Raw genomic sequence first — 56,544 nt, 5'->3', positions numbered from 1 at the left:
AGATCGTCTTCGGGGCCCGCGGCGACGGGGAGTGACGCGCGCACAGAGCACGCTCAGCGCCGCGCGAGCGCACCGAGCGGGATCAACGGCACGATCGTCTCTTCGGCGGTGAGCGAGCCGTGCTGACCCACCATGCGCTGGGCACCCTTGTCCGCGAGGCGATCGTCGTAGTACGCCACTCGCCCGCGAGCCGCGACGAGCACGTCGCCGATCCGGGGGGCGACGTCGGTGTCGACGCGCGCCCCGAACAGTCCCGCTGAGACGGCCTCGGCGCGCGTGAGGATCCACGCGCGGTGCCCCTCCGCGCGGCGCCACGCGTCGACGACCTGATCGGTCGTCGTCCGCCCAGGTTCCGTGTAGAGGTGAAGCATGCGCGGCTCCCCCGCCACCGCCGCCACGCCATCGAGAAGCTCGTCTCCCTCGCCCAGCAGCACGTGGCCGCGCGCAGGCACGTCGACCATGCCGTGGTCGGCCGTGACGAGGGCCGCCGTCGTGCCGGTCAGCTCGCGCGCGAACCCGCGCATCGCGGCATCCAGGGTCTCGAGCGCCGCGAGCCACCGATCCGATTCCCAGCCGTGGCTGTGTCCGAGCGCGTCGAGCTCGGGAGCGTAGGCATAGACGATCGTGCCGGGTCGGGCCGCCTCCTGGGCAGCCCGCAGCAGCCGGGACGCCAGATCCCGTTCGCCGACGAACTCCGCGCCGCGGAACGATGCGCGGGTGAACCCCGAATCCCGGTACTCGGGCCTGCTCACCACGACGGGCCGCGCACCCGCGACCGCCGCTGCCTCGAACAGCGTCTCAGCGCGCTGCCAGGAGCTCGGATCGAGCCCGTCATGCTCCCAGCCCGTCAGCTGGTTCACCAGCGCGCCGGATCCGGGATGCCGCACCCGGTACCCGACGATGCCGTGCACCCCGGCATCCACCCCTGTCATGAGACCGGTCAGGGCCGTCGCGGTCGTCGAGGGGAACACCGTCACGGCACGGTCGCGGGCCGCCATCGCTCCGGTGAGGAAGCGTGCGTGTCCCGCGCGCGCAGTGAGGTTCGCCCGGCCCAGGCCGTCGACGAGCACGAGCACGGCCGATTCGACGGGCGCACCGGCCTCGGAACGGCCAGCCCGGACCATGTCGATCAGGCGTGGCAGGATGCCGGTGAGGCGCCGGGCTCCCGCCGGCGGCGACGGTAGCATGAGTGACATCGCGGCCAGTCTCGCATACCCCACGTGACGGCCCCTCGCCACGGTCTCGCCCGAAGGACGCCATGCCCCACGCCCCCACGCCGCCCGCAGAAGAGCGCATCGAGGACGTCGATGTGTCGAGCGAGATGCAGGGATCGTTCCTCGAGTACGCCTACTCGGTGATCTACTCGCGCGCTCTGCCCGACGCGCGCGACGGCCTCAAGCCGGTGCAACGACGCATCATCTACCAGATGGCAGAGATGGGGCTGCGCCCCGATCGCGGACACGTCAAGAGCGCGCGCGTGGTCGGCGAGGTCATGGGCAAGCTGCATCCCCACGGCGACGCCCCCATCTACGATGCGCTCGTGCGACTCGCGCTGTCGTTCTCGCAGCGCGTGCCGCTCGTGGACGGCCACGGCAACTTCGGCTCCCTCGATGACGGGCCCGCCGCCGCCCGCTATACGGAGGCCCGCCTGGCGCCGGCCGCACTGTCGATGACCCACGGCCTCGACGAGGATGTCGTCGACTTCGTCCCCAACTACGACAACCAGTTCGTCCAGCCCGAGGTCCTGCCCGCGGCGTACCCGAACCTGCTCGTCAACGGCGCCAGCGGCATCGCCGTGGGCATGGCGACCAACATGGCACCCCACAACCTCGTCGAGGTCGTCGGCGCCGCCATCCACCTGCTGCAGAACCCCGAGGCCGACCTCGACGCCCTGATGGCGTTCGTGCCCGGCCCCGACCTGCCCTCCGGCGGGGTCATCGCCGGGCTCGACGGCATCCGCGACGCCTACGCGACCGGACGCGGTTCGTTCAAGACGCGCGCACGCACGAGCATCGAGAGCCTGGGGCCGCGCAAGACCGGGATCGTGGTGACCGAGCTGCCCTACCTCGTGGGCCCCGAGCGCGTCATCGAGAAGATCAAGGATGCGGTGCAGTCGAAGAAGCTGCAGGGCATCAGCGACGTGTCGGATCTGACCGACCGCAAGAACGGCACGCGGCTGGTCATCGGCATCAAAACGGGTTTCGATCCGCAGGCCGTCCTGGAGCAGCTCTACCGGCTGACGCCGCTGGAGGACTCCTTCAGCATCAACAACGTCGCGCTCGTCGGCGGGCGGCCCCGCACGCTCGGCCTGCGCGAGGCGCTCCAGGTCTACATCGATCACCGGCTGCAGGTGGTCACCCGCCGCAGCCGCTACCGCCTGGCGCGGCGGCGGGAACGACTGCACCTGGTCGAGGGGCTGCTGATCGCGATCCTCGACATCGACGAGGTCATCCAGGTCATCCGTTCCTCGGATGACGGCGAGCAGGCACGCACCCGCCTGATCGAGGTGTTCGACCTCAGTCGCGAGCAGGCGGAGTACATCCTCGAGTTGCGACTGCGCCGCCTGACCAAGTTCTCGCGCATCGACCTCGAGGCCGAACGCGATCAGCTGCAACAGGAGATCGCACAGCTCGAGGAGCTGCTCGGCAGCGACGATCTGCTGCGCGGCCAGGTCGCCACCGAGCTCGAGGTGGTGGCCGACGAGCTCGGGACCCCGCGTCGGACCCTGCTGACGAATGCCGCACCCAGCGCGGCTCGCACGTCGAAGTCCGCCGCCGTCCTCGAGATCGCAGACGCCCCCTGCCGGGTCGTGCTGAGCGCCACGGGTCTCATCCTGCGCGTCGACGTGCCCCCGGACGGCAGCGACGAGTCCCTCACCGTTCCGACGCGACGCACCAAGCACGACGCGGTGGCGGGTGCGGTGGCCTCCACGACGCGCGGCGAGCTGCTCGCCATCACCCGGAGCGGGCGCGCGGTGCGCTTCTCGCCCGTCGATCTTCCCAGCGTGCCGGCGACATCCGTTCAGCTCTCGGCCGGGGTGCGCATCGACCAGTACCTGGGGCTGCCGGCATCCGAGGCGGTCGTGGCGATCGTGCCCCTCGTCGCCGCGCCGGCCATCGCCCTGGGCACGCGCATGGGCGTGGTCAAGCGTGTGAGTGCGACGGAGATCGGCGGCAAGCCGGAACTCGAGCTGATCGCGCTCAAACCGGGCGACGTCGTCGTCGGCGCCGCGCCCGCCCCCGACGACGCCCACCTGGTGTTCGTGACGTCGGACGCGCAGCTGCTGCGTTTCGAAGCATCCTCGGTGCGGCCGCAGGGACGCCAGGCCGGCGGCATGACCGGCATGCGTCTCGGCACCGGCGCCGCCGTCATCCACTTCGGGGTCGTCGATCCGCAGCAGACGGATGTGTGCGTCGTGACCATCGCCGGGAACGGTCAGGCGATCGCCGGCACGGATGCCGGAAGCGCCAAGGTCTCTGCCCTCGAGGAGTTCCCCACCAAGGGCCGCGCGACCGCCGGCGTGCGCGCCCACCGGTTCCTGCGCGGAGAGGACCAGGTGACACTCGCCTGGGTGGGCCCGGCTCCGGCGCACGGGGTCGCCACGGACGGCGGCGTGCGCACGCTGCCCGAGGTCGGCGCGCGACGCGACGCGTCCGGGAGCCCGCTCAGCGCCGTCGTCGCGGCGGTCGGGAGCGCGGTGGGGACCGCCCTTCGCTGACGCTCAGACGTCGATGCGGTCGCGCTCGAGCTCCTGCGCCGAGTCCACGATGAACTCGCGGCGAGGTGCGACCTCGGAGCCCATCAGCAGCTCGAAGACGCGGCCGGCGACCTCGGCGTCCTCGAGCCGCACGCGACGCAGCATCCGCCCCTGACGATCCATCGTCGTCGTGGCGAGCTGATCGGCGTCCATCTCACCGAGGCCCTTGTACCGCTGGATCGGCTCCTGCCACGTGCGACCCGCCTTGGTCAGCGACGCCAGCATGGCGTTCAGTTCCTTCTCGCTGTACGTGTAGGCCGTCTCGTTCGGCTTGGAGCCGCGCTGATGCGCGACGACGCGGTGCAGCGGTGGCACCGCGGCGAAGACCCGGCCCTGCTCGATCAGCGGCCGCATGTAGCGGAAGAACAGCGTCAGCAGCAGAGTCCGAATGTGTGCCCCGTCGACGTCGGCGTCGCTCATCAGGATCACCTTGCCGTAGCGGGCCTGGTCGATGTCGAAGCTGCGCCCCGAACCGGCACCGAGCACCTGGATGATCGAGGCGCACTCCGCATTCGAGAGCATGTCCGAGATGGAGGCCTTCTGCACGTTCAGGATCTTGCCGCGGATCGGCAGCAGTGCTTGGTACTCGCTGTTGCGGGCGAGCTTGGCCGTTCCCAGCGCCGAGTCGCCCTCGACGATGAACAGCTCGGAATCGGCGACGTCGTTCGACCGGCAGTCGACGAGCTTCGCCGGCAGCGAGGAGGACTCCAGGGCGTTCTTGCGGCGCTGCGTCTCTTTGTGAGCCCGCGCCGAGATGCGCGCCTTCATCTCGGCCACGACCTTGTCGAGCAGCTGCGCCGTCTGGGCCTTGTCGTCCCGTCGCGTGGAGGAGAACCGCGCGCCGAGCTCCTTGCGCACGACCTGGGCGACGATCTGGCGCACCGCAGGGGTTCCCAGTACTTCCTTCGTCTGTCCCTCGAACTGCGGCTCTGGAACGCTGACCGTGAGCACCGCCGTCAGCCCCGCCATGACGTCGTCCTTCTCGACCTTGTCATTGCCCGCCTTGAGCCGGCGCGCGTTCTGCTCGACCTGAGTGCGCAGGAACCGCAGCAGCTCCTGGTCGAATCCCTGCTGGTGGGTGCCGCCCTTGGGTGTGGCGATGATGTTCACGAACGAGCGGGTGACGGTCTCGTACCCCGTGCCCCACCGCAGAGCGATGTCCACGGTGCATTCGCGTTCCACCTCCGTCGAGACCATGGCGCCCGTCGCCTGCAGCATCGGCACCGTCTCGGTGAACGTCCCGGAGCCCTGCAGCCGCCAGGTGTCCGTCAGGGGCGGGTCGACGGCGAGGAAGTCCGCGAACTCCGAGATGCCTCCGTCGTAGCGATAGGACGTCTCGCGCGGCTCATCGCCGCGCTCGTCGCGCACGAGTATCTCGAGGCCCGGCACGAGGAACGCGGTCTGCCGCGCCCGTGTCTCCAGATCCTCGAACTGGAAGGCGGCATCCTTCGTGAAGATCATCCCGTCCGCCCAGTAGCGGATGCGGGTGCCGGTCCTTCCCTTCGGAGCCTTCCCGACGCGCCGCAGCTCGCTGCGCTTCTCGAACGGGCGGAACGGTGCGTCGGGCCGGGGTTGCCCGTCATCGTCGAACACGCCCGGCTCGCCGCGGTGGAACGACATCGCCCACGTCGCGCCGCCGCGGTCGACCTCCACATCGAGACGCTCCGAGAGGGCGTTCACCACCGACGCGCCGACGCCGTGCAGGCCACCCGAGGATGCGTAGGAACCGCCGCCGAATTTGCCGCCCGCGTGCAGCTTGGTGAAGACGACCTCGACGCCGGAGAGACCGGTGCGCGGTTCGACGTCGACGGGGATGCCGCGACCGGTGTCCCGCACCTCGACACTGCCGTCGGCGTGGAGGATCACGTCGATGCGCGTGCCGTTTCCCCCGAGGGCTTCGTCGACGGCGTTGTCGATGATCTCCCACAGGCAGTGCATCAGACCCGGCGAGCCGTTGGACCCGATGTACATGCCCGGGCGCTTTCGCACCGCCTCGAGGCCCTCGAGGACCTGCAGATGATGGGCGGAGTACTCGGTCGTCACGATCTCCCAGCCTACAAGCGTCGAGCACAGCCGCCCGTGCGACACACGCCCGAACTGACCGTGCGTACGCGTTGAGCGAACTGACACCTGTTCGCGGCATTCTCGAAACAGGATCGTGGTTGTATGGAACAAGACCCACCCGCAGCAATCGACCTGAGGAGGCACGAGATGACAACGCTTTCGACTACCGCCGACGAGGCGACCGTCGTCTACCGCCTCTCGGCGATGGACCGCTGCGACTCCTGCGGGGCGCAGGCCTACATCGCCGCAGAGGTGAACGGCAGCGAGCTGCTCTTCTGCGCACACCACGGCCGCAAGTACGAAGAGAAGCTCCGCGAGGTCGCCACCTCGTGGCACGACGAGACCGCCCGCCTGGACGAGACGGACTGATCACCATCGGATGATCGCGGCCCGCCGCTCGTCTCGCCCGTGGCGATGACCTCAGTGATGCCCCGTCTAAAATGACGGGGCATCACTCATGTTCCGGAAGGGTCCCCATGCCATCTCGCGGCCTCGCGATCGCCGACCGCGTCCGGTTCCTCGTGCAGCGGGCCGTGCGCATCGACGTCTCCTCGGTGACGGGACGGGCCCGCACGACGGCCCGCATCCACGGCAAGAGCTACCCGCTCGTCGTCGCCGACATGCTCTGGTCCGCCTTCCGCCACCGCGTCGGATTCAACGACTACCTCGAGTTCGACTTCGCCATCCTGTCGCGGGCGGAGCGCGCCACGTGGGTGACGAGCCCGCTGTCGCTCGAGCTGTCGAAGAAGTACGACGACCCGGCGCAGGTGCACCGCTTCCACGACAAGATCGCCTTCAACCGCGACTTCGATCGCTTTCTGCGCCGCGAATGGCGTGAGCTCCGGCCGGACGACCCGTCCGCACTCGTGGACTTCGCGGCCCGGCACGCCGTCTTCATCGCCAAGGTCCCCGTCAGCAAGTCCGGCATGGGCGTGCGGCGGTACACGGCCGAGCAGGTCGACGACGCCGGCGACTTTCACCGGGCACTGATCGAACGCGGCGAGACGCTCGTCGAAGAGGTCATCACGCAGCATCCGGACCTGGCCGCCGTCTGTCCCGGCACGGTCAACACCACGCGCGTGACGACCTTCCTGACCGACGACGGCCGCGTGGAGATCATCAACATGGCGCAGAAGTTCGGGCGCGGTGAGGTCAGCGACCAGGCGAGCTTCGGCGGCTTCTACACGAGCCTCGACGAGGACGGCCGGGCGACCGGGGCCGGCTACGACACCTCGGGGCGCCTCTTCGAGACCCACCCCGAGACCGGCTACCGCATCGCGGACTTCGCGTTGCCGATGATGGATGAGGTCCGCGCTCTCATCGACGACGTCGCGCGCGTGGTTCCCACGGTGCGCTACGTCGGCTGGGACATCGTCGTGTCGCCCGACGGGCCGGTGCTCGTCGAAGGCAACTGGGGAGCCGGCGTATTCGAGCACAAGCCGACCGCCAGCGGCCGCCGTCGTGGCCATCTCCCGCGCTATCGCGCGGCCATGGGCTTCTGACGGGACGCGCGCCGCTCAGGCAGCGCGGACGATCCCCATCGGCGTCGACTGGTGACCCTGCCCGAGCGGGTTGTCGCGCAGGATGCGGCCCAGCCGGGCCTCGTCGCTGCGTGTCATCGTGGAGCCGAGGATGTTGCCCCCGAGATCGTTGATGTCGACCACCGCCACGTCGATCTGCCCGCCGAGCAGGAGGCGCAGGTCGGCTGCCACGCGAGCGGGCCGGAGGGGGCCGAGCACGACCGCGCGGTTGTAGGGCGGGATGGTGCCGGGGGTCGGTCCGTCGATCGCTCTCGCCTTGTCGCCGGCGATCCGATAGAAATCTCCGCGACGTCCCAGCGGCTTCGTGATCGCCGCCGCCGCCGCGGCGACCAGGATGCGCGGCGTGCCGCACTCCCGCAACGCCATCTCCATGGTCTCGGGCATGCCGAGCCCGATGCCGTGAGGGGTGCGGGTCACATATCGCGAGAGCCGGCGCGCGAGCGGACGAGGCTCGATCTCGTCGACGGGGTGCGAACGACCCTGGGTGATCGCCACGATCTTCTCGGTGACGAACAGCAGATCGCCGGGCTGCAGGGCGTCACGCGCGTACTCCGCGACGAAGGCCTCGAGATCGTCCCCGGGCACCACGACCCGCGTGCGAAGCGGGATGCGCAGGTAGCGCGCGCCGTCCACCTCGACCTCGAGCGCCTTCCCCTCGTTCGGAGCGGCTCCCGTCATTCGAGGTAGTCCCGCAACGACTGCGAACGCGACGGATGCCGCAGTTTCGCCATCGTCTTGGACTCGATCTGCCGGATGCGCTCGCGCGTGACACCGAACGTGTCGCCGATCTGGTCCAGCGTCTTCGGCTGGCCGTCGCCGAGTCCGAAGCGCATGCGGATGACACCCGCCTCCCGCTCGCTCAGCGAGTCCAGGAGCGACTCGAGCTGACGCTGGAGCATCGTGAAGCCGACGGCATCCGCCGGCACGACGGCCTCGGTGTCCTCGATGAGGTCGCCGAACTCGCTGTCGCCGTCTTCGCCCAGCGGGGTGTGCAGAGAGATCGGCTCGCGGCCGTACTTCTGCACCTCGATGACTTTCTCGGGGGTCATGTCGAGTTCGCGGCTGAGCTCTTCCGGCGTGGGCTCGCGCCCGAGGTCCTGCAGCATCTGGCGCTGCACGCGGGCGAGCTTGTTGATGACCTCGACCATGTGCACCGGAATACGGATGGTGCGGGCCTGGTCCGCCATGGCGCGGGTGATCGCCTGACGGATCCACCAGGTGGCATACGTCGAGAACTTGAACCCCTTGGTGTAGTCGAACTTCTCGACCGCGCGGATGAGGCCCAGGTTGCCCTCCTGGATCAGGTCCAGGAACTGCATGCCGCGACCGGTGTAGCGCTTCGCGAGCGAGACGACCAGACGCAGGTTCGCGCCCAGCAGGTGGGACTTGGCACGCTGGCCGTCCTTGGCGACCCACGTCAGGTCTCGCCCGATCTGCGAACGCTTCTCGGTGTCGCTCATCTGCGACAGCTTCTCTTCGGCGAACAGACCCGCCTCGATGCGCATCGCGAGTTCGACCTCTTCCGCTGCGTTCAGCAGCGGAACCTTTCCGATCTGCTTGAGGTAGTCCTTGACCGGATCTGCTGTCGCCCCCGTGATCGTCGCGGAGTAGACCGGAACGTCCTCTTCGTCGCTCGACGAGAGCACGATCGCCCCGGTGGGCAGCGGCTCGGTGAATGCCGGCTTGGGAGTGTCCTCGTCGTCATCGGTGTCGGCGCCGGTGGCACCTGCAGGCGCCTCCGCGCCGCTCGCCGGCGCCTCTTCGGCGGCGGGGGAATCCACCTCGTCCTCGAGGTCTTCCTTCTTCTTGGCGGGGGCCGCCTTCGCCTTGGGCGCGGCCCGCTTCGGGGCGCTCTTCTTCGCCGCCGGCGCGGCCTGATCGGCCGCCGCGTCCTGCGCGGTCGCCGTCTCGTCGGTGACGTCTTTGGTGCTGGTCCGGGGAGGTGTCACAGTTTGCCTTTCACCGTCGCATCACAGTCTCTCGTCTCCCGCGATGCGACCGGTCGTCTTCGGACACGAGTAAGACCCTTGTCAAGTCCTGCGCGGGGCATTCATGGTTGACAACGGGTCGGATCATCCATTATCGCATACCCGTGGCAGCGATCGAACATGTCATCTCCGAGGTCCAACGCACGCGGCCGCTCGGAGATTCCCTCCGGCGCGATCAGCGGGAGCGTTTGTCGTCGTCGCCCGGCCGTGTCGCGAGGTAGCGCTCCAACTCCGCGGCCAGCTCGTCGGCGCTCGGCAGGTCCTCGTCGTCGAACGACGCGGCCCGCAACGGCGACCCCTGCACGTACTGGTCGTACCGCGTCTCGAGGTTCTGCAGCATCGTCGCCAACTCGTCGTTGGCGGATATCTGCTCGTCCACCTTCGCCAGGAAATCCCGGTTGGCCTCCCGCAGGTCCTCGGTCGGCAGAGCGAGGCCGCTCGCGATCGTGATGCTCTCGAGCGCCCTGATGGCCGCCGCCGGGTATTCCGCGTCGGCGAGGTAGTGCGGCACGAGCAGCACGAAGCTCGCCGTCGGCGTCCCGCTCTCCGAGAACCGCAGCTCCAGAAGATGACCGACCGTCGCGGGCACCTGCGTGTGGGGACGCCAGACGGAATGCGCCTCCACGAGCTCCTCGCGGTTGCCGCTCACCGTCGTGCCCAGCGGCCGGGTGTGCGGAACCGGCATCGCGATCGCGTGGACCCACGTGACGGAGCCGATCTGGTAGCGCTCGGCCAGCTCGATGACGGCGGCGACGAACATCTCCCAGCCGAAATCGGGTTCGTAACCGGTCAGCGCGAGGAACTGCTTGCCCATCTCGTCGGAAGCCAGGACGATCTCCAACCGCGGGGGGCGGTAATCCGAGAGGTGGTCGGCATCGAACGAGATGACGGGACGACGCGCGCGGTAGTCGAGGAAGGCATCGTTTGCGAAGAGCGCGACGGGCGTGGACACGATTCTCTCGCGCAGCGCGTCGACGACCTGCGAGACCGCGCTGCCGGCATCCGTGAAACCGGTCAGCGCGACGACGAGGGGCAACCCGGTGGGAATCGTGGGCAGCTCCGCGGGAGGCGTGAAGACATCGCCGGTCCAAGGCATCCTCCTACTCTACGAGCGCCGGAGGGCATGCGCCGCCTCACGGCCGCGCTGACAGCGAACACGCGGCTCATCCGGTCCGCCCCGGTGGCGACCGTAGGATGGACCCATGCCGATGCCTGATCTGACGCACGTCGCCACTCCCGCCGTCGAGATCACGGCCGATGCTCTGCTCCTGGTCGTCGCATCGCCTCCGGACCGGGATGCGCTCGGCTCCTGGCCGGGGCTCGCCGACCAGCTGAACGCCCTCGATTTCACCGCGACGACCGGTTCTTTCGTTCGGATTGCGAATCCCGGGGCCGCGGCGCCCGTCATCGCCGTCTGCGGCGCCGGCACCGAGCCCACCGACACCGGGTACCGGGACGCCGCCGCCACCGGCATCCGCAACCTCGGCTCCCAGGAGCGGGTCGCGCTCGCCGCGCCGGCCGCGCCATCCGGAGTCTGGCGTCCTCTCGTCGAGGGCGCTCTCCTCGGCGGCTACACCTTCGCCGGCTACAAGCGCGACGGCTCGGCTCGGCGCGCCCGGCACATCGAGCTGAGTTCTCCCGACGCGCCGACGGCCGACGAGCTCGCCGCCGCCGTGGCGACCGCCGAGGCGGTCGCGCTCGTCCGCGACCTCGTCGCCACCCCCGCCGACCGGCTCGGACCCGCCGACCTCGCGGCGGCCGCCGTCGACGCCGTCGCCGACCTGCCGGTCGAGGCGACCGTGCTCGATGAGCAGGCGCTCGCCGCGGGCGGCTACGGCGCCATCCTGGGTGTCGGGAGGGGATCCGACCGTCCGCCACGATTCGTGCACCTGGACTACTCCCCCGCCCGCGCGAGCCGCCACGTCGCACTCGTGGGCAAGGGCATCACCTTCGACACGGGCGGCCTCTCCCTCAAGCCCGCCGCGTCCATGGTGGGGATGAAATACGACATGTGCGGGGCGGCGACCGTCCTCGCCGTCATCCAGGCCGTCGCTCGCATGGCACTGCCCGTGCACGTGACCGCCCTGCTGTGCATCGCCGACAACATGCCCTCCGGCAGCGCGACCCGGCCCGGAGATGTGCTCACGGCTCTGGACGGGACGACGATCGAGGTGTCGAACACCGACGCCGAAGGCCGGCTCGTCCTCGCTGACGGCCTTGTCGCCGCCTCACGCGAGCACCCCGACCTGATCGTCGACGTCGCGACGCTGACCGGAGCGATCTCGGTGGCGCTCGGCACCCGACACGTCGGCGTAATGGGCGAAGATGCCGCGGTCGGCGAGTACCTCGACGCCGCGCGCCACGCGGGAGAGCTCGCGTGGCAGCTGCCGCTGCCAGAGCACATCCGCGACGATCTGGACTCGCCGGTGGCCGACCTCGTCAACGCGAAGATCGGGGAACCGGCGGGCGGCTCGCTGTTCGCCGGGCTGTTCCTTGAGCACTTCGTGGGTCGCGTCAGCGAGGCTCCGGACGCCCCCCGGATCCCCTGGGTCCACCTCGACATCGCCGGCGTCGGCATGAACAAGCAGGCCCCGTACGGCGTGGTCGACAAGGGACCGACAGGTGCGACGGTGCGGTCGCTGATCGAGCTCGTCGGGCGCAGCGCACGATGAGCGGCGCCTCCTTCGACGTCCTGGTCCTGGGTGGCGGCAGCGGCGGATACGCCTGCGCGATCCGCGCGGCCGAGCTCGGCGCGAAGGTCGCGATCATCGAGAAAGACCGTGTGGGCGGCACCTGTCTGCACCGCGGCTGCATCCCGACGAAGGCCCTTCTGCACGTCGCAGAGGTCGCCGATGCGGTGCGCGGGGCGAACGACCTCGGCATCGATGCGGCACTGACCGGGTTCGACCCCGAACGCATGCACGCCTTCCGCGACGGGATCGTCAAGAAGAAGTACGCGGGGCTGCAATCCCTCCTCTCCGCGCACGGGATCACGATCATCCCGGGCGAGGGAGTGCTCGAGAAGGGGCCTTCGGTCCGCGTCGGCGACGACGTCCACCACGCACGCCACGTGGTGCTGGCCACCGGGGGTCGCACGCGCGAGATCCCCGGCTTGGACAGGGGCGGCCGCATCCTCACGAGCGACGACGCGATCTCGCTGCCCTACATCCCCCGACGCGCGATCATCGTCGGCGGCGGCGTCATCGGCGTGGAGTTCGCGAGCCTCTGGCGGTCGCTGGGCGCCGAGGTGACGATCCTCGAGGCGCTGCCGCGGCTGCTCGCGGGCGAGGACGAGACCGTCAGCGCGCGACTGGAGCGCGCACTCACGCGACGCGGCATCCGCGTCGTGCTCGGCGCTCGGACGACTGACGCCCGCCAGAGCGACGAGGACGTCGAGCTGACGCTCGGCGATGGATCGTCGGTCGCGGCCGACGTCGCGCTGATCGCGGTGGGACGGGTGCCGATGACCGACGGCATCGGCCTCGACGAGGTCGGTGTCACACGGGCGGACGGCTTCGTCGTCGTCGACGAGCATCTGCGCACCGAGGCTGCCGGGATCAGCGCCGTCGGCGATATCGTCCGCGGACCGCAGCTGGCCCACCGCGGATTCCAGCAGGGCATCTTCGTCGCCGAGCGGCTCGCGGGCGGCTCGCCCGTCCCCGTGCCCGACGAGACGGTCCCCCGCATCACCTACAGCGACCCCGAAGTGGCCGCCGTCGGGCTCACCGAGGCGCAGGCGGTCGCCCGCTTCGGCGCGGAGCGCGTGCAGTCGTACGAGTACAACCTCGCCGGCAACGGCAAGAGCGCGATCCTCGGCACGGCCGGGACCGTGAAGGTCATCCGGCGCACCGACGGTCCCGTCGTGGGGGTCCACATGGTGGGTGCGCGCGTCGGCGAGCTGATCGGCCAGGCGCAGCTGATCATCGGGTGGGAGGCGCATCCCGAGGACATCGCGCCTTTCGTCCAAGCCCACCCCACCCAGAGCGAGGCCCTCGGCGAGGCGTTCCTCGCCCTCGCCGGCCGGCCACTGCATGCGCTGTAAGTCCGCAACCACGCGGTCCATCACTAAGCTGGTTCCGACAGCATCGTCCTTGAAGGAGACATCGTCATGAGCACATCCGTCGTCCTCCCCGCTCTCGGCGAGAGCGTCACCGAGGGAACGGTCACCCGCTGGCTCAAGCAGGTCGGGGACGAGGTCGCCGCCGACGAAGGCCTGCTGGAGATCTCGACCGACAAGGTCGACACCGAGATCCCCTCGCCCGTCGCCGGGGTGATCGAGGAGATCCTCGTTCAGGAGGACGAGACCGTCGAGGTCGGCGGCCTGCTCGCGAAGATCGGAGACGGCAGCGGGGCCGCGACGAGCGAGCCGGCACCCGAGGCCGCAGATGCGCAGGAGTCCGGCGGCCAGCCCGCCGAGGCCGAGGAGCCCGCACAGCCCACGGAGCCCGAGCAGCAGTCCGAGCCCGCCGCCGAGGAAGCCCCGGCGCAGGAGTCGCGCGGCGCCGCTTCCGATGCGAAGGACGTCGTCCTTCCCGAACTCGGTGAGAGCGTCACCGAGGGAACCGTCACCCGCTGGCTCAAGCAGGTCGGCGACGAAGTCGCGGTCGACGATGCGCTGCTGGAGATCTCGACGGACAAGGTCGACACCGAGATCCCCTCCCCCGTCGCCGGGGTGCTGCAGGAGATCGTGGTGCAGGAGGACGAGACGGCCGAGGTCGGTGCCGTCCTCGCTCGAGTCGGCAGTGGCGCCGCGCCCTCCCAGAGCGAGCCCGAACCGGCGGACCAGGGGGCCGCCGAGCCCGCTGCGCAGCCCGAACCCGTCGACGAGCCCGAAGCTCCCTCCACCGAGAAGCCCGTCGAGGACGATGTGCCGGCCGAGAAGCAGCCCGAGAAGGCTCCCGAGCCCGAGCCGGCCCCCGCGTCCGAGAAGGAATCGGCTCCGGCGAGGGAATCCGCCCCGTCGCAGGAATCCACGGGCGATGAGCCGACCTACGTCACCCCGCTCGTGCGCCGGCTGGCGGCGCAGCAGGGCGTCGACCTCGCCACCGTGCGTGGCACCGGGGTCGGCGGGCGCATCCGCAAGGAGGACGTCCTGAAGGCGGCAGAGGGCACCACCGCCGCGGCCGCGCCTGCTCCCGAGCCGGCGCCGACGCTCGAGGTGTCGCCGTTGCGCGGAACCACTCAGCCGATGTCCCGCCTGCGCAAGGTGCTCGCCGAGCGCGCGGTCGCTTCTATGCAGTCGACGGCCCAGCTGACGACGGTCGTCGAGGTCGATGTGACTGCCCTGTCCGCCTACCGCGACTCCGTCAAGGCGGACTTCCAGCAGAAGACCGGCGACAAGCTCTCGTTCCTGCCGTTCTTCGCGCTGGCCGCGGCGGAGGCGCTGAAGGCATACCCCGTGATCAACGCCACGGTCGATGGCGACAAGATCGTGTACCCGCCCAGCGAGAACGTCTCGATCGCCGTCGACACCGAGCGGGGGCTGCTCACCCCGGTGCTGCGCGATGCGGGTGAGAAGAACCTGGCCGAGATCGCTCATGAGATCGCGGATCTGGCTGCACGAACGCGCGACAACAAGCTGAAGCCGGACGAGCTCGCGGGCGGCACCTTCACACTGACCAACACCGGGTCGCGCGGGGCCCTGTTCGACACACCGGTCGTGTTTCTCCCGCAGTCGGCGATCCTCGGCACCGGGATCGTCGTCAAGCGCCCCGGGATCGTGAAGGTGGACGGCCAGGAGGCCATCGCCGTGCGCTCGTACGTCTACCTCGCGCTGTCGTACGACCACCGGATCATCGACGGCGCGGATGCCGCGCGCTTCCTCGCTGCGATCAAGACCCGGCTCGAAGCGGCCGACTTCGCGGGCTCCCTCGGGATCTGACGACACTCTCAGAGGGGTGGGTCGACCGCGCGCACATCGCGGACGACCCACCCCTCGTCGGTGTGCTCGATGACGACGAGCGTCGAAGGCACGTCAATCGCGGCGCTCCCACCGTCGTCTCGAGCGTCGATGCGGTACACGGCCACGCCCCCGAGGTCGTCGAGGAGGGAGACACTGCGCTGCTCCGCCTTGAGCGAGGCCGCGCCGATCTCCGCACCGGGCGTGGCGGAACCCCCCGTCTCCCCCTCGCACCGGTCAGCCGGTGCACACATCTCGGGCAACGGCAGGAGGCTCTCGAGGGCGGCCGCGGGGTCCTCCTCCGGATGCGGAGTCGCCGCACCCGCACCCCCACCGGCCTGAACGCCCTCCGGCCCATCCATCACACCCTCGGCGACCGGCGCTGAGCCGGGCTCCACCTGCGTCGCCTCGTCCGATTCCAACCCGCCCGGCGAAGTGCTCGGCGGTGCGTCTGCTGCCTCCTCACCGGCGGACGCACCCGGCCAGAGCAGCCCGCCCACCAGGACGAGCGTCGCAGCACCACCGGCGACCGCCCACCTCCGCCGACCGACCAGCGTGGCACCGAACGCGCGCCGCAGACCGCCCGTGGTCTCGACGGCACGGGCCGCCGCTCCGGCGGCCGCATCGGCGAAGCCCGCGTCGAGGTGACGACGCAGCACGCCCCGCACCGTGCGAGAGACCCACGAGCGCTCCGCCGGCACCGGTTCGACGTCCGGCCGACCCGCCACGGTCACGCTCGTCGCCGCCGCGCGGCGGGGGCCGAGCACGTCCCTCATCAAGGGCTCCGCGTCCGCGAGCGCGAACGCGACGGCTTCCATCTGCGTGCCGGATGCGGTCGAGCCCACCGCCATCTCGGCCAGGCTGCGCAGCATCCGCGCGGCCCTTTCCTCGGCGGCGGCGGCCGCCTCTCCCAGCACGTTCGCGGCGTCCTCCGAGACGCCGCTCCGCTCTGCAGGGGTCGGCCGGACCAGGACGGGGCGGCCGTCGGCGGTGAGCCACCACGCTCCCCGTGCCGACGTGCCGGTCGCACGGATCGCCTCGAGCCCCCGCACGACGCTCACCGCCACAGTCACGGCCTCGCCCGCGGTCAACGGTGCACCCGCGTCAACCCGTCGCCGCAGAAAGCCCGTCAGGGTCTCGGGGCACCAGGGCAGCACGACGGTGTGCCCCTCAGGTCGCCTCGCCACGTCGAGCGCAGACAGCACGTGCGGACCGTTCTCGCGCCAGCCCTCCCACCCCCGCAGCAGATCGACATCCACAAGGACCACCGCTTGCTCCCCGTCCCGGGCGAGCACCCCGGGGAAGGGAGAATCCGGCGCCGTCAACACCCGGACCTCGCGGTAGCAGGTACGCGGGTCCTCCCGCAGGTCGTCATCCTCGGCCCTCACGGCGCCATCCTCCCCGTCGGGGCGGCACCCCCGGTCGTCGAGGCCCGGGGATGGGGAGGCGTGGTCGAGCAAGCCCGATCGGGAGGAGGACTCGCTGGTGGGGACGATCCCGCGAGTGAGGACGATCCCGCCGGTGACGATGGTCCCGCGGCGGTAGGCTGGAAGGCATGGCAGCACGCAGCACGACGCCCGAGAAGCGTCCCGGGTTCTTCTCCCAGATCCGCAGCCTCTACTCCTTCACGCGGCAGGAGTTCCGGATGCTCCCGTGGATCCTCGGGGGCATCCTGGCCGTCGGCGTCGCGCTCGGCTTCGTCGTCGGCTTCCTCATCCAGCCCGTCCAGTGGTGGACGGTGACGCTCTGGGCGATCACCGGTCTGCTCGCGGGCATCCTCGCGGCGCTCATGACGATGACGCGCCTGTCGACACGAGCCATGTACAACAAGCTCGACGGCATGCCGGGGGCGACCGGACACGTCATCTCCACCTTCCTCGGCCGGGGCTGGTCGGCGTCCGAGACGCCCGTCGGCATCAACCCGAAGACGCAGGATGCCGCCTACCGTGCCATCGGCAAGGGCGGCGTCGTCATCATCGGCGAGGGCGCGCGGGGGCGCCTGACACGCCTCGTCGGCGAGGAGAGGTCGAAGGTCACGCGTGTGGCGCACGGTGTGCCCGTACACGTGTTCTACGTCGGTCACGGCGAGGGCGAGGTGCCGATCAAGGACCTGGCGAAGACCATCAAGGCGCTGCCGAAGAAGCTCGACAAAGCGACCATGGGGGCCGTCATCAAGCGGATCGAATCGGTGTCGCAGCCACTTGGCTCGCTGCCCATCCCGAAGGGCATCGACCCCACGAAGGCGCGGGCACCGCGTCCACGCTGATCGCGAGCGCCGACCTCAGGCCCGCAGCAAGACCGTGCCCGCCGCTTTGTCGTGCAGGCCGCGCTGATCGGCGTCCCAGATCACGGCCGGGATGACGAGGATCAGCAGCAGCGTGCGCACAATCGGGCGCCAGAGCCCGACCCAGCCTCCCTCGACGCGTGCAAGTCGTATCCCGAAGATCCGGTGTCCCGGGCTGCCCTGGGTGGTGGGCAGGAACAGGATCTGGATCGCCGCGAAGATGGCGAGAATCGCGAGCGGGTCGTACGCGAAAAACGCGGACAGCAGATACGCCGCCCCGTAGTCGACGAACAGGGCTCCGATCCGGCGTCCCGGCCGCGCAATAGATCCCGGGCCGTGGGCCGGCAGACCGAGCCGCCGGCCGGGGTGGGAGGGCGACTCGGCGGACGACATGACGTCAGCGTAACCAGGTCCGTGTAACATGCTCGAAACAATGGCGACACTGCCGGGCAACGCCCTCCCGATAGTTTGCAAGGTGCCCGCTGTATGCGGGCGGCAGTACCCGAAGCCCTACCTCTGGAGTCTGAATGTTCAGTGATTCATCTGAGGTGCTGAAGTACATCAAGGACAACGATGTCAAGTTCCTTGACATCCGGTTCACCGACCTTCCTGGTGTCCAGCAGCACTTCAACATCCCGGCCTCGACCGTCGACGAAGAGTTCTTCACCGTCGGTCAGCTGTTCGACGGCTCCTCGATCCGGGGCTTCGCGAACATCCACGAGTCGGACATGCAGCTGATCCCGGACGTGTCGACCGCCTACGTCGACCCGTTCCGCGACGAGACCACGCTGATCATGGTGTTCGACATCTACAACCCCCGCAATGGCGAGATCTACGCGAAGGACCCGCGCCAGGTCGCGAAGAAGGCGGAGAAGTACCTCGCCTCGACCGGCGTCGCCGACACCGCATTCTTCGCCCCCGAGGCGGAGTTCTACATCTTCGACGACGTGCGCTACGAGGTCAGCCAGGGCAAGAGCTTCTACGAGGTCGACTCGGAAGAAGCCGCCTGGAACACCGGTCGTGTCGAAGAGGGCGGAAACCTCGCGAACAAGACGCCCTACAAGGGCGGCTACTTCCCGGTCTCCCCCGTCGACAAGCAGGCTGACCTGCGCGACGACATCGTCCTCAAGCTGATCGACGCCGGCCTCGAGGTCGAGCGCGCGCATCACGAAGTCGGCACTGCCGGCCAGGCCGAGATCAACTACAAGTTCGACACGATGGTCCACGCCGCGGACGACATCCTGAAGTTCAAGTATCTGGTCAAGAACACGGCGCTCGAGTGGGGCAAGACGGCGACGTTCATGCCCAAGCCCCTGTTCGGCGACAACGGTTCGGGGATGCACACGCACCAGTCGCTCTGGAACGACGGCAAGCCGCTGTTCTACGACGAGACCGGCTACGGCGGGCTGAGCGACATCGCCCGCTGGTACATCGGCGGCCTGCTCGCGCACGCTCCCGCGGTGCTCGCCTTCACCAACCCGACCCTGAACAGCTACCACCGTCTGGTGAAGGGCTTCGAGGCTCCGGTCAACCTCGTGTACTCCTCCGGCAACCGTTCGGCCGCGATCCGCATCCCGATCACGGGCACGAACCCCAAGGCCAAGCGCATCGAGTTCCGCGCGCCCGACTCGTCGGGCAACCCGTACCTCGCGTTCGCCGCGCAGCTGATGGCCGGCATCGACGGCATCAAGAACCGGATCGAGCCGCACGAGCCGGTCGACAAGGACCTCTACGAGCTGCCGCCCGAGGAGGCCAAGAGCATCCCGCAGGTGCCCAACTCGCTGCTGGACTCGCTCGACGCTCTCGCAGCCGACACGGAGTTCCTCACCGCCGGCGGCGTCTTCACGCCCGAACTGATCGAGACCTGGATCGAATACAAGATCGAGAACGAGATCAAACCGATGGCGCAGCGCCCGCACCCGTTCGAATACGAGCTGTACTACGGGGTGTAAGCACACACCGACGACTCGTCCAGGAGGCCTCCGCGCGTGAAGCGCGGGGGCCTCTTCGTCTCTGGCAGTCTGGAACCACCCCGACCGAGAGTTGAGAAGATGGCGTCGCCGACGAAGACCCGCCCCTTTCCCCTGGCCATGTCAGAGAGTCCCCGGCCATCCGGACCGGTCGTGGGCAGCCTCGTCGCCATCGCCGCGATCCTGTGCCTGAGTCTGGCCTCCGTCCCCGCAGTGCTCATCGACCCCGAGGCGGCCGTGCAGGGAGGCCTCCTGCTGACCGCACCCTTCTTCGCCGTGATCTGGCTGGTCGTCTGGCTGTGGGTGCGATTCAAGGAGCGCCGGTCGTTCGCCGGGCTCGGCTTCCGCGGCCGCGCACCTCTCGCCATCGTCCGCGGCGCAGTCATCGGCGTCGGCACGATCGCGATCACCGTCGCCATCGGGGTGGCGAGCGGCAACCTCGAGTTCCTCGACAGCCCCACCGGGCCCGCCTACTGGCCCGCGCTCGGCTGGGTCGTGCTGGGTCTGGTGCTGTTCACCGTCCAGGGCGGCGCCGAGGAGCTCCTCGCCCGCGGCTACCTGGTGCAGGCCTGGTATCACCGCACAGGCCTGACCGGAGCCGTCATCGCTTCGACCGTCTTCTTCGTGCTGCTGCACGGGCTGAATGCGGGCTTCGGACTGCTCCCTGTCATCGGGCTCGTTCTCGTCGCCGTGGCGCTGGTCTTCTGGGCGCTTGCGGAGGGCGGCCTGTGGGGTGTCATCGCCTTCCACGCCGCCTGGAACTGGGCCCAGGGCAGCCTGTTCGGCATATCGGTGTCCGGCAACGTCGTATCGGAGTCGCTGTTCGTCGTCACCGAGACCGAGGACGCGAACCCTCTCATCAGCGGAGGGGTCTACGGGCTCGAGGGGAGCGTCGTGGGTCTGGCCATCCTGCTGGTGCTGGCGGTCGGCGCCGTCCTAGCTTTCTTGCGCTCCAAGCAGACGACGCGCCTAGGGTGACCGACCGGCGGTCAGGGCACAGCACCGTGCATGCCAGGATTGACTTGTGAGCGCACGAGTGATCGCGGTGTACAGCACCAAGGGCGGGGTCGGAAAGACCACGACGGCGGTCAACCTCGCCTGGAGCGCCGCGGCGCGAGGTCAGCGGGTGCTGCTCTGGGACATGGACCCGCAGGCTGCGGCCACGTGGCTGCTCGGCGTGAAGCAGAAGGTGCGCGGTGGGGCAGACTCACTCGTCCGCGGCGAGAAGTCGGCCGCCAAGGCGGTACGTGAGTCGAGCGTCGCCGACGTGGATGTGCTCCCCGCGGACGACTCCTACCGGGATCTCGCCCTGAGCCTCGACGCCGCCAAGAAGTCGTCGACGCAAGTGAGCCTCGTGCTGAAGACCCTGCGCAAGGACTACGACGTGATCATCCTGGACTGCCCGCCCGGAGCGTCGCTGGTCGCGGAGAATGCGGTGAGGGCGGCCGACGTCGTCGCGCTGCCGCTCGTGCCCGCCCCGCTCGCGTTGCGCTCTCTCGATCAGGTCTCCGAGCTGGTGGCGGATGCCGCGCGCAAGACTCCCATCGTCGGCTTCCTCACCCAGGTGGACCGCCGCAAGGGTGGGCACCGCTCGGCCGTCGAGGAACTGCCGGGACGGGACTCCCGTGTGAGCGACATCGTCGTGCCGGCCACGGTCATCGTCGAGCGGATGGGGCAGCAGCGGGCGCCCCTCGGGGCCTATGCGCCGCGATCCGAAGCAGCCCAGGCCTACGACGCGCTCTGGGAGCGGCTCTCCCGCTCGTAGCGGCGCGCGCTCAGGCGTAGAAGAGGCGCTCGAAGGCCCGCCGCGCTCGCCTGGTCATTCGGAAGTAGTCCTCTTCGACCTCCGAGGCCGACCGGGGCGGATAGTCCAGGATGCGGCCGATGCCGTCGAGCTGGCGGCGGTCCCAGGGCAGCACATCGCTGGTCTGTCCCGACAGCAGGGTGTTCGCCGAACGCAGCCGGGCGGCGAAGTGCCATGAATCCGCGAGGCGCTCGGCGGCGGCAGCCGGCACGAGACCGGCGGTCACGGCCGCGTCCAGACCAGCCAGCGTCGACGTCGTGCGCAGCCCCGGGTGCGCGTGAGCGTGCTGCAGCTGCACGATCTGCACGAGCCACTCGACGTCGCTGAGGGTTCCCGGGCCGAGTTTCAGATGGCGCGCGCGGTCGACCCCCTGCGGCAGCCGCTCCGTCTCGACGCGCGCTTTGATCCGCTTGATCTCGCGCACTCCCTGCGGGTCCGGCTGTGCGGGATAGCGCACGGCATCCGCCATCTCCATGAATGCGCGGATCAGCTTGACCGATCCCGCGATCCCCCGCGCCCGCAGCAACGCCTGCGCCTCCCACGAGAGCGACCACCGGCGGTAGTACTCCGTGTATGCGTCGAGCGAGCGCACCAGAGGACCCGTGCGTCCCTCGGGGCGCAGGCCCGCGTCGAGCTCGAGCGGAAGCCGGTGGTCTTCGGAGACGCGGCGCAGCTCGCTCACGATCTTCATCGACAGTTCCTGCGCGCGCTGCGGGTCCACGGACTCCGGACGGTAGACGTAGAGGATGTCCGCGTCCGAGCCGAAGCCCAGTTCGGCTCCACCGAAACGCCCCATCCCGATAATGGCGAAGTCCAGGTCTTCGTCCTCGGGCGGAACCACTTCGCGCCTCACCGCGCGCAGTGTCGCTTGGATCGTCACCTCGGTGATCGTGGTCAGACTGCTCGCGAGCTGCTCGATGGTCACGACGCCGAGCACAGCGGCCATGGCGGTGCGCAGCATCTCGCGCCGCCGCAGCGCCCGTACGGCGCTCATCGCCGATTCCATGGTCTCGTGCCTGGTCTGGATGGCGCGGGCCTCACCCTGCAGCACGAGCCCCGTGCGGGGGCGCACCGCGTCTTCGTCGTCGAGCCACGCGACCGACTCGGGAATCCACTCCATCAACTCGCCGATGTACCGGGAACCGGCCAGCACCCGGGTCAGGCGCTCCGCCGCGCCGGAGGAGTCACGCAGCATCCGGAGGAACCACGGGGTGTCCCCCAGTCGCTCGCTGATCCGGCGGAAAGCCAGCAGCCCGTAGTCGGGGTCCACGCCATCGGCGAACCACCGGATCATCACGGGCATGAGGTGGCGCTGGATCGAGGCCTTGCGGCTGATCCCGCTCGTAAGGCTCCCGATCGTGCGCAGCGCACCGGCGGGGTCGCGGAAGCCGATGGCGGCAAGGCGGTCGCGCGCCTGATCGGTGGACAGCGTCCGCTCCTCCTCGGGCAGCGAGGCGACGGCGGAGAGCAGCGGCCGATAGAACAGCCGCACGTGGATCTCACGCACCTCGCGCTTGACCCCCTCCCACAGCTGCCAGATCCCGTCCGCGGTGTCGGCCAGGCCGCTCGCCCGTGCGAGCACCCGGCGTGCCTCATCGCGCGCGGGCATGAGGTGCGTGCGTGAGAGGCGCACGAGCTGCGCTCGGTGTTCGAGCAGTCGCAGCATCCGGTAGTCGTGCGCGAACGTCGCCGCGTCGGACCGGCCGATGTAGCCCTCCGCCACGAGGGCGTCGATCGCGTCGAGCGTGCCCCGCTGCCGGATGCCGGTGTCGCTCAGACCATGCACCAGCTGCAGAAGCTGCACCGTGAACTCGATGTCGCGGATGCCGCCGGGACCGAGCTTGAGCTGATACGCCACTTCGTCGGGCGGAATGTGCTCGGTCACGCGCTCGCGCATGCGCTGCACCGAGTCGACGAAGTTCTCGCGCTCCGCGCTCGCCCACACCTTCGGTGCGACGGCCTCGATATAGGCGGCCCCCAGGCCCTCATGCCCGGCCAGTGGCCGCGCCTTCAACAGCGCCTGGAACTCCCAGCTCTTGGCCCAGCGCTCGTAGTACGACACGTGCGACTCGAGGGTGCGCACGAGCGCACCCTGCCGCCCCTCGGGACGCAGGTTCGCGTCCACCTCCCACAGCGCCGGCTCGGCCTCGACCTCGGCCACGCCGCGCATCGTCTGGGTGGCCAGGCGTGTGGCGATGTCGATCACCCGGCTCGTGCCGAGCCGCTCCAGCTCCGCGTCGTCCGCTCCGCCGACGAAGATCACGTCGACGTCCGAGACGTAGTTCAGCTCGCGTGCGCCGGTCTTTCCCATCCCGATGATCGCCAGGTGCGTCGCCGCGACATCCTCCCGGGCGAAGAGCGCGCCGGGGCCGTGACCCGACGAAGACACCCGCGTGCGAGCCACCGCGAGCGATGCCTCGAGCGCCGCACCGGCGGCATCGGCGAGCGCCGTCGAGACCGCCGAGACGGCGGCGACCGGATCCGCCGAGAGAAGGTCGAACACAGCGATGCGCGCGACGAGGCGGCGGTAGCAGACGCGCAGCGCGACCCACGCGCCTTCGCCCGCGTCGGCGGCGAAACCGTCGACCGCCCCCACCGAGTCGAGCAGATCAGCGCGCATCTCGGCATCGGACGGCAGCTCGCGTCCCGCCTCCGCGAGCTCGGTCAGCGCGTCCGGATGCCGCGAGTAGAACTGGGAGTACCCCTCCGACGCGCCGAGGAGCGACCAGGTGGCCCGGCGGCCGCGGGCATCCGTCAGCATCCGCCGCACGGGCTCGTCCTCACGCCGGGCGATGTCCACGAGGCCGCGGACCGCGCAGTCCGGGTCGGCGGCCAGGGCGGCATCCGACAGCCACGTCGCCCTCGGGACGTCGATCAGCTGCTCGAGTTCCTCGATCGAGGCGTTCGCCGCCGACAGGTCGGCGAAGCCCAGGCGTGCGATGCCGGTGAGCGCCGACGATCGTTCCGACGTGGTCATCGTGCCGCCGATCGGATCAGAGCATCTCCAGGTTGCTCTTCAGCTCGAAGGGCGTCACCTGGTCGCGGTACTGCGCCCATTCGCGACGCTTGTTCTTGAGCACGTAGGTGAAGACCTGTTCGCCGAGGGTCTCGGCCACCAACTCGCTCTCCTCCATGTACCCGAGCGCCTGGTCGAGGCTCGCGGGAAGCGTCGAGTATCCGAGCGCGCGACGCTCGCCCTCCGAGAGCGACCACACGTTGTCCTCGGCTTCCGCGGGCAGCTCGTACTCCTCTTCGATCCCCTTGAGCCCGGCCGCGAGCAGCAGGGCGTACGACAGGTAGGGGTTCGCGGCGGAATCGAGGCCCCGGTACTCGACGCGGGACGACTGCCCCTTGTTCGGCTTGTACATCGGCACACGCACCAGGGCGGAGCGGTTGTTGTGGCCCCAGCAGATGAAGCTCGGCGCCTCGTCGCCGCCCCAGAGCCGCTTGTACGAGTTGACGAACTGGTTCGTCACCGCCGAGATCTCGCGGGCGTGCCGGAGCAGGCCGGCGATGAACTGCCGGCCGGTCTTGGACAGCTGGTATTCCGCGCCCTGCTCGTAGAACGCGTTGGTGTCGTTCTCGAACAGCGACATGTGCGTGTGCATGCCGCTTCCCGGCTGCCCACCGAGCGGCTTGGGCATGAAGGTGGCGTAGACGCCCTGCTCGATCGCGACCTCTTTGATGACCGTGCGGAAGGTCATGATGTTGTCCGCCGTCGCGAGGGCGTCCGCGTAGCGCAGATCGATCTCGTTCTGTCCGGGCCCACCCTCGTGGTGGCTGAACTCCACCGAGATCCCGAGGTCCTCGAGCATGCGCACGGACCGTCGCCGGAAGTCGTGGGCCGTGCCGCCGGGCACGTTGTCGAAGTAGCCGGCGGAGTCGACCGGCTCGGGGCCATTCGGTCCGTACGACGACGACTTGAGCAGATAGAACTCGATCTCGGGATGCGTGTAGAACGTGAAGCCACGATCCGCGGCCTTGGCGAGCGTGCGCTTGAGCACGTGACGCGGGTCGGCGACCGCCGGCTGCCCGTCGGGCGTGGTGATGTCGCAGAACATCCGCGCCGTCGGGTCGATCTCGCCTCGCCACGGCAGGGGCTGGAACGTCGAGGGGTCGGGGTGCGCAAGCAGATCGGACTCGTAGGAGCGGGTCAATCCCTCGATGGCGGATCCGTCGAAGCCCAGGCCCTCGGCGAAGGCGCCCTCGACCTCGGCCGGCGCGATGGCGACCGATTTGAGCGTGCCGATCACATCGGTGAACCACAGCCGGACGAATTTGACGCCCCGCTCCTCGATCGTCCGCAGAACGAAATCGCGTTGCCTGTCCATGCTTCCTCTCCTGCTGACCGGTCGTCTCTCACCCTACCGGCGCCCGGCGCCCGACCTCGGCGGTCGTCGCCCTGTCGCGTCGTACGGCTAGGCCTTGTCGTCGGGGGCGCTACCGGTGGTGGAGCCCCACGCATCCTCGCGCTTGTCGTCCTCGGCCCACGCGCGGGCGCGCTCCTTCAGCAGCTCGGGCGCTCGGCGCGCCTCTTCTGCCGTGTCGAAGGGACCGACCCGGTCGACGGCCGGGGATGCGTACCCCTTCTCGACCTCGCCGCTGCCCAGGTTGTACCAGTACTTCTCGTCCTCGTGCGCCACGTGCATCCCCCTCGATTGCTGACACGACGATCCTACGACCCGTGCCCGTCGTTTCCGCAGTCGTCCGACGACGCGCCGCTAGGGTGGAGCGCATGGCGAAGAAGGCTGATCGCGCGGTCGGGGTCGACATCGGAGGGACCGGCATCAAAGCGGGTGTCGTCGATCTGACGAAGGGAGAGCTCGTCAGCGAACGTATCCGCGTGAGCACACCGCAGGGCGCGGCGCCGGCCGATGTGCTCGCGGCCGTGCACGAGGTGCTCGACCGCCTGCCCGAGGTGGAGGAGCACCTTCCGCTGGGGGTCGCGTTCCCGGCGATCGTCAAGCGGGGTCGCACATTGTCGGCAGCGAACGTGTCGGACAAGTGGCTCGACTTCGAGGCCGAGTCGTTCTTCATCGACGGCCTCGACCGCGAGATCCACTTCGTCAACGATGCGGATGCCGCCGGCATCGCCGAGGTGCGCTACGGTGCCGCGGCCGGTCAGGACGGCCTGACGATCCTCACCACCCTGGGCACCGGCATCGGTTCCGCGATGATCCACGACGGCACCCTCGTGCCCAACAGCGAACTCGGACACCTCAAGCGCAAGGGCGCATCGATCGAGCGCTACGCGGCGTATTCCGCGCTGGAGCGGGAGAAGCTCTCCTGGGAGAAGTGGGCGAAGCGGCTGCAGAAGTACTACACCTACCTGGAGTCCCTGTTCTCGCCCGACCTCTTCGTCGTCGGCGGCGGAGTCTCCAAGCACCCGGACAGGTTCCTGCCCCTGCTTGATCTGAAGACGCGCATCGTTCCGGCCGTGCACCGCAACAGCGCCGGGATCATCGGCGCAGCAGCGCTCGCGGGAGACTGAAACCAGTGTTGGCTGCGGAGTAGTCGGCGAAAAGGGGCTCGCCTCGACGTCCTCCTGATCGGTGGCGGTGTCGTGCTCGCGTTCCTTGCCGACCTTCTCTCGCTCGCTCTTCAGCCCGCGTAGCCCAGCGCCACCGAGGGTAGCGCGTCCGCGTCGTCCCCGCCATGGATGGTGCGATAGCGTGGCGATGTGGACACCCTGATCTTCGGGCTGCTGCTGGCCGTTTCACTGCTGATCGTCTTCTCCCGCCGCCGCTGGACGGTGATCGTCTCTTGGGCGGTCGCGGTCGTGGCGGTGATGTCGCTGTTCGCGATGCACGCGACCGATTCGCTGGACCTGACCTTCTGATGGCCGCGCAGCCGGTGCTCCGCACGCTCTCGTTCTGGGCGTTCGTCGCCTTCCTGTTCGCCTACGTCGGCATCCTGTCGACCGCGATGTTCGTGTTCCAGTTCGGGTTCGGGGAGTTGCCGTGCCCGCTGTGCATTCTGCAGCGCATGGGGATGATGCTCTCGAGCATGGGCGCGCTGTACGTGGTGGCGCGCGCGCTCCGCGGACCGCTCAGCCTCCGCGACCTGACCCTGGGATTGGGTCTCGCCATCCTCGGCGCCGTCGCGGGGGCGTCGATCTCGATCCGTCAGATTCTGCTCCATATCACCCCGGGCGACCCGGGCTACGGCACCGCGGTGCTCGGTCTGCACCTGTACACGTGGGCGCTCGTGACCTTCGTCGTGGTGGTCGTCTTCGCGGGCGTGGTCGCGGTGTTCGCCGAGGAGCTGCTCCCGGTCGCGCCGTCTCATCCTGTGCTGCGCACAGTCGCCTGGGTCGTGATCTGGGCGTTCATCGCGACCATCGCGATCAACATGGTGGTGGTGTTCGCGGAGGCGGGGTTCAACTGGCTGCTGCCCGACGACCCGACCCGCTACGAGCTCTTCGGATGACGCGAGCTCACAGCTCTGCGCGCCCGACTCGCCAATAGCCCGTCGTCGAATCGCAGGTCAGGAGCAAGTGTGCGAATGGGCCGGCCTGTACGCCGGGTTCTGTCCGGGGGCCGGAGCCCCGTGGACGGTCATCTCTCTCGGCGACACGTTGCCGTGCCGCTCCAGCGGCCTACCCGGGGACTCGGCGGGCCGCGTCAACATCCCCTGTCTGGCCTTGCTCCGGGCGAGGTTTACCTTGCGGGCCGCGTCACCGCGGCCCCGGTGGTCTCTTACACCGCCGTTTCACCCTTACCGGGGTCTCCCCCGGCGGTCTGTTCTCTGTGGCACTGTCTCGCGGATCGCTCCGGGTGGGTGTTGCCCACCGCCCTGCCCTGTGGAGCCCGGACGTTCCTCGGTGCGCTTGCGCGCCACGCGACCGTCCGGCCGACCCATTCGCGGCCCCGAGTCTAGCCCCCGGCCTCGCCCGCGAAACCCCGTGCTAGGTTCGAAAACACAGGGAGGTGCGTCGTGGATGTCGTCCAAACCATCGAGCAGTTCGCCTGGATCGGATGGATCGTCCTGATCCTGGTCTTCGTCACGATCGAGGCGCTCACGCTCGAGTTGACCTTCCTGATGCTCGGTCTCGGCGGCGCCGCGGGGCTCATCGCCGGTCTGCTCGGCGCGCCTCTGTGGCTGCAGGTCGTGGTCGCCGCGGTCGTGGCAGCCCTGCTGCTGCTGTTCCTCCGCCCGCGGCTGCTGAACCGCCTGCGCCAGGGCGAGGATCCCACGCCCAGCAATGTCGATGCTCTGATGGGCATGCCGGGCGCCGTGGTCTCCGTACGCACCGCGACCGACGGCCAGGTGCGGTTGAGCAACGGCGAGACCTGGACCGCACGGGGCGATCCGGCCGCACCACCGCTCGTCCCGGGCATGACCGTCGTCGTCGTGCGCATCGACGGGGCCACCGCGCTCATCCGCCCCACACTCGAGGAGAACGCCCCATGACCGGAGTCGAAGAGATTATCCCCACGGCGATCGGCTGGCTCCTGGCCATCGCCGTCTTCATCTTCGTCGTCGTCGTGCTGATCCGCGCCATCCGGATCATTCCCCAGGCCAGGGCCGGCGTGGTCGAACGCCTCGGGCGGTATCACAAGACCCTGCTGCCGGGGCTGAACCTGCTCGTACCGTTCATCGACCGCGTGCGACCGCTCATCGACCTGCGGGAGCAGGTCGTCTCCTTCCCCCCGCAGCCGGTGATCACCGAGGACAACCTCGTCGTCTCGATCGACACCGTGGTCTACTTCCAGGTCACCGATGCACGAGCAGCGACGTACGAGATCGCCAACTACCTCGGGGCCGTGGAGCAGCTGACCACGACGACGCTGCGCAATGTCGTCGGCGGGCTCAACCTCGAGGAGGCGCTGACGAGCCGTGACGAGATCAACGGCCAGCTCCGGATCGTGCTCGACGAGGCGACCGGCAAGTGGGGAATCCGCGTCGGCCGTGTCGAGCTCAAGGCCATCGACCCGCCGATCTCGATCCAGGATTCGATGGAGAAGCAGATGCGTGCCGAGCGCGATCGGCGCGCGGCGATCCTGACGGCGGAAGGCTCCAAGCAGTCACAGATCCTCGAGGCAGAGGGCCGCCGGCAGGCGGAGATCCTTCGAGCCGAGGGCGACCGGGAGGCGGCGGTGCTGCGGGCCGAAGGCGAGGCGCAGGCCATCCAGAAGGTCTTCGACGCCATCCACCTCGGCAACCCCGACGAGAAGCTCCTCGCCTACCAGTACCTGCAGACGCTGCCGAAGATCAGCGAGGGCGACGCGAACAAGCTGTGGATCATTCCGAGCGAGTTCACGCAGGCCCTGCAGGGGATCTCCGGAGCGTTCGCCGGAATGGCGCCGACGAAGCCGGCAGACGGCGACACCGCGTCGGAGGGCAAGGCCGCTCCGCCCGCGCCGTGACACATCCCTGGTTTGCGGATGCGGCACGGCCTCGCGTGCTTGCCCACCGCGGACTCGTGCCCGCGCACGACGGAGGCGCGGCAGAAGTCGCCGAGAATTCCCTCGCCGCACTCGTGCACGCGCATGCCGCGGGGGCGACCTACGTTGAATCCGACTGCCACGTCACCGCGGACGGCGTCGTCGTGCTCTTCCACGACGAGGACCTGGCGCGCGTCGTCGGTGATCCGCGCCGGGTGCAAGACGTCACGGAGCACGAGCTCGACACGCTCATGGCGGATCGCGGCGGGCTCGTCACCCTCCAGCACGCGCTCGAGGCATTCCCCGACCTGCGGCTCAATCTCGATGTGAAGGCGGCCGGCGCGGCGGTTCCGGCGGGTCGTCTCTGCGCCCCACATGCCGACCGGGTGCTGCTGACGAGCTTCTCCGACAGTCGGCGGCGGGCCGCCCTCGCGGCGGCCCGAGAGGCCGGCGGGACACCGGCGACGTCTGCGGGTTCGCGGACGCTGGGCCGCGTGCTGGCTGCCGTCGCAGCGCGCTCCGTGCGGGCCGCTGCCGCCGCCCTGCGCGGGCTCGACGCCCTGCAGGTCCCGGAGCGCCGCGGCGCGCTGCGCGTCCTCAGTCCGCGGCTGCTCGCCGCCGCCCACGCGAACGGGGTCGAGGTGCACGTCTGGACCATCAACGAGACCGCCGACATGGTGCGCCTGGTCGAGCTCGGCGTCGACGGCATCGTCACCGACCGCGCCGACGTCGCACTGCGGATGCTGGCGACCGGGTGACCTGTGCGTTGACTGGGAAAGCGAACGGGAAAGGCCCGTTTAGGATGATCCGCTCAGGTCGAGACGTTATACCGAATGAGCCGACTTACCGTCATCAGCCGAGGAGACCACACAATGGCAGATCGCAGCCTGCGCGGCATGCGTCTCGGCGCCCAGAGCCTACAGAGCGAAGAGGGCGTCGTGTTCATGGAGCGCGCCGAGCACACTTACACCTGCAACACCTGCGGCCACGACACCACGCTCGTGTTCGCGGCCGACGCCGAAGCGCCTCAGAGTTGGGAATGCCGCAGCTGCGGCGGCGAGGCCGCGCTCGTCGTCGGCGACCAGGCCGTCTCGATCGATCACAGTGACGACAAGGTCGCACGCACCCACTGGGACATGCTGCTCGAACGCCGCAGCCGGGCCGAGCTCGAGGAGCTGCTCGAAGAGCGCCTCGCGTACCTTCGTGCGCGACGTGGCGCGGGAGAGAACCCCGACAGCATGCTGCTCGGCGCCTAGGCGCACCGCCTAGGCGCCCCGTGGCGTCTCGTCACCCCGGCCGTCCTGCGCTCGCCGCGTGCGGGCCAGGATGCCGAGGGAGACGAGCGCAACGAGCGATCCCCATGACAGCAGCGTCTCGGCGACCCCGCCGATGACCACGGCGGGTGTGAGTCCGTCCCGAAGCTCGACCTCGGTCACCATCGACCCCGGCACGTCCGCCGGCAGCGAGTCGATGGTGCGGCCCGCCGGCGAGATGACCTGGCTCGTTCCCACAGTGGAGATATTGACCACCGAACGCCCGGTCTCGATCGCACGCATCCGCGCGAAGGCCAGCTGCTGCAGATTCTCGTCGGTGTCGCGGAAATCGGCGTTGTTGGTCTGGAACATGTAGACCTGCGCCCCCTCTCGCGCACCCTCACGGATCACGTCGTCGTAGATGACGTCGAAGCAGATGGCGAGGCCGATGCCGGCTCCCCCGGCATCCACGTAGGGGGCATTGGCGCCCGGAGTGTACTCGCGCTGGATCAGTCCGACCAGATCGGGCACGATGGCCTCGAAGAACCAGCGCTCGGGAACGTATTCCCCGAAGGGAACGGGAGTGCGCTTGTCGTGATACTGGGTCAGGCCCTCGCCGGGCTCCCAGATCATGCTCGTGTTGAAGACGTCGCCGTCGCGCTCCGTCGCCGCGTTGAGCAGCACGGGAGCGTCGACGCGCAGCGCCAGCGTGTCCAGCAGCTCTGCGATGCCTGCATCACGGGTGGGATCGGCTCCCACGGCCCCCTCGGGCCAGAGCAGCAGGTCGAGATCCTCGTCGAGCAGCGGTGCGGTCGCCGTCAGCTGCGCACGCAGGATGTCGCCGGGCTCACGCTCGTCGAAATAGCCCGTGGGCCCGTTGCCCTGCACACTGCCGACGCGCATCGTGCCGGCGGCCGTCGTCTGCCACGCGGGGGTGAGCAGCAGCACGGCGATCAGGCCCGCGGAGGGAAGCGCGGTGCGCACGTCGCGGAATCGCCCGACGCGCACCCACTCGATGACGGCCGCGGTCGCCATGACCATCAGGAACGTCAGTCCCGACACCCCGACCCACGACGAGAGGTGGGCCAGCGGGCTCTCGGACTGGCTCATGCCCAGGCGGGCCCAGGGAAAGCCGGTGTAGGGCCACGAGCCGATGAAGACCTCGCGGAAGGTCCACATGCCCGCCACGAGGGCCGGCAGCGCCGCGAGCCGCGCCCAGGTGCCGGGCAGCACGCGTGGCAGCCAGCGGTACGCCCACGTGATCAGCACCGACCCGAACGCCCAGAACACGGTCTCGAGCCCCGCGAGTCCGAACCAGGGCAGGGCACCGAGGTATCGCGTGATCCATACGATGTGCGTGAAGTAGAACGATGCGCCGAAGACGGCGCCGACCAGGACCGCCGACCAGGCACGACGGCCGATCAGCGGCACGAGACACAGCGCGACACCGACGAACGCGAGGGGCCACCATCCCAGCGCAGGGTATGCCGCATCGAGGATCGGTCCGCCCACGGCGGCCGCGACGAGCGCCGCCCACAACGGCAGCACCGGGCGGGGTCCGGGCGGAATCGTGCCCCGCCGCGCGCCCGGGCCGCCCGCCGCGGGCGCCTCTCTCTCCTGCCCCGCCACGGGCCGCGTCGCTTCCATCACAGTCCCGAGTACGCGACGATGCCGCGGCGCACCGCATCCAGCGCCGACCGCGCTGTCGCTGCCAGCTCGCCCTCCGCGACGATCGACAGCTGATCGAGCACGTCGATGGTCTGCTTCGCCCACCGGACGAAGTCGCCGGCCGCCATGTCGGCCTCCTCGAGCACGCGGTCGAGGGGCAGCCCCCGTGCCCATCCGCGCATCGGCCGCGCGAGACCCGTCGCGAGCGGCTCGGAACCGGGCAGGCGGTTCTCCCGCTCGAGATCATCCAGGCGAGCCCACAGCTCCTCGGTCTTGGTCAGCGCCGTGCGGAACTCGCCGCCGGGCAGGCCGTACTCACCGGGCCCCGCCTCGTCGCGGCGGGGCTCGTAGACGAGGCAGCTGGCGAGGGCGGCCAGTCCGCCGGCATCGAGCTTCTCCCACAACCCCAGGCGCAGGCTCTCGGCGACCAGCAGGTCACGCTCACCGTAGATGCGCCGCATCGTGCGTCCCGCCTGGGTCAGCACGGTTTCCTCACCGCGCACCCGCAGGTAGTCCAGGGCTTCGAGGACATCGGTCACCCGGTCGAACTGACGCGCGACGGTGCCGGTGCGCGCGTCGATCTGGCGACGCAGCGACGCGACCTGCCGCTGCAGCTTCCAGTATCGCTCCGCCCACCGGGAATGCTGCTCGCGATCGGGACAGTCATGACACGGGTGACGCTGCAGGCGCGTGCGCAGATCGCGGATCCGGGCCTGACGCCGCTCGCGGGCCGCCCGGGGGCCGCTCTGGTCGCCACGGTTCTTCTTCTCGAGGTCGCCGACCTCGCGGCGCAGGCCCGAGTACTCTCCGAAGTCCCCGCGATCGCAGGCCATCGACTGCGCGTAGCCCTCCAGCGACGACTCCTGGTCGCGAACCTGCCGGGCCAGCCCCACGACCGCACGATCGGCCTGGAACTGCGCGAACGAGGACTCCAGCAGCTCGCGGGCGCGTCCCCGCCCGTACCGGTCGATCAGGTTCACGGCCATGTTGTAGGTCGGGCGGAAGCTGGAGTGCAGCGGATACGTGCGCCGCGAAGCGAGCGCCGCCACCTCCTCGGCGTCGAACGACTCGGACCACGCCACGACCGCGTGCCCCTCGACGTCGATGCCCCGCCGCCCCGCACGCCCCGTCAGCTGCGTGTACTCGCCCGAGGTGATCGCGACGCGTGCCTCGCCGTTGAACTTGTCGAGGCGCTCGAGGACGACCGTGCGCGCCGGCATGTTGATCCCCAGCGCCAGGGTTTCCGTGGCGAAGACGGCGCGAACGAGCTTGCGCTGGAACAGCTCCTCGACGACTTCCTTGAACGCGGGCAGCAGACCGGCGTGGTGGGCAGCGATGCCCCGCTCGAGATTCTCGCGCCATTCCCAGAACCCGAGCACCGCAAGGTCTTCGTCTGGCAGGTTGCGCGTGCGCTCGGCGACGATCTCGCGGATGCGGGCGCGCTCCGCGGGCGTGGTCAGGCTGATGCCCGCGCGACGCAGCTGCAGTACGGCCTGGTCGCAGCCCACCCGGCTGAAGATGAAGAAGATCGCCGGCAGCAGATTGGTGCGACGCAGCAGATCGACGGCGGCGGCGCGGTCCACCCGCTCGGGTCGTGCACCACGGGACCGCGGTCCCTGCCCCCTGCCCGGCGGCCGGCCCCGCCCCTTGCCGCCGCGACCGCGCGGCGGGTCCGTCGCCGCCCCCGGGCGCAGCCGGTGCAGCTCGCGGTTCACGCGGGTCGAGGCCGCACCGGCGCGGTCGTCGAACAGGGGCAGCAGATCGCCGCGCGCCAGCACGTGCTGCTCGAGAGGCACCGGGCGCGTCTCCGAGACGATCACGGCCGTCTCGCCGCGCACGGTGTCGAGCCAGTCGCCGAACTCCTCCGCGTTCGAGACGGTGGCCGACAGCGACACCAGGCGCACGTCTCGGGAGAGGTGGATGATCACCTCCTCCCACACGGCACCGCGGAAGCGATCGGCGAGGTAGTGCACCTCGTCCATGACGACGTACCGCAGATCGCGTAGCGCGGGCGAGTCGGCGTAGAGCATGTTTCGCAGCACCTCGGTCGTCATCACGACGACCCGGGCCCCCGAGTTGATGTTGACGTCGCCGGTGAGCAGGCCCACGGCATCCGCCCCGTAGACCTGCTGCAACTCGCGGAACTTCTGGTTCGACAGCGCCTTCATGGGCGTCGTGTAGAACGCCTTGCTGCGCGCGGAGCGCATGGCCAGGTGCACGGCGAACTCGCCCACGATCGTCTTGCCCGCTCCCGTCGGCGCCGCGACGAGCACGTTGCGGTCCTCCTCGAGCGCTTGGCAGCCCGCGACCTGGAAGTCGTCGAGCTCGAACGCCTGCGCCTCAGCGAACCCTCTCGTCACCGGATGCCGCTGGGCCTCGCGGGCCGCTGCGTAGCGCTCGGCGGGGCTGGGGGCGCTCACCCGGAGCCGTCCGCGAGCAGCGCCGCCTCGCGCTTGGAACGCCGCCGGTCGAACAGCAGCGACACGCCCGCCGCTGCCACGTACAGCACGATCATGATGCCGGCGAGCAGCAGCATCGACACGACATCCGCCGCCGGCGTCGCGAGCGCGGCGAACGTCGTGGCCACGAGGACGGCGACCCGCCACCCCTTGAGGATGCCGCGTCCGCTCATGATGCCCGCCAGGTTCAGGGCGACGAGGAAGACCGGCAGCACGAACGCCACTCCGATGACCAGGAGCATCTTGAAGACGAAGTCGTAGTAGTAGTCGTACTTGTAGAACGAGGCGGCCGTATCGGGCACGAAACCGGCCATCAGCTCGATGACGTGCGGCACGATGAACCAGCCCACGGTGCAGCCCGCGAAGAACAGCGGCACGGCGGCGACCATGAACCAGATCGTGTAATTGACCTCTTTGCGCGTCAGGCCCGGCATGACGAACGCCCAGATCTGCCACAGCCAGACCGGAGCCGAGATGAGCAGGCCGATCGCGAACGCGATCCGCATGCGCAGGTCGAATCCGCTCGTGACGGTGTCGAAGTTCAGCTCGACGAAGTCCCGCCCGCGCTCCTGGGCGATGATCTCGATCGGCTGGGCGATCAGGTCAATGACGACATCCGACACGAGGAAGGCGATGATCATCCCGGCGACCAGGCCGATGACGGCGATGGTCAGGCGACGCCGCAACTCGACAAGGTGCTGCGCGAGGGTCATCCGTCGGTCGCGGCGCGGCTTGTCTTCAGCCGAGACGGACGCGCCCGTGTGGGTCGTCGCCACGGCCGCCTACGGGGTCTGGTCTGTGGACGCACGCGACGGCGGCGCCTGGCTGACCGTCGTCTCGTTCCGCGGCGCTGTCGCCGTCTCCGCGTCCGGAGTGGACTCAGGGGCGTCGTCGTCCTTCATCGCCTTCATCTCGCCGCGGAAGACGCGGGCGGACTGTCCGACGCTCTTGGCGAGTGCCGGGAGCTTCGCGGCACCGAAGAGCAGCAGGATGACTGCCAGAAGAATCAGCAGGTGCCAGCCGTTCAGGTTGCCCAACATGGTGGTCTCCGTCGTCTCGGCGAATCGTGGCCTTCATCCAGTGTAACCCCGGGTCCCGCACGCGGACCGGAGCCGCGGCCACTCAGCCGTACTGCGCCAGGCCCGCCCGCGCCCAGGCCCGCGCCGCATCGCGCGCTTCAGAGGGCGAGACCACGGCGACGGAGCCGCCCCGACGTGCTGCCAGCCGCTTGAGCTGCGGCGGGTCGGCCACCCGCAGGACGGCCCGGCGGCGGTCGCCGCTTTCGCTGACCTCGGCGTAGTCGAGGTACTGGCCCAGCAGGGGGGCGACGTGCGGATCGAACTCGATGACCGCCTCCAGCGCGCCGTCCGCACGGGCGAAGACGGTCTCGCCCGGGTCGTCGTGCGCGGCGGCGGGGATGTCGGTGACCGTCGCCTCGCTGATGCGGTCGAGGTGGAAGGTGCGCATGTCACGGCGCAGATGGCACCAGCCACGCAGGTACCACTGGTCGTCCTCAACGAGGATGCGCACGGGGTCCACGGTGCGCGTCGTCGGGGCCGCGTCCGGTTTCTGATGGGTGAACGACACCGCCACACCCTGGTCGAGCGCCTCCATCAGAGTGGTGCGCACACCGTCGGCAGCGTCGGACGCGACCACCAGCTCGCCGGGAGCGTCGCTCGCCCCGCGCGCCAGCTTGGCGATCAGTCCGGGAACGATGCTCGAGCCGCGGATGCCGGGCGCCGACTGCGCCAGCTGCAGCCCCGCCAGCAGGGCCGCGGCTTCGCGCGCGGTGAGGCGAGGCGCGCGCTCGAACGCCACCGTGTTGAGCAGCTGCAGCTCGTCGCGCTCGTCCAGCAGGTCCCAGTCGATGTCGAACAGCTCGTGGTGCATGCCCTCGGGAAGTCCGATGACGACCAGTCCCTCCGCGAGCCGGCGCAGCACGTCCGGGTCCACGTCGAACTCCCGCGCCGCCTCGGTGACGGGCACCGGGCCCTTCTCCACCAGGTACGGCACGAGATTCATCACCAGGGCGACGCGGTCGATCGCCAGCAGGGATCGGGTTGTCATGACACGGCCTCCTCATGGGCGGCGAGCGTGCGCTCGAGTCGCGCGACGACCTGCTCCCGCAGCATCGGCGGCGCTTCGACGTAGACCTCCGGTCCGTACGAGGCGAGTTCGTCGGCGAACACATGCACGTCGACGAAGCGCACGGCCAGGATGTCGCCGTCGCGCTCGCCCCGCCGGCGCAGGCGCACGGCGGCCTCCGTGTCGTCCTGCACCCGCAGGCGGGCGACGTTCGCCACCGCCACGCTCTCGAGCCCGCTGCGCGCCCGTTCGCCGGCGCCCGCCCGGGCGGACGGATCGAAGCCGTCGCGGGTGATCTGCACGTCGCCGATGATGCGCGAGAGAAGAAAGGTGCGCTCCTGCCCCAGATCGCGATCGAAGCCGTAGACGTGCCATCGACCCTCGAATTCGATCAGCGCGTGGGGCTCGACGGTCCGGATGCGGGCGACGTCGTCTCCCGGCTTGACGTAGGTGAAGCGCACGACCCGGCTGCGGTCGTTCGCGTCGCGCAGCGCCGGGAACGCGGCATCACGCACCGACAGTCGCGGGGCGAAACCGATGATGGGCTCGTCGACGTCGATGCCGAGTGCGCGGATCTTGGCGAGCGCTCCCCGGGCGTCGCCCGACATGGAGCTCTCACCCCACACCGCCGCCGCCACTTTCAGCACGGCCATCTCAGCGGGCGTGAACGCGATGTCCTCCGGGAGGACGTACTCCGCCTTCGGGATGACGTAGCGCGCCTCGCGCAGATCATCCGGGTCGGCGGCATCGCCCAGCGTGTGGATCGGCACGCCGAGTTCACGCAGCGCGTCCTTGTCGCGCTCGAACATCTTCTCGAGCGCGACCGCGCCGCGCCCCTCCTGCCGCGCCTCGCGGTAGCCCGAGACGCTCGAGAGCACCTGCTCCTTGGTGAGCCCGTAGCGGTGGGACATCAGCGCCACCGTCAAGCTGAGCAGCCGCTCCTCGGGAGAGATCGTGTTCGGCACGCCCCCATCCTAGGAGCGCCGGCACCTACGAGGCGGGAGCGTCGATCCCGAGGATGTCGATGACGAAGATGAGCGTCGCGCCGCCGGGAACGGCCCCGCTGCCCTGATCGCCGTACCCCTGGTCGGGCGGGATCACCGCGAGCACCTGGGAGCCGACCGTCTGACCCTCGAGCGCCTGTGCGAAGCCCGGCACGACGCCGTCGAGCGTCAGCGAGACGGGCTCCTCGCCCCACGTGGAGTCGAACACGGTGCCCTCGTCCCAGAGCACGCCCGTGTACGCCACGCGCACGGGGGCGTCGCCGGTGACGACCTCGCCGTCGCCGCGCTTGAGCACCTCCACGCGCAGCTCGTCGGGAGCCTCGCCATTCGGCACGATCACGCCAGGAGTCCCATCGGGAGCGCGCACGACGCTCGGCAGCCCGTTGCCTTCCACGAACTGGTCGACCCCGTCCGCCTTCGCCAGATAGACCTTGCGCAGATCCGCGACCAGGATCGCCGACCCGGTCTCGCCGAGGCCGAAGCTCTCGGCGACCTCGGGCTCGATCCCTTCCTCGCCGAGCACCGTGAGAACGCGATCGCCCTCGCGCGCGCACTCGAGGGCCTGAGTGAGGCCGGGGAACGACTGCGTCCACTGCGACATCGGCAGCGGATTGGCCAGCGAGCCGTCGTACGCCGTCGCCGCGATCTCTTCGCCGGTGCCGCCATCGAGGAGGGTGAGATCCATCACGACGAGTTGATCGTCGCTGCGGATCGCCGTGCCCTCGCCGTCGGACAGATCGCGCCACTGGGTCTGGTCCGCGTGGACCGGGGTGTAGGCATCGATGCGCGGCGCGGCATCCGATGCGCCCGTCACATCGACGACGTCGACGGCCGCGGTGCCCGGTGACTCGGGGCGCTCGCAGGAGCCGTCGGCGTACGGGGAGGCGGAGCACCCGACGAGGGCCACGCCGACCAGGCCGGCGAGGATCACGGGAACGAGGAGAGAACGCACCGGCTCAGTCTACGGGAGGGCCCCCGACGCCCTCGTCCGGGTCAGGAGCGGCGCCCCCCGTGCGCGCCCGGGCGGCGCGCTGCGCGTCACGCACCCGCTTGCGCAGGTTCTTGTCGGTGATCTCCCGGTCGCCGACTGCGCCCGGTGTCCACACCTCGACGTCGGCGTCACCATAGCTCGTCTTCGATCCGCGGCGCGCCCGCTCCGGAGCCACCGCTCCGTGCGCCAGCCGCCGCGCCGAGATCAGGAAGCCGGTGTGCGCCACCATCCGGTGGTCCGGACGCACGGCGAGGCCGTCCACGTGCCAGCCGCGCACCATCGTCTCGGAGCTCTGCGGCTCGGTGAACAGCCCCGAACCGCGCAGGAACTCCGCGATGCGCGAAAGCTGCGTGGCGGTCGCGACGTAGCACAGGAGCACGCCGCCGGGCGCGAGCGCGTCCGCCGCCGCGTCGACGCATTCCCAGGGAGCGAGCATGTCGAGGACGACCCGGTCGACCGTGCCCGCAGACGCGGCGGCGGGCAGTTCGGTCGCCAGGTCGCCGACCTGCACCCGCCAGTTCGGCGGGACCTCGCCGAGGAACGTCTCGACGTTCGCGAGGGCGACCTCGGCGAACTCGGCCCGGCGCTCGAACGACAGCAGTCGCCCCTCGGATCCCAGCGCCCGCAGCAGCCACAGCGAGAGAGCACCGGAGCCGACGCCCGCCTCCACGACGCTCGCCCCCGGGAAGATGTCGGCATCGGCGAGGATCTGGGCGGCATCCTTCGGGTACACGATCGCGGCGCCGCGCGGCATCGACATCACGAAGTCGCGCAGCAGCGGCCGGAGCGCGAGGTAGTCGTGCCCGCCGCTGCCCGTGACGACGGAGCCGTCCGGCGCCCCGATGAGCTGCTCATGACGGAGCACCCCGTGATGGGTGTGCAGCTCACCGCCCTCGCGCAGCGTGATCGTGTGCAGCTTGCCCTTGGGGCCGGTCAGCTGCACGCGGTCGCCCACCGCGAAGGGGCCGCTGCGGCGCGGGCCGTCGACGGCCGTCATGACGTCGCTCCCGCACGGTGCGCGCCGCCCCGGCGCTGCGCGTGCAGCTGCGACAGTCGCTCGGGGGTGAACGAGACGAGCGACTCGGCGAGCGCGAACGCGCCGGAACCCTCGAGCGAGACGATGTTGGGCACCCCGAGCACCGTGCACTCGGCAGCGACGGCGGAGCGCACGCCGTTCGGGGAATCCTCGATCGCGACGGTGTCGGTGATGTCGATGCCCAGCTGTCGCGCGGCCTCGAGATACGGGTCGGGGTAGGGCTTCGGGCGCGACACGTCGTCGCCCGCGACGATCAGATCGAACGCGTCGAAGTCGATCAGGTCCACGACCGACGTCGCCATCCGGCGCATCGACATCGTCACCAGCGCCGTCGGGATGCCGGCCTTCTTCAACGCCAGGAGAAGCTCGCGGGCACCGGGGCGAAAAGGCACCCCTTCCGCCGCGAGTGACGCCAGGACGCGATCGGTGAGCGTGTCGATGATGTCGTGGACGCTCATGCGCACGCCGGCATCCTGGAAGATGCGCGCGGCATCCTCCAGGCCGAGGCCGACGAGCTGCAGCGCCTGTTCGTGGCTCCAGGTGCCGCCGAAGCTCTCGACGAGCGGCGTTTCGGCGGCGATCCAATGCGGTTCGGTATCGACGAGGGTGCCGTCCATGTCCCACAGGACAGCACGAAGAGCGGGGGGATTCACCCGCCCATGCTAGTCGCGCAACGCCCGCCGCCCTGCCCCGCCGACACCGGGGTGCACCTATCCTGGAACGACACCGCGCGACGCTCCGCATCCCGGGCGGAACCGCACGGCGAGAGGGGAGGCACGGTGGAGGCACTCGGACGCAGGGTACTCGTGGCCGCATTCGACGGCTGGAACGACGCCGGCGAGGCCGCCTCGTCGGCGATCACCGCGCTGGGCGCGACCGGTGCGCGCACCCCCGTGCACACCGTCGACCCCGAGATGTACTTCGACTATCAGTACACGCGGCCGCATTTCACGATGGATGCCGACGGCCATCGCACGCTGAAGTGGCCCGAGACGACGATCACCCGTCCGACGCGCCGCACCCGCGGCACGCAGCTGTGGCTGCTGGGCGGTGTCGAGCCGGCGCGCACCTGGCAGGCGTTCGCCGCGGAGCTGGTGGACGTGGCCCTGCGCGAAGACGTCACCGGGTTCGTCGCGCTCGGCTCGATGATGTCGGATGTGCCGCACACCCGCCCGATCTCGGTCTTCGCAGGCAGCGAGAACGAGCGCGTGCGCGACGAACTCGGCCTCGACCGGAGCATGTACGAGGGCCCGGTCGGCATCCTGTCCGTGCTCACGCAGGCGGCCGAGACGGCCGGCATTCCCACGGTGTCGCTCTGGGCGAGCGTGCCGCACTACGTCGCGGGACATACGCCCTCTCCCAAGGCCACCCTCGCCCTGCTGGATCGGCTCGAGGACACCACGGGGGCGCGCATCGACCGGGGGGATCTCGCCACCCAGGCCGCCGCGTGGGAGGCCTCGATCGATGCCGCAGCTGCCGAGGACGACGAGATGACCGAATACATCCGTCAGCTGGAGCACACCCGCGACACGTGGGACTCCCCCGAGGCATCCGGCGACGCGATCGCGCAGGAGTTCGAGCGGTACCTGCGCCGGGGCGGCGACGGGCCCACCAAGCCCGGTCGCGACGGCCCGTTCCGCTGACGCCGGTCGGTCGTTGAGCGAGCGCCGCGAGACGAAACGCCCGCACGACCCCGATCAGTACGGCTGCAGGATGCCGGCCGAGAGCAGCACGATCAGAGCGAGCCCCAGCACCACGCGGTAGATCACGAACGGCAGGAAGCTGCCGCGCTTGAGGTACTGCATGAGGAATGCGATCACGGCGAGGCCCACGCCGAATGCCACGACCGTGGCGGCACCCGTCTCGATCAGGTTGTACGGACCGCCGGGCTCCTCGAAGCTCTGCAGCAGCTCGTAGAACCCCGAGCCGAAGACGGCGGGCACGGCGAGGAGGAACGCGTACTCGGCGGCGGACGGCCGTGTGTAGCCCAGCGCCAGCCCGAGCGTCGTCGTGGCGCCGGAGCGCGAGACGCCGGGTACCAGCGCGAGCGCCTGCGCGAAGCCCAGCGCGAGACCGTGGGGATAGGTCAGCTGCGACAGGTCACGCGTTCGACGTCCGAAGCGGTCGGCGATGCCCAGCAGGATCCCGAAGAAGATGAGGACGAACGCGACGAGCCAGAGGTTGCGGAACGTCCCCCGGATCACGTCCTGGAAGAGGAACCCGAGCACGCCGATCGGGATCGTGCCGATGATGATCAGCCAGCCCATGCGTGCGTCGGGATCGTTGCGCGGCACCTTTCCGGCGAGCGATTGAGCCCACCGGGCGATGACCCGGACGATCGTGCCCCAGAAGTAGACCAGCACGGCCGCCTCGGTGCCGATCTGCGTGATGGCCGTGAAGGTGGCGCCGGGGTCCGTCGCCGACGGCAGGAACTCACCGACGATGCGCAGGTGCGCGCTCGACGAGATCGGGAGGAACTCGGTCAGTCCCTGCACGATGCCGAGGAACAGAGCTTCGATGAGCGACATGGCGCCTTCCGGTCGGGTGGGGTCGCGGCGATGCGAGGGAGCGAGCACCGGGATCACGGCGCCCGCCCGGGGTGGTCAGGGGGCGGACAGGGTTCAGCAGGTCAGCAGCAGGTCGCCGAGCACGTCCCGGCCGAACTCGAGCGCCGTGATCGGCACGCGCTCGTCGACACCGTGGAACATACCGGTGAAGTCGAGATCGGGGGGAAGGCGCAGCGGGGCGAATCCGTACCCGGCGATGCCGAGCGTGGCCAGCGCCTTGTTGTCGGTACCGCCGCCCATCAGGTAGGGCAGCACGGGCACACCCGGATCGTGGCGCTCGAGCGTCGACACCATCCGTTCGACGAGCGCGCCGTCGAACGGCATCTCGAGCCCGATGTCACGGTGGACGGTCTCGATCTCGATGTCGGCGCCGACGATCCGCGCGATCTCTGCGAGCGCCGCGTCTTCGGTGCCCGGCAGCACGCGCACGTCGATCAGCGCCTCGGCGGCATCCGGGATCACGTTGTGCTTGTAGCCGGCCGACAGACCGGTCGGGTTCGTGGTCGTCCGCAGCGTCGAGGCCAGGAAGCCGTGGGCCGGTCCCGTGCTCGCCGCGAGTTCGTCCGGGCCGGCATCCGGCAGCTGCGCCAGCTCGGCCAGTCCTGAGAGCAGCTGCGTCGTGGCTGCCGTGAGCCGCACCGGCCATTCGGCACGCCCGAGCACCGCGACCGCCTCCGCGAGACGGGTGACGGCGTTGTCGGGGTGCACGCGGGAGCCGTGGCCGGCCCGTCCGCGAGCGCGCAGCCGCATCCACAGCAACGCCTTCTCCCCCACCTGCAGCAGGTAGGCGCGACGTCCGGACACCGTGATCGAATACCCGCCGACCTCGCTGATCGCCTCGGTCGCACCCGCGAACCACTCGGGTCGGTCGCGGACGACCAGGTGCGACCCTTCGACGCCGCCGTTCTCCTCGTCGGCGAAGAAGGTCACGATGATGTCGCGGTCCGGCCGCTCGCCCGCGCGCAGCATGTCCGCCACCGCCGTGAGGATCATCGCGTCCATGTTCTTCATGTCCACCGCGCCCCGGCCCCACAGCATTCCGTCACGTACCTCGCCGGCGAACGGATCGACGCTCCATCCCTCGGGCGGGGCGGGCACGACGTCGAGGTGGCCGTGCAGCACGAGCGCGGGCCTGTCGGGACGTCGGCCCTCGACACGCGCCGTCACGTTCGTGCGGCCGGGGACGGGCTCGAAGTACTCGGTGCGCAAGCCCAATGCCTCGAGGTAGGCGCCGACGTACTCGGCCGCCTGACGTTCACCCGACGCACGCCCTCCGCCCCAGTTCTGGGTGTCCATCCGGATGAGATCGCGCGTGATGCGAGCCACCTCCGGCAGGTCCTCCGTCGGTCTGGCCGTCGCGGTGGATGAGGGGTTGGCGGGCATGGGTCCAGGTTAGCGGCGCGCAATCGGCTGCTACGAAGCATGGTAGGCTCGACCCTCGGTTGCGCATGCAATCCACTCACGCGCGGGTGGCGGAATAGGTAGACGCGCTAGCTTGAGGTGCTAGTGCCCGCATAGGGCGTGGGGGTTCAAGTCCCCCCTCGCGCACAGAGTAGAAAACCCCGGTTCAGCCGGGGTTTTCTTGCGTTCGGGGGTTGCTCTGGCCGCGTGCGGTGCGGTCCACGGACCTGTGGGTGGCAGTTTTCGGTTCGGGCTGCGCCCTTTCCTGGCGCCGGAGCCGAGAACTGGCGCCCACGTGGCGTTCAGCCGTGCGGTGCTAGCGTCGGCCGGATGCCGGTGAGGACGACGACGAGGAGACTGCCGATGATGAAGAAGACCCTGGTGGGCCTCGGCCTGGCCGCAGTGCTGGTGGGCGCATCCGCGTGCACCGCCGACGACGCGACGCCGGACGGTGAGCAGGAGCAGTCGGACACGGCGCTGGAACCTGACCTGGCCGGCGTTCCCGAGATCGTCGCCGAGGTGGACGGCACCGAGATCGACCGTGACGAGTTCGCCTCGGCATACGAGGCCCAGTTCGCCCAGGCCGCGCAGCAGGCGCAGATGAGCGGCACACCCGTGGACCAGGAACAGCTCAAACAGCAGACGGTCGAGACACTGGTCAACTCCGAGCTGCTGATCCAGGAAGCGGACCGCCGCGGCTACGACGCGACCGCCGACGACGTCGACGCGACGCTCGAGGAGCTCGCCGCTCAGAACCAGCTCGAATCCGTGGACGCATTCTTGGACGCACTGGAAGAGCAGGGCACGTCCGAGGACGAGGTGCGCACACAGGTGGAAGAGCAGGTGCGGATGGAACAGGTGATCGATGACGAGGTCGGAACCTCCGAGCCATCGGACGAAGAGCTGCGTGAGCTCTACGACCAGATCGTCGAGCAGCAGGAGCAGTCCGGGGGCGAAGAGATGGGCGAGATCCCGCCGTTCGAGGATGTGCGCGACCAGCTCGCTCAGCAGCAGCAGCAGACGGAGGAGCAGGAAGCGGTCACCGCGCTGCTCGCCGATCTCGAGGCCGACGCCGAGGTCGAGATCTTCCTGTAGATCTCCGAGCGCGACGTCTCGGCGGTCCGCTCATCCCAGTGAGACGCCGAAGGCGAGTCCCAGCAGGTAGGTCACGGCTGCGGCACCGAAGCCGATCGCCAGCTGTCGCAGCGCGCGCCGCAGGGGCGGGCCGCCGGAGAGCAGCCCCACCATCGCTCCCGTGCACAGCAGCGCCACACCCACGAGCGCGAGCGCGAGCACGACGGCAGCGACCCCGCTGAGCCCGAACAGCCATGGCAGCACGGGGACGATGGCGCCCGAGGAGAAGAGCAGGAAGCTCGACACCGCGGCCCCGAATGCGCTGCCGACCACGTCGTCGGATGCGGTGGCGGCGTCCCGCAGCGGAGCACGCTCCCCCGACCCTTGGGCGGCGGCGACCACGCGGTGCGCCTGCAGCGTCGCCTCCTCGTCCGAGAGCCCCCGGGCGCGATAGACGAGGGCGAGCTCGTTCGCGTCGAGGTCGAGGTCGGGCAGCACATCGTCGGCGTAGTCGTTGGGCTCGGTGGCGGCGAGCAGCTCGCGCTGGGAGCGCACCGAGACGAATTCTCCGGCACCCATCGACAGCGCACCGGCCAGCAGCCCCGCAATGCCGCTGAAGAGCACGAACTGCGGTGCCACGCCCGTTGCGCCGATGCCCATGACGAGCGCGAGGTTGGACACGAGTCCATCGTTGGCGCCGAAGACGGCGGCTCGGAACGAGCCCGAAAGGCGGCGGCGACCTTGAGCCGCGAGACCTCGTACGACCTCGGCGTGGATCTTCTCGTCCGCGCGCATGGCCGGACTGGCGAAGCGCTCGGCGTCGTAGGGCGAGCGCGCCTCGGCGTTCTGTGCCAGAGCGAGGACGAAGATCGAGCCGAAGCGGCGCGCCATCCACCCGAGCAGACGTGTGCCCAGTCCCGGGCGGGGCAACCGGGCGGGTTCACCGCCGAGCAGTTCCAGCCAGTGCCGTTCGTGGCGGCCCTCCGCCTCGGCGAGGGCCAGGAGGATCGCCCGCTCGGCACCGCTCTTGCGTTCGGCCAGCTGCCGGTACACCCTCGCCTCAGCTCGTTCGTCGACGAGGTAGCGCGTCCAGCGGCGGCGATCTGCCGACGTCGGGGCGCCGTGCTGCGGCGCGGTCATGCGGCCTCCGGGGTCTCGGACGAGGGGGCGGGGACGAGAGGGGGATTCCGCCGAGCAGATCCACGCTATCGACCTGCCCGGCCACCTCGGCCGCCAGAACGCGGATTGCCAGCATTTCGGGGTTCCGAAGCGGTCAGGAGCGCACGCGTCGCCGCAGCATCTCGATGCGCGCCTGCAGCTGTGCGACCGTGGCGTGCGAGACGGCCGGACCGCCGCAGACGCGCCGCAGCTCGGCGTGCACCGCGCCGTGCGGCTCGCCCGACTGTCGCGCGTAGAGTCCGACGAGGCTGTTGAGCAGCTGCCGCTGCTCTCGCAGGGTGCGGTGCAGGGGAGCGGGGATGCCGGCGCCGCCGGCCGCGTCGCTCGTCTCGCCCGGCGCATCCTCCGCCGCCTCCCTCGCCTCGCGTGCGCTGCGGTGCCGGCCCTGGCGCGCCTGCCGCTGCATCAGCAGCTCGTGCACGTGCTCGGGCTCGAGCAGTCCTGGCAGCCCGAGGAACTCCTCCTCCTCCGGCGTGCCCGGCACCGCGAGCTGACCGAACTCCTTGCCGTCGAACATCACCCGGTCGAAGTGGGCGTGAGAGCCGAGCGCCTGATAGCTGAACTCCTCGGTGAGGGCATCCGAGGCCTTGTCCTCTTTCTCGGCGGCATCCATCAGGTCATCGTCGAGCGCCCACTCGTCGTCGCCCTCGGGGTCGCGGTCGAGCGCGTGGTCGCGCTGCCGTTCGAGCTCGCCGGCCAGCGCCAGCAGCGCGGGCACGTTCGGCAGGAAGATGCTCGCGGTCTCCCCGCGACGACGGGCGCGCACGAAGCGGCCGATCGCCTGCGCGAAGAACAGTGGCGTGGAAGCGCTCGTCGCGTAGACCCCGACGGCCAGGCGCGGCACGTCGACCCCCTCCGACACCATGCGCACCGCCACGAGCCACCGCGACGTCGACGCGGCGAACGATTCGATGCGGGCGGAGGCCTCGGCCTCGTCCGAGAGCACCAGCGTCGGCTGCTCCCCCGAGATCTGGGCGAGGATGGCGGCGTACGCCCGGGCGGCGGTCTGGTCCGTCGCGATCACGAGCCCGCCGGCATCCGGGATCTGCTCCCGCACCTCGCTCAGGCGCCGGTCTGCGGAGCGGAGCACGGCGGGGATCCACTCGCCCTCGGGCGCCAGCGCGGTGCGCCAGGCCTGCGCCGTGACGTCCTTGGTGTTGTCCTGGCCGAGGTGGGCCTCCATCTCGTCGCCGGCGCGCGTGCGCCAGCGCATCTTGCCGGCGTAGACCAGGAACATGACCGGCCGGACGACGCCGTCTTCGAGCGCACGGCGGTACCCGTAGGAGTAGTCGGTGCGCGAGAGCCGGATCCCCTTGTCGTCGGGGTGGTATTCCACGAACGGGATCGGGGCCGTGTCGCTGCGGAACGGGGTGCCGGACAGCAGCAGCCGCCGGGTCGCGCGTCCGTACGCCTCGCGCAGGGCATCGCCCCAGCTGAGGGCGTCTCCCCCGTGGTGCACCTCGTCGAGGATCACGAGAGTGCGTGCGTCGTCGGTCAGCCACTGGTGCACCGACGCCTTCACCGCCACCTGGGCGTACGTGACGACGACCCCTTGATAGTGCCGCGCGGGCATGGTGTGGCGGTTGCTGAACGCGGGATCCAGTCGCAGCGACACGCGAGCCGCGGCATCCGCCCACTGGGTCTTGAGGTGCTCGGTCGGCGCGACGACGACGATGCGGCTGACCACGCGCCGCCGCATCAGCTCCGTGGCCAGGCGCAGCGCGAAGGTGGTCTTGCCGGCGCCGGGGGTCGCAGCGGCGAGGAAGTCGCGCGGGCCCGAGCCGACGCCGTCGGGCCCGGGACGGGAGAAATACTCGTCGAGCGCCTCGGCCTGCCAGGCCCGCAGTCGCTGCGCCGTTCCCCACGGCGCCCGCTGCGGGTAGGACGGCGGCAGGTGCTCGGCGGCGAAGCTGCCGACATGGGCACCGTCCGCCTCCTGCGTCATCCGCCCTCGACCTCTCTTCGCCTGCACGAGCGAGCCCCTCCCGCACCGGATGACCACGATAGACGAACGATCCGACATCACGGCGCGGTGCTCGGATGCCGCATCCAGCACCGCGCGATATCGTCGGGGAAGACGGACGAACAGGGAGTTCAGATGCGCGCAGACGATGCCGCCTCGGCTCGTACTCCGTACGTGCCGAACACCCAACCGCACCCCTGGAGACGCTTTGTCGCGATCGGGGATTCCTTCACGGAGGGCATCGGCGATCCGATCTCGGAGCGGCCCGGCGAGCACCGCGGGTGGGCGGACCGCGTCGCCGAGGTGCTCGGGTCGCAGGTCGACGATTTCGCCTACGCGAACCTCGCGGTGCGGGGGCGGCTGATCCGGCAGATCGTCGACGAGCAGGTGGATGCCGCCATCGCCCTGACTCCCGATCTGATCACCTTCTGTGCCGGAGGGAACGACATCATCCGGCCGGGAGCGGATCCCGACGCCGTCGCCGCCATCTTCGAGGACGCCGTCGCGCGACTGGGCAGCGGCGGCGCGACCCTCGTGATCTTCACCGGCATCGACGTGGCCTGGCAGCCGGTCTTCCGCTCGATGCGCGGCAAGATCGCCATCTACAACGAGAACCTGCGCTCCATCGCCGACCGGTACGACTGCATCGTCGCCGACCAGTGGGCGCTGAAGGAGATCCAGGACCAGCGCTTCTTCGACGCAGATCGTCTGCACCTGAACGCTCTCGGGCACCACGAGGTCGCGCGCATGGTGCTCCGGGCGCTGAACGTGCCGAACGACCTGGTGCCGATGCAGCCCGATCCTCTTCCCGTCACGACGTGGCGCACAGCTCGCGCGGGCGACCTGGTGTGGGCGCGCCAGCACTTCGTGCCGTGGGTGCTGCGCCGGCTGCGCCACCAGTCATCGGGCGACGACGTGCTGCCCAAACGTCCGAACGCGCTGCCCATCTCGATCCTCGCCCCCGGCGTCGATCCGAGCGCGCGGCGCGAGGAGGACGTGTAGGCCCGCCCGGCGTCTCGGACCCGTCGGGCGTCGGAGAAGCACCGAGGGTCGGAGTGGAGAGACCGGGGCTTCCGACCTCAGCGACATCTCCGGCCCTCGAGACGGGCCCGCGGACCGGGACGGTTTGAACGCGCAAGCACCGCGGCGATGCCGTGCAAGCGCTCAGCGCGGGCGCAGCGCCCACAGCGCGACGGCGCTGGCCGCGGCGACGTTGAGCGAGTCGACCCCGCGCAGCATCGGGATCGTCACGACGGTATCCGCGGCGGCCAGGGCGCGCCCGCTCAGACCATCGCCCTCGGCACCCAGCACGAGTGCCACGCGCTCCGGCGGATCCGCCGCGAAGGCGTCGAGATCGATGGCGTCCTCGGCCAGCGCGAGAGCGGCGATGTGCCAGCCGGCCTGGTGGAGCACGTCACGCGCCTCCCCCCACTCGGGCAGCCGCGTCCACGGCACCTGGAACACGGTGCCCATGCTCACCCGCACGCTGCGCCGGTACAGCGGATCCGCGCATCGCGGCGTGACGAGGACGGCATCCGCACCGAGCGCCGCGGCACAACGGATGGCAGCGCCCACATTCGTGTGATCGACGATGTCCTCCAGGATCAGCGCGCGGCGCGCCCCCGCGAGCACCTCCTCGACCGACCGCTCCGGCGGGCGATGCATCGACGCGAGCACGCCGCGATGCACCGCGTACCCCGTCACCGCCTCGGTCGTGGCGGCATCCGTCACATACACGGGAACCGTGCGCGCACCCAGCAGGGCACGGGCGTCGTCGAGCCACTTGTCCTGCACGAGGACCGAACGAGGTTCATGGCCCGCTTGGAGGGCCCGCGCGAGCACCTTGGCCGATTCGGCGATGTACAGCCCGGATTCCGGTTCGCGGATGCGTCGGAGTGCGACGTCGGTCAGGTTCCGGTAGTCAGCCAGCCGCGGGTCGTCGACGTCTGCGATGTGCTCGATGAGCGGGCCGGCGGTCGTCACACGCTCACGCTACCCGTGCGTCCCCACTCGGCCTGACCGCGTAACATCCCGGTAAAGGGCGACGCCTACACTGGCCCACGTCAGGAGGGACGACGACGGCATGGTCTTGGTCACGCACGAGGGCGGTGCCGGCACCGCGATGCTCGGTCGCGCGATCGACGCGCTGGCCGGGCGCACCCTCACGATCCTGACCGGCGCCGGCGTCTCGACCGACTCGGGCATCCCCGACTACCGGGGCAAGGGCACGCCCACACGCTCCCCCATGACCGCCCAGCAGTTCCTCGGCGACGCCGCAGCCCGCCGGCGGTACTGGGTCGGCAGCCACCTGGGGTGGAAGGCGTTCTCGAGCGCGCAGCCGAACGACGGGCACCGGGCCATCGCTCGGCTCGAGGACAGTGGCCTGGCGACCGGCGTGATCACCCAGAACGTGGACGGCCTGCACGTGCGTGCGGGCAGTGCGCGCGTCGTCGAGCTGCACGGCACGATGCGGCGGGTCTTCTGCACGCACTGCGGGCAGGTGTTCGATCGGCGCGATGTCGCGGAGCGGATCGAGACGCAGAACCCCTGGGTGGCGCTGCCCGAGAACGTGCCGCTCGGTCCCGACGGCGACGTTCTGCCCGGGAGCACCGACGAGTTCATCGTCCCCGAGTGCAGCGTGTGCGGGGGGATGCTCAAGCCCGATGTCGTCTTCTTCGGCGAGTACATCCCGCCGGAGCGGTTCCGCGAAGCGGAGCAGCTGGTCCAGGCGAGTCAGGGCCTGCTCATCGCGGGGTCGTCGCTGGTGGTCAATTCCGGCATCCGCCTCGTCGAGCGGGCGCGGCGCAAGCGCCAGCCCGTCGTGATCGTCAATCGCGGCCAGACGCGCGCCGACGGCAAAGCCGACGTCAAGGTCGATGCGGGCACGAGCGAGGTGCTGCGCGCCCTCGCCTCCGCGCTGCCCGCACTGCGCTGACGAGCGGGGCGGTTAGGCTCGTCGGGTGCTGCTGACCCTCATCCGACACGGCCAGACCGACTGGAACCTCGCCCGCCGCATCCAGGGCGAGACCGACATCCCGCTGAACGACACGGGACGCGAGCAGGCTCGCCAGGCCGCCCGCGTGCTGGCCGAGACGATGCCGGATGCCGGCGGAGCCGTCGTCGTGGCGAGCGACCTCTCGCGTGCGGCCGAGACCGCCCACATCCTGGCCGCCGAACTCGGCGCCCCCGCCCCCGCGGCTTTCTATCCCGAGCTGCGCGAGCGCCGCTACGGCGAGGCCGAGGGCGGGTACATCGATGAGGTCACCGCGCGCTACGGCGACGACGGGCGCGACAGCGTTCCCGGCGTCGAGACGCGTGCGCGACTGCGCGTGCGGGCCGTCGCGGCGCTGGAACTGGTCGCGGCATCGCATGCCGCCGCGGCCGGTCCGGTGATCGCCGTGTCGCACGGCGGTGTGATCTCCGAGCTCGTGCGGCATGCCAGCGACGACGCCTTCCCCCGCCCCGGCGAGAGGATCGCGAACGGCTCCGCGTACGTCTTCGAGATCGAGGATGGCGGCATCCGCCTGCAGGAATACGCGGGCGTGCTCGTCTGAGGAGCGCTTCAGCCGGCGAGGAAGTCGGTGATGGCGGCGGCCGCCGCGGCGGGTGTCTCGTAGTGAATGAGATGCCCCACGTCGGGGATCTCGACGAGGCGGGCGTCGTCGAACATCGTGGCGAGCCGGCGCTGGGCGGCGAGCGGGGTGATGTCATCGCGCTCGGCCGCGATCAGCAGGGTCGGCTGCGGGATGTGCGCGGCGAACTCGCTCACGTCGTGCGACACCGACGTCACGAAGGCCTCGCGGAGCACGTCGCGGTCCGCGAAGTCCGAGAAGTAGCGGTCGTGCTGATCGTGCACGAACGCGCGCACCTCTCGGTCGCGCGTCTTGGCCATCGACACGCTCATCACCCGCACGATGGCGCGGTTGCGCAGCAGCGCCTCGCCCAGGCGCCGTGGCAGACGCGCACCGGCCGCGTAGTAGAGCACGGCGCCGCGGGTGAGCACGCCGCGGGGGCCTTCGAGAGCCGGCGCCCCGATCGGGTTCACGAGGATCACCCGCGGGGTGGGCAGCCCTCGGGACACCGCGGCGGCGACGACGATCGAGCCGAACGAATGCCCGAGCATGACAGCGCCCGGCGCCACGGCGGCGACGAAGCGCGTGAGCCACTCGGCGTACGACGGCAGATCGTGCGACCCCGCGGTTCGTGGTGGTGTCCGGCCGAAGCCGGGCAGATCGGGCATCACGACGCGCACCCCGGGCAGGTGTGCGACGACGGGCTCGAGCCCGTGATGATCGCCCCGGAACCCGTGGACGGCGACGATCGTGGTGTCGGCGCCGGCGGGCCCGTACTCCCACCAGACCGCCCGGTCGTCGCCGATCGTGCGCTCATGCCGGCTCACCGGGATCCGAGAGAGCGCCTCGGCGTACGGATGCGGTGCGGTCACCCGACGATTCTACGGATGCGGGCGGGGGCCACCGGTGCGCCTGCCACACGGTGTCGGAGGCCGCACCTACTCTGACGATCATGGAACGACCCGCGTGGTGCACAAGGCTCGGCGTCTTCGATCTCGAGACCACGGGGGTCGACGTGGCCCACGACCGTATCGTCACGGCACATGTCGGCGTGCTCGACGGCGACGGTGCGATCGTGCGGCAGTGGTCCTGGCTGGCCGACCCGCAGATCGACATTCCCGACGGCGCAACCGCGGTCCACGGCATCTCGACCGCCCACGCACGCGCCCACGGCCGCCCCGCATCCCTCGTCGTCGGCGAGGTGCTCGATCGGCTGCGCGAGGTCTTCGCCGAGCAGATCCCCGTCGTCGCCTACAACGCGCCCTACGACTTCTCCTTACTCAAGCACGAGGCGATGCGGCACGGGCTGGCCCCGATCATGACGCCGTCGCCCGTGATCGACCCCCTCGTCGTCGACAAGCGCCTGGATCGCTTCCGCCGCGGCAAGCGCACCCTCGACGCGGTCGCCGCCCACTACGACGTGCTGCTCGAGGCCGCGCACACCGCGTCGGCCGATGCGATCGCGGCAGGCCGTGTCGCGCAGGCGCTCGGTGGGCGATTCGCCGACGTGCTCCCGTCGACCTGCGAGGAGCTGCACACGCACCAGATCGGGTGGGCACGCGCACAGGCCGAGAGTCTCACCGAGTACTTCGTACGAATCGGGCGGATCGACGCGGCCGATCCGATCGACGGCACCTGGCCGATCCGCTGAGCAGCCCGGGAGCAGCGCCGATAGCGCACCCACCGACGACGAAGGCCCCGCCGGAGCGGGGCCTTCGAAACGGCGAATGCTACTTGGCGCCGAAGTTCTTGAAGCGCTGGTTGAACTTCTCGACCCGACCGGCGGAGTCCATGATGCGCTGCTTGCCCGTGTAGAACGGGTGCGATGCCGACGAGATCTCGACGTCGATGACGGGGTACTCGACGCCGTCCAGCTCGACCGTCTTCGCGCTCGACACGGTCGAGCGGGTGAGGTACGTCTCACCGGACGCGAGGTCGCGGAACACGACGGGACGGTACTCGGGGTGGATGTCAGTCTTCATGGCGATCCTTGCGCGGTCTGCGGGTGGCGGAGAAAGTCTGCGGTGCTCTGGCACCAAGGGTCGACTCTACCATGTCCGTACCGCACGCCGTGGAGTCGTGTCAGCGCGCCCGAGCCGCGAAGCGCCCCTCGGATTCCTCCAGCCGGATCGGCAGGCCGAACGCGGCGGTCAGGTTCTCGCTCGTCAGGGTCTCGGCGATCGGACCGGCCTCGACCACGGCCCCGTCGCGCAGCAGCAGGACGTGCGTGAACCCCGGGGGGATCTCCTCCACGTGATGAGTCACCATCACCATGGCAGGCGTGGTGGGAGCCTGGGCGTACCCGCCGAGAAGGGTCACGAGTTCCTCGCGTGCCCCCAGGTCGAGACTCGCGGTGGGCTCATCCAGGAGCAGCAGCTCGGGATCGGTCATCACCGCCCGCGCGATCTGCACCCGCTTCTGCTCTCCGTCGGAGAGGGTGCCGAATGTGCGATCAGCGAGGTCGTCGAGCTTCCACTCGGCCAGCACACGCAGCGCGCGGCGCTCGTCGATGTCCTCATAGTCCTCGCGCCAGCGGCCCGTGACGGAGTACGCCGCCGTCAGCACCGCGTCCAGCACGGACTCGTCGGCCGGGATGCGGCGCGCGAGCGACGAGGACGCGAAGCCGATCCGGGGTCGCAGCTCGAAGACGTCGGTGCGCCCCAGCCGCTCGCCGAGCACGTGGATCTCTCCGGCCGAGGGATGCAGCAGGGTGTCGGCCAGCTGAAGGACAGTGGTCTTGCCGGCCCCGTTCGGTCCGAGCACTACCCAGCGTTCATCGTCCTGCACGCTCCAGGTGAAGCTGTCGACGATATTACGACCGTCGCGGCGCACGACGACATCTTGAAAGTCCAGAACGCGGGCCATGACGCCAGCATATCGTCTGGCACTGTCCCCCCGGGACGAGACGACACCGTCCCTCCGGGACGGCACGGGGCGCGCCCTCGGGCGTCAGGAACCCGATGCCACCTGCGCGTACAGACGCTCGGTCTGGGCCGCGATGCTTCCCCAGCTGAACTGCTCCGCGGCGCGCGCGCGGCCGGCGCGGCCGTACTCACGTGCGCGATCCGGATCCGCCGTGACCTCGGCGAGGGCGCGCGCCAGATCCGCGACGAAACGATCCGGGTCGCGTGGCGTCCCCGTGCCGTCCTGCAGCTGGTCGATCGGCACGAGACGACCCGTCACGCCGTCGTCCACGACCTCGGGGATGCCGCCCGTGGCGGTTCCGACGACGGCGGCGCCGCACGCCATCGCCTCGAGGTTCACGATGCCGAGCGGCTCGTACACCGAGGGGCAGACGAAGGCGGTCGCGGCGCTCAGGAGCACCCTCAGCTCCTCCCGGGACAGCACGCGATCGTGCCACACGACCCCACCGCGGGTCTGCTGCAGGGTGCGGACACCGGCTTCGACCTCGGACATGATCTGCGGGGTGTCGGGTGCCCCCGCGCACAGGATCACCTGCACGTCGGCGGGCAGCTGCTCGACGGCGCGCAGCAGGTAGGGCAGGCCCTTCTGACGCGTGATGCGGCCGACGAACACGATCGAGGGACGCGAGGAGTCGACACCGAGCGAAGCGAGCAGGTCGGCGTCCTCCAGGGGCGCCCATGCCTCGGTGTCGATGCCGTTGTAGATCACGTGCACCTTTTCCGGGTCCAGGCCCGGATAGCAGCGCAGGATGTCGGCGCGCATGCCGCCGCTGACCGCGATGACGGCGGCGGCGGATTCGTATGCCGATCGCTCGATCCAGCTCGACACCGCATATCCGCCGCCCAGCTGCTCCGCCTTCCAAGGACGAAGCGGCTCCAGGCTGTGTGCCGAGACTATGTGCGGGATGCCGTGGAGCATGCCCGCCATCTGCCCGGCGAAGTTCGCGTACCAGGTGTGGGAGTGCACGACGTCGGCCCCGGCGACGTCCTCGACGATCGCCAGGTCGACGCCGAGCGTCTGCACCGCCGCGTTGGCGGAAGCCAGCTCCGCGGGAACGGCGTAACCCGTGGTCCCCGCCTCGCTCCGCGGCTCGCCGAAGGCGTGGACCCGCACCTCGATGCGCTCGCGGAGCGCCCGCACCAGCTCCGTCACGTGCACTCCGGCGCCGCCGTAGATCGCCGGCGGATACTCCTTCGTCACGATGTCAACGCGCATGGATCAACGCTAGTCCCCACCCGGCATCCGGCATAGTGTGGGGTCATGCCAGCCACGCCCAAGGTCCTCGGAATCATCCTCGCGGGGGGTGAGGGCAAGCGGCTCATGCCTCTCACGGCAGATCGTGCCAAACCGGCCGTGCCGTTCGGCGGGCAGTACCGTCTGATCGATTTCGCGATCTCGAACCTGATCAATTCGGGGCTGCAGCAGCTGGTCGTGCTGACCCAGTACAAGTCCCACAGCCTGGACCGGCACATCTCACAGACATGGCGCCTCTCACCCATGCTCGGTGCCTACGTCGCCTCGGTGCCGGCGCAGCAGCGTCTCGGCAAGCGCTGGTTCTCCGGTTCGGCCGATGCGATCCTGCAGAGCCTGAACCTGATCAACGATGAGAAGCCCGACATCGTGGTGGTCATCGGCGCCGACCACGTCTACCGCATGGACTTCACGCAGATGCT

The 56,544-nt window shown here is 70.0% G+C and carries 53 protein-coding genes, 1 tRNA gene and 1 other RNA gene (2 of these 55 running past the window's edge); 26 read left to right on the top strand and 29 right to left on the bottom strand.

Annotated elements, in window-relative coordinates; all coding sequences use genetic code 11:
• On the top strand, positions 1-35 hold the final stretch of the coding sequence (gene sepH, locus M4I32_RS00785) for a septation protein SepH (protein ID WP_319032585.1). It extends 982 nt beyond the left edge of the window; only the last 35 of its 1,017 coding nucleotides appear in the window; its start codon lies off the left edge, out of view; it ends in the stop codon at positions 33-35.
• An 18-nt stretch (positions 36-53) separates the two neighbouring features.
• Here the strand turns inward: sepH and M4I32_RS00780 are convergent, their stop codons facing one another.
• A complete protein-coding gene (locus M4I32_RS00780; RefSeq protein ID WP_319032584.1) occupies positions 54-1,196 on the bottom strand; it encodes an alkaline phosphatase family protein in 1,143 nt (380 codons plus the stop codon).
• 62 nt (positions 1,197-1,258) lie between these two features.
• On the opposite strand from M4I32_RS00780, the gene M4I32_RS00775 reads away from it, so the two are divergent.
• Positions 1,259-3,718, top strand: coding sequence for a DNA topoisomerase IV subunit A (locus M4I32_RS00775; protein WP_319032583.1), 2,460 nt, complete (start codon positions 1,259-1,261; stop codon positions 3,716-3,718).
• Positions 3,719-3,721: 3 nt separating this feature from the next.
• Here the strand turns inward: M4I32_RS00775 and M4I32_RS00770 are convergent, their stop codons facing one another.
• Positions 3,722-5,800: a DNA gyrase/topoisomerase IV subunit B gene (locus tag M4I32_RS00770; protein WP_413466761.1), complete on the bottom strand. Its 2,079-nt coding sequence runs from the start codon at positions 5,798-5,800 to the stop codon at positions 3,722-3,724.
• Between the two features lie 168 nt (positions 5,801-5,968).
• Here M4I32_RS00770 and M4I32_RS00765 point away from each other — a divergent pair, with 168 nt between their 5' ends.
• Both M4I32_RS00765 and M4I32_RS00760 read left to right on the top strand, forming a co-directional pair.
• On the top strand, positions 5,969-6,190 hold the full coding sequence (locus M4I32_RS00765) for a hypothetical protein (protein ID WP_319032582.1): 222 nt from the start codon (positions 5,969-5,971) through the stop codon (positions 6,188-6,190).
• A 107-nt stretch (positions 6,191-6,297) separates the two neighbouring features.
• On the top strand, positions 6,298-7,323 hold the full coding sequence (locus M4I32_RS00760; protein ID WP_319032581.1) for a sugar-transfer associated ATP-grasp domain-containing protein: 1,026 nt from the start codon (positions 6,298-6,300) through the stop codon (positions 7,321-7,323).
• 15 nt (positions 7,324-7,338) lie between these two features.
• On the opposite strand, the gene M4I32_RS00755 is transcribed toward M4I32_RS00760, so the two are convergent.
• The 3 genes from M4I32_RS00755 to M4I32_RS00745 form a co-directional block, all read right to left on the bottom strand.
• Complete coding sequence (locus M4I32_RS00755; RefSeq protein ID WP_319032580.1) at positions 7,339-8,040, bottom strand: coenzyme F420-0:L-glutamate ligase; 702 nt, start codon at positions 8,038-8,040, stop codon at positions 7,339-7,341.
• Positions 8,037-9,311: an RNA polymerase sigma factor gene (locus M4I32_RS00750; protein ID WP_319032579.1), complete on the bottom strand. Its 1,275-nt coding sequence runs from the start codon at positions 9,309-9,311 to the stop codon at positions 8,037-8,039. The genes M4I32_RS00755 and M4I32_RS00750 overlap by 4 nt, the downstream gene beginning before the upstream one ends.
• A gap of 214 nt (positions 9,312-9,525) precedes the next feature.
• Positions 9,526-10,446 (bottom strand): PAC2 family protein, encoded by a 921-nt coding sequence (locus M4I32_RS00745; protein ID WP_319032578.1) that lies wholly within the window; start codon positions 10,444-10,446, stop codon positions 9,526-9,528.
• Between the two features lie 106 nt (positions 10,447-10,552).
• On the opposite strand from M4I32_RS00745, the gene M4I32_RS00740 reads away from it, so the two are divergent.
• The 3 genes from M4I32_RS00740 (at position 10,553) to sucB (ending at position 15,231) form a co-directional block, all read left to right on the top strand.
• Entirely contained in the window at positions 10,553-12,022 is a 1,470-nt protein-coding gene (locus M4I32_RS00740; protein WP_319032577.1) for a leucyl aminopeptidase, read from the top strand.
• Positions 12,019-13,392, top strand: coding sequence for a dihydrolipoyl dehydrogenase (gene lpdA / locus M4I32_RS00735; protein ID WP_319032576.1), 1,374 nt, complete (start codon positions 12,019-12,021; stop codon positions 13,390-13,392). Before M4I32_RS00740 ends, lpdA begins: the two co-directional genes overlap by 4 nt.
• 66 nt (positions 13,393-13,458) lie before the next feature.
• Positions 13,459-15,231 carry a 2-oxoglutarate dehydrogenase, E2 component, dihydrolipoamide succinyltransferase gene (sucB, locus tag M4I32_RS00730; RefSeq protein ID WP_319032575.1) on the top strand — a complete coding sequence of 591 codons (1,773 nt, stop codon included), beginning with the start codon at positions 13,459-13,461 and terminating at the stop codon, positions 15,229-15,231.
• Between the two features lie 8 nt (positions 15,232-15,239).
• Here the strand turns inward: sucB and M4I32_RS00725 are convergent, their stop codons facing one another.
• On the bottom strand, positions 15,240-16,637 hold the full coding sequence (locus M4I32_RS00725) for a hypothetical protein (RefSeq protein WP_319032574.1): 1,398 nt from the start codon (positions 16,635-16,637) through the stop codon (positions 15,240-15,242).
• 167 nt (positions 16,638-16,804) lie between these two features.
• Here M4I32_RS00725 and M4I32_RS00720 point away from each other — a divergent pair, with 167 nt between their 5' ends.
• Complete coding sequence (locus M4I32_RS00720; RefSeq protein WP_319032573.1) at positions 16,805-17,515, top strand: DUF4191 domain-containing protein; 711 nt, start codon at positions 16,805-16,807, stop codon at positions 17,513-17,515.
• A 15-nt stretch (positions 17,516-17,530) separates the two neighbouring features.
• On the opposite strand, the gene M4I32_RS00715 is transcribed toward M4I32_RS00720, so the two are convergent.
• Positions 17,531-17,926: an RDD family protein gene (locus tag M4I32_RS00715; protein ID WP_319032572.1), complete on the bottom strand. Its 396-nt coding sequence runs from the start codon at positions 17,924-17,926 to the stop codon at positions 17,531-17,533.
• A 134-nt stretch (positions 17,927-18,060) separates the two neighbouring features.
• On the opposite strand from M4I32_RS00715, the gene glnA (M4I32_RS00710) reads away from it, so the two are divergent.
• From glnA (M4I32_RS00710) to M4I32_RS00700, 3 genes are all read left to right on the top strand, one after another.
• Positions 18,061-19,485, top strand: coding sequence for a type I glutamate--ammonia ligase (glnA, locus tag M4I32_RS00710; protein WP_319032571.1), 1,425 nt, complete (start codon positions 18,061-18,063; stop codon positions 19,483-19,485).
• 99 nt (positions 19,486-19,584) lie between these two features.
• Positions 19,585-20,481: a type II CAAX endopeptidase family protein gene (locus M4I32_RS00705; RefSeq protein WP_319032570.1), complete on the top strand. Its 897-nt coding sequence runs from the start codon at positions 19,585-19,587 to the stop codon at positions 20,479-20,481.
• Positions 20,482-20,527: 46 nt separating this feature from the next.
• The gene (locus tag M4I32_RS00700; RefSeq protein ID WP_319032569.1) at positions 20,528-21,268 is read left to right on the top strand and encodes a ParA family protein; all 741 of its coding nucleotides are present in this window, start codon (positions 20,528-20,530) and stop codon (positions 21,266-21,268) included.
• Positions 21,269-21,278: 10 nt separating this feature from the next.
• On the opposite strand, the gene M4I32_RS00695 is transcribed toward M4I32_RS00700, so the two are convergent.
• The 3 genes from M4I32_RS00695 to M4I32_RS00685 form a co-directional block, all read right to left on the bottom strand.
• Positions 21,279-24,284 carry a bifunctional [glutamine synthetase] adenylyltransferase/[glutamine synthetase]-adenylyl-L-tyrosine phosphorylase gene (locus M4I32_RS00695; protein WP_319032568.1) on the bottom strand — a complete coding sequence of 1,002 codons (3,006 nt, stop codon included), beginning with the start codon at positions 24,282-24,284 and terminating at the stop codon, positions 21,279-21,281.
• Between the two features lie 16 nt (positions 24,285-24,300).
• A complete protein-coding gene (gene glnA, locus M4I32_RS00690; protein ID WP_319032567.1) occupies positions 24,301-25,638 on the bottom strand; it encodes a type I glutamate--ammonia ligase in 1,338 nt (445 codons plus the stop codon).
• An 87-nt stretch (positions 25,639-25,725) separates the two neighbouring features.
• The gene (locus tag M4I32_RS00685) at positions 25,726-25,950 is read right to left on the bottom strand and encodes an SPOR domain-containing protein (protein ID WP_319032566.1); all 225 of its coding nucleotides are present in this window, start codon (positions 25,948-25,950) and stop codon (positions 25,726-25,728) included.
• Between the two features lie 92 nt (positions 25,951-26,042).
• Between M4I32_RS00685 and ppgK the strand changes: the two genes are divergently transcribed.
• The 3 genes from ppgK to M4I32_RS00670 all read left to right on the top strand — a co-directional run bounded on the left by ppgK (position 26,043) and on the right by M4I32_RS00670 (position 27,736).
• Positions 26,043-26,798 carry a polyphosphate--glucose phosphotransferase gene (gene ppgK, locus M4I32_RS00680; RefSeq protein ID WP_319032565.1) on the top strand — a complete coding sequence of 252 codons (756 nt, stop codon included), beginning with the start codon at positions 26,043-26,045 and terminating at the stop codon, positions 26,796-26,798.
• Between the two features lie 189 nt (positions 26,799-26,987).
• Complete coding sequence (locus tag M4I32_RS00675) at positions 26,988-27,146, top strand: DUF5993 family protein (protein ID WP_319032564.1); 159 nt, start codon at positions 26,988-26,990, stop codon at positions 27,144-27,146.
• Positions 27,146-27,736 carry a disulfide bond formation protein B gene (locus M4I32_RS00670; RefSeq protein ID WP_319032563.1) on the top strand — a complete coding sequence of 197 codons (591 nt, stop codon included), beginning with the start codon at positions 27,146-27,148 and terminating at the stop codon, positions 27,734-27,736. The genes M4I32_RS00675 and M4I32_RS00670 overlap by 1 nt, the downstream gene beginning before the upstream one ends.
• Positions 27,737-27,808: 72 nt before the next feature.
• Here the strand turns inward: M4I32_RS00670 and rnpB are convergent.
• Positions 27,809-28,167: RNase P RNA component class A (gene rnpB, locus M4I32_RS00665), an RNA gene on the bottom strand.
• A 76-nt stretch (positions 28,168-28,243) separates the two neighbouring features.
• Between rnpB and M4I32_RS00660 the strand changes: the two genes are divergently transcribed.
• The 4 genes from M4I32_RS00660 (at position 28,244) to M4I32_RS00645 (ending at position 30,950) form a co-directional block, all read left to right on the top strand.
• Positions 28,244-28,720, top strand: coding sequence for an NfeD family protein (locus tag M4I32_RS00660; protein ID WP_319032562.1), 477 nt, complete (start codon positions 28,244-28,246; stop codon positions 28,718-28,720).
• Positions 28,717-29,676: an SPFH domain-containing protein gene (locus M4I32_RS00655; RefSeq protein WP_319032561.1), complete on the top strand. Its 960-nt coding sequence runs from the start codon at positions 28,717-28,719 to the stop codon at positions 29,674-29,676. The genes M4I32_RS00660 and M4I32_RS00655 overlap by 4 nt, the downstream gene beginning before the upstream one ends.
• Positions 29,673-30,452, top strand: coding sequence for a glycerophosphodiester phosphodiesterase family protein (locus tag M4I32_RS00650; protein ID WP_319032560.1), 780 nt, complete (start codon positions 29,673-29,675; stop codon positions 30,450-30,452). The genes M4I32_RS00655 and M4I32_RS00650 overlap by 4 nt, the downstream gene beginning before the upstream one ends.
• A gap of 114 nt (positions 30,453-30,566) precedes the next feature.
• On the top strand, positions 30,567-30,950 hold the full coding sequence (locus tag M4I32_RS00645; RefSeq protein ID WP_319032559.1) for an RNA polymerase-binding protein RbpA: 384 nt from the start codon (positions 30,567-30,569) through the stop codon (positions 30,948-30,950).
• A 9-nt stretch (positions 30,951-30,959) separates the two neighbouring features.
• Here M4I32_RS00645 and lnt read toward each other — a convergent pair whose 3' ends face one another.
• From lnt to M4I32_RS00600, 9 genes are all read right to left on the bottom strand, one after another.
• Positions 30,960-32,594, bottom strand: coding sequence for an apolipoprotein N-acyltransferase (lnt, locus tag M4I32_RS00640; RefSeq protein ID WP_319032558.1), 1,635 nt, complete (start codon positions 32,592-32,594; stop codon positions 30,960-30,962).
• Positions 32,594-35,035 carry a DEAD/DEAH box helicase gene (locus tag M4I32_RS00635; RefSeq protein WP_319032557.1) on the bottom strand — a complete coding sequence of 814 codons (2,442 nt, stop codon included), beginning with the start codon at positions 35,033-35,035 and terminating at the stop codon, positions 32,594-32,596. Before M4I32_RS00635 ends, lnt begins: the two co-directional genes overlap by 1 nt.
• Positions 35,032-35,787, bottom strand: a complete 756-nt coding sequence (tatC, locus tag M4I32_RS00630; protein WP_319032903.1) for a twin-arginine translocase subunit TatC — start codon at positions 35,785-35,787, stop codon at positions 35,032-35,034. The genes M4I32_RS00635 and tatC overlap by 4 nt, the downstream gene beginning before the upstream one ends.
• Before the next feature lie 69 nt (positions 35,788-35,856).
• Entirely contained in the window at positions 35,857-36,114 is a 258-nt protein-coding gene (gene tatA, locus M4I32_RS00625) for a Sec-independent protein translocase subunit TatA (protein WP_319032556.1), read from the bottom strand.
• Positions 36,115-36,196: 82 nt separating this feature from the next.
• Positions 36,197-37,141 carry a helix-turn-helix transcriptional regulator gene (locus tag M4I32_RS00620; protein WP_319032555.1) on the bottom strand — a complete coding sequence of 315 codons (945 nt, stop codon included), beginning with the start codon at positions 37,139-37,141 and terminating at the stop codon, positions 36,197-36,199.
• Positions 37,138-38,124 carry a WYL domain-containing protein gene (locus tag M4I32_RS00615; protein ID WP_319032554.1) on the bottom strand — a complete coding sequence of 329 codons (987 nt, stop codon included), beginning with the start codon at positions 38,122-38,124 and terminating at the stop codon, positions 37,138-37,140. The genes M4I32_RS00620 and M4I32_RS00615 overlap by 4 nt, the downstream gene beginning before the upstream one ends.
• Positions 38,125-38,149: 25 nt before the next feature.
• On the bottom strand, positions 38,150-39,115 hold the full coding sequence (locus M4I32_RS00610) for an FKBP-type peptidyl-prolyl cis-trans isomerase (protein ID WP_319032553.1): 966 nt from the start codon (positions 39,113-39,115) through the stop codon (positions 38,150-38,152).
• Positions 39,116-39,119: 4 nt separating this feature from the next.
• A complete protein-coding gene (locus tag M4I32_RS00605) occupies positions 39,120-40,151 on the bottom strand; it encodes a tRNA (adenine-N1)-methyltransferase (protein WP_319032552.1) in 1,032 nt (343 codons plus the stop codon).
• A complete protein-coding gene (locus M4I32_RS00600; RefSeq protein ID WP_413466768.1) occupies positions 40,148-40,807 on the bottom strand; it encodes an HAD family hydrolase in 660 nt (219 codons plus the stop codon). The genes M4I32_RS00605 and M4I32_RS00600 overlap by 4 nt, the downstream gene beginning before the upstream one ends.
• Before the next feature lie 162 nt (positions 40,808-40,969).
• On the opposite strand from M4I32_RS00600, the gene M4I32_RS00595 reads away from it, so the two are divergent.
• A complete protein-coding gene (locus tag M4I32_RS00595; protein ID WP_319032550.1) occupies positions 40,970-41,833 on the top strand; it encodes a PAC2 family protein in 864 nt (287 codons plus the stop codon).
• 54 nt (positions 41,834-41,887) lie between these two features.
• On the opposite strand, the gene M4I32_RS00590 is transcribed toward M4I32_RS00595, so the two are convergent.
• Positions 41,888-42,718, bottom strand: coding sequence for an undecaprenyl-diphosphate phosphatase (locus M4I32_RS00590; protein WP_319032549.1), 831 nt, complete (start codon positions 42,716-42,718; stop codon positions 41,888-41,890).
• Positions 42,719-42,811: 93 nt separating this feature from the next.
• Complete coding sequence (locus M4I32_RS00585; protein ID WP_319032548.1) at positions 42,812-44,140, bottom strand: M20/M25/M40 family metallo-hydrolase; 1,329 nt, start codon at positions 44,138-44,140, stop codon at positions 42,812-42,814.
• A gap of 80 nt (positions 44,141-44,220) precedes the next feature.
• Here M4I32_RS00585 and M4I32_RS00580 point away from each other — a divergent pair.
• Positions 44,221-44,305 (top strand) — tRNA-Leu (locus tag M4I32_RS00580).
• A gap of 216 nt (positions 44,306-44,521) precedes the next feature.
• Positions 44,522-45,253, top strand: coding sequence for a SurA N-terminal domain-containing protein (locus M4I32_RS00575; RefSeq protein ID WP_319032547.1), 732 nt, complete (start codon positions 44,522-44,524; stop codon positions 45,251-45,253).
• Between the two features lie 30 nt (positions 45,254-45,283).
• Here M4I32_RS00575 and M4I32_RS00570 read toward each other — a convergent pair whose 3' ends face one another.
• Together M4I32_RS00570 and M4I32_RS00565 are read right to left on the bottom strand one after the other, a co-directional pair.
• Positions 45,284-46,372 (bottom strand): VIT1/CCC1 family protein, encoded by a 1,089-nt coding sequence (locus M4I32_RS00570; RefSeq protein WP_319032546.1) that lies wholly within the window; start codon positions 46,370-46,372, stop codon positions 45,284-45,286.
• A gap of 133 nt (positions 46,373-46,505) precedes the next feature.
• On the bottom strand, positions 46,506-48,356 hold the full coding sequence (locus M4I32_RS00565) for a DEAD/DEAH box helicase (RefSeq protein ID WP_319032545.1): 1,851 nt from the start codon (positions 48,354-48,356) through the stop codon (positions 46,506-46,508).
• Between the two features lie 153 nt (positions 48,357-48,509).
• Between M4I32_RS00565 and M4I32_RS00560 the strand changes: the two genes are divergently transcribed.
• On the top strand, positions 48,510-49,376 hold the full coding sequence (locus M4I32_RS00560) for an SGNH/GDSL hydrolase family protein (protein WP_319032544.1): 867 nt from the start codon (positions 48,510-48,512) through the stop codon (positions 49,374-49,376).
• A 162-nt stretch (positions 49,377-49,538) separates the two neighbouring features.
• On the opposite strand, the gene M4I32_RS00555 is transcribed toward M4I32_RS00560, so the two are convergent.
• Positions 49,539-50,357, bottom strand: coding sequence for an RNA methyltransferase (locus tag M4I32_RS00555; protein ID WP_319032543.1), 819 nt, complete (start codon positions 50,355-50,357; stop codon positions 49,539-49,541).
• Between the two features lie 100 nt (positions 50,358-50,457).
• Between M4I32_RS00555 and M4I32_RS00550 the strand changes: the two genes are divergently transcribed.
• Both M4I32_RS00550 and M4I32_RS00545 read left to right on the top strand, forming a co-directional pair.
• A complete protein-coding gene (locus M4I32_RS00550; protein ID WP_319032542.1) occupies positions 50,458-51,309 on the top strand; it encodes a Sir2 family NAD-dependent protein deacetylase in 852 nt (283 codons plus the stop codon).
• Positions 51,310-51,334: 25 nt separating this feature from the next.
• On the top strand, positions 51,335-51,928 hold the full coding sequence (locus tag M4I32_RS00545) for a histidine phosphatase family protein (RefSeq protein ID WP_319032541.1): 594 nt from the start codon (positions 51,335-51,337) through the stop codon (positions 51,926-51,928).
• 8 nt (positions 51,929-51,936) lie between these two features.
• Here M4I32_RS00545 and M4I32_RS00540 read toward each other — a convergent pair whose 3' ends face one another.
• Positions 51,937-52,818 carry an alpha/beta hydrolase gene (locus M4I32_RS00540; RefSeq protein ID WP_319032540.1) on the bottom strand — a complete coding sequence of 294 codons (882 nt, stop codon included), beginning with the start codon at positions 52,816-52,818 and terminating at the stop codon, positions 51,937-51,939.
• Positions 52,819-52,898: 80 nt separating this feature from the next.
• On the opposite strand from M4I32_RS00540, the gene M4I32_RS00535 reads away from it, so the two are divergent.
• Positions 52,899-53,597, top strand: a complete 699-nt coding sequence (locus tag M4I32_RS00535; protein WP_319032539.1) for an exonuclease domain-containing protein — start codon at positions 52,899-52,901, stop codon at positions 53,595-53,597.
• 79 nt (positions 53,598-53,676) lie between these two features.
• Here the strand turns inward: M4I32_RS00535 and M4I32_RS00530 are convergent, their stop codons facing one another.
• From M4I32_RS00530 to glgA, 3 genes are all read right to left on the bottom strand, one after another.
• Positions 53,677-53,928, bottom strand: a complete 252-nt coding sequence (locus M4I32_RS00530) for a type B 50S ribosomal protein L31 (protein ID WP_319032538.1) — start codon at positions 53,926-53,928, stop codon at positions 53,677-53,679.
• A 100-nt stretch (positions 53,929-54,028) separates the two neighbouring features.
• Positions 54,029-54,811: an ABC transporter ATP-binding protein gene (locus tag M4I32_RS00525; protein WP_319032537.1), complete on the bottom strand. Its 783-nt coding sequence runs from the start codon at positions 54,809-54,811 to the stop codon at positions 54,029-54,031.
• An 84-nt stretch (positions 54,812-54,895) separates the two neighbouring features.
• Entirely contained in the window at positions 54,896-56,086 is a 1,191-nt protein-coding gene (glgA, locus tag M4I32_RS00520) for a glycogen synthase (protein ID WP_319032536.1), read from the bottom strand.
• A gap of 45 nt (positions 56,087-56,131) precedes the next feature.
• Between glgA and M4I32_RS00515 the strand changes: the two genes are divergently transcribed.
• Positions 56,132-56,544, top strand: partial view of a glucose-1-phosphate adenylyltransferase gene (locus tag M4I32_RS00515; protein ID WP_319032535.1) — the 5' portion only. Its footprint extends 832 nt past the window's final position; only the first 413 of its 1,245 coding nucleotides appear in the window; the start codon lies at positions 56,132-56,134; its stop codon lies beyond the right edge, outside the window.

Origin of the sequence: Microbacterium sp. LRZ72 (genome assembly GCF_033792225.1) — a bacterium.
Lineage (GTDB): Bacteria > Actinomycetota > Actinomycetes > Actinomycetales > Microbacteriaceae > Microbacterium.
The sequence above is the reverse complement of the archived record's forward strand: the minus strand, read 5'-3'. Positions and strand labels throughout refer to the sequence as shown.

Bases quoted from the DNA above. Each gene is read 5' to 3' on its own strand.
- M4I32_RS00780 (WP_319032584.1), bottom strand. From the start codon at position 1,196: ATGTCACTCATGCTACCGTCGCCGCCGGCGGGAGCCCGGCGCCTCACC.
- M4I32_RS00775 (WP_319032583.1), top strand. From the start codon at position 1,259: ATGCCCCACGCCCCCACGCCGCCCGCAGAAGAGCGCATCGAGGACGTC.
- M4I32_RS00765 (WP_319032582.1), top strand. From the start codon at position 5,969: ATGACAACGCTTTCGACTACCGCCGACGAGGCGACCGTCGTCTACCGC.
- M4I32_RS00760 (WP_319032581.1), top strand. From the start codon at position 6,298: ATGCCATCTCGCGGCCTCGCGATCGCCGACCGCGTCCGGTTCCTCGTG.
- M4I32_RS00755 (WP_319032580.1), bottom strand. From the start codon at position 8,040: ATGACGGGAGCCGCTCCGAACGAGGGGAAGGCGCTCGAGGTCGAGGTG.
- M4I32_RS00745 (WP_319032578.1), bottom strand. From the start codon at position 10,446: ATGCCTTGGACCGGCGATGTCTTCACGCCTCCCGCGGAGCTGCCCACG.
- M4I32_RS00740 (WP_319032577.1), top strand. From the start codon at position 10,553: ATGCCGATGCCTGATCTGACGCACGTCGCCACTCCCGCCGTCGAGATC.
- lpdA (WP_319032576.1), top strand. From the start codon at position 12,019: ATGAGCGGCGCCTCCTTCGACGTCCTGGTCCTGGGTGGCGGCAGCGGC.
- sucB (WP_319032575.1), top strand. From the start codon at position 13,459: ATGAGCACATCCGTCGTCCTCCCCGCTCTCGGCGAGAGCGTCACCGAG.
- M4I32_RS00720 (WP_319032573.1), top strand. From the start codon at position 16,805: ATGGCAGCACGCAGCACGACGCCCGAGAAGCGTCCCGGGTTCTTCTCC.
- M4I32_RS00715 (WP_319032572.1), bottom strand. From the start codon at position 17,926: ATGTCGTCCGCCGAGTCGCCCTCCCACCCCGGCCGGCGGCTCGGTCTG.
- glnA (WP_319032571.1), top strand. From the start codon at position 18,061: ATGTTCAGTGATTCATCTGAGGTGCTGAAGTACATCAAGGACAACGAT.
- M4I32_RS00705 (WP_319032570.1), top strand. From the start codon at position 19,585: ATGGCGTCGCCGACGAAGACCCGCCCCTTTCCCCTGGCCATGTCAGAG.
- M4I32_RS00695 (WP_319032568.1), bottom strand. From the start codon at position 24,284: ATGACCACGTCGGAACGATCGTCGGCGCTCACCGGCATCGCACGCCTG.
- glnA (WP_319032567.1), bottom strand. From the start codon at position 25,638: ATGGACAGGCAACGCGATTTCGTTCTGCGGACGATCGAGGAGCGGGGC.
- ppgK (WP_319032565.1), top strand. From the start codon at position 26,043: ATGGCGAAGAAGGCTGATCGCGCGGTCGGGGTCGACATCGGAGGGACC.
- M4I32_RS00670 (WP_319032563.1), top strand. From the start codon at position 27,146: ATGGCCGCGCAGCCGGTGCTCCGCACGCTCTCGTTCTGGGCGTTCGTC.
- M4I32_RS00655 (WP_319032561.1), top strand. From the start codon at position 28,717: ATGACCGGAGTCGAAGAGATTATCCCCACGGCGATCGGCTGGCTCCTG.
- M4I32_RS00645 (WP_319032559.1), top strand. From the start codon at position 30,567: ATGGCAGATCGCAGCCTGCGCGGCATGCGTCTCGGCGCCCAGAGCCTA.
- lnt (WP_319032558.1), bottom strand. From the start codon at position 32,594: ATGGAAGCGACGCGGCCCGTGGCGGGGCAGGAGAGAGAGGCGCCCGCG.
- tatC (WP_319032903.1), bottom strand. From the start codon at position 35,787: ATGACCCTCGCGCAGCACCTTGTCGAGTTGCGGCGTCGCCTGACCATC.
- tatA (WP_319032556.1), bottom strand. From the start codon at position 36,114: ATGTTGGGCAACCTGAACGGCTGGCACCTGCTGATTCTTCTGGCAGTC.
- M4I32_RS00620 (WP_319032555.1), bottom strand. From the start codon at position 37,141: ATGACAACCCGATCCCTGCTGGCGATCGACCGCGTCGCCCTGGTGATG.
- M4I32_RS00605 (WP_319032552.1), bottom strand. From the start codon at position 40,151: ATGACGGCCGTCGACGGCCCGCGCCGCAGCGGCCCCTTCGCGGTGGGC.
- M4I32_RS00600 (WP_413466768.1), bottom strand. From the start codon at position 40,807: ATGGACGGCACCCTCGTCGATACCGAACCGCATTGGATCGCCGCCGAA.
- M4I32_RS00590 (WP_319032549.1), bottom strand. From the start codon at position 42,718: ATGTCGCTCATCGAAGCTCTGTTCCTCGGCATCGTGCAGGGACTGACC.
- M4I32_RS00585 (WP_319032548.1), bottom strand. From the start codon at position 44,140: ATGCCCGCCAACCCCTCATCCACCGCGACGGCCAGACCGACGGAGGAC.
- M4I32_RS00575 (WP_319032547.1), top strand. From the start codon at position 44,522: ATGATGAAGAAGACCCTGGTGGGCCTCGGCCTGGCCGCAGTGCTGGTG.
- M4I32_RS00570 (WP_319032546.1), bottom strand. From the start codon at position 46,372: ATGACCGCGCCGCAGCACGGCGCCCCGACGTCGGCAGATCGCCGCCGC.
- M4I32_RS00565 (WP_319032545.1), bottom strand. From the start codon at position 48,356: ATGACGCAGGAGGCGGACGGTGCCCATGTCGGCAGCTTCGCCGCCGAG.
- M4I32_RS00560 (WP_319032544.1), top strand. From the start codon at position 48,510: ATGCGCGCAGACGATGCCGCCTCGGCTCGTACTCCGTACGTGCCGAAC.
- M4I32_RS00550 (WP_319032542.1), top strand. From the start codon at position 50,458: ATGGTCTTGGTCACGCACGAGGGCGGTGCCGGCACCGCGATGCTCGGT.
- M4I32_RS00535 (WP_319032539.1), top strand. From the start codon at position 52,899: ATGGAACGACCCGCGTGGTGCACAAGGCTCGGCGTCTTCGATCTCGAG.
- M4I32_RS00530 (WP_319032538.1), bottom strand. From the start codon at position 53,928: ATGAAGACTGACATCCACCCCGAGTACCGTCCCGTCGTGTTCCGCGAC.
- M4I32_RS00525 (WP_319032537.1), bottom strand. From the start codon at position 54,811: ATGGCCCGCGTTCTGGACTTTCAAGATGTCGTCGTGCGCCGCGACGGT.
- glgA (WP_319032536.1), bottom strand. From the start codon at position 56,086: ATGCGCGTTGACATCGTGACGAAGGAGTATCCGCCGGCGATCTACGGC.